This is a genomic window from Sphingomonas pituitosa NBRC 102491 (assembly GCF_001598435.1).
Lineage (GTDB): Bacteria > Pseudomonadota > Alphaproteobacteria > Sphingomonadales > Sphingomonadaceae > Sphingomonas > Sphingomonas pituitosa.
In genome coordinates, this window is the sequence record NZ_BCYY01000005.1 from 1 (window position 1) to 54,468 (window position 54,468).

Annotated in this window: 62 protein-coding genes, 1 tRNA gene and 1 pseudogene (1 of these 64 only partly in view); 21 read left to right on the plus strand and 43 right to left on the minus strand. The window is 66.4% G+C overall.

Features of this window, described 5'->3' with window-relative positions:
- Positions 1–1,132, minus strand: a pseudogene (locus SPI01S_RS06065) (hypothetical protein); the annotation flags it as partial.
- A gap of 172 nt (positions 1,133–1,304) precedes the next feature.
- On the opposite strand from SPI01S_RS06065, the gene SPI01S_RS22615 reads away from it, so the two are divergent.
- The 3 genes from SPI01S_RS22615 to SPI01S_RS06085 all read left to right on the plus strand — a co-directional run bounded on the left by SPI01S_RS22615 (position 1,305) and on the right by SPI01S_RS06085 (position 6,769).
- The gene (locus tag SPI01S_RS22615; protein WP_169804468.1) at positions 1,305–3,950 is read left to right on the plus strand and encodes a beta strand repeat-containing protein; all 2,646 of its coding nucleotides are present in this window, start codon (positions 1,305–1,307) and stop codon (positions 3,948–3,950) included.
- Positions 3,947–5,260, plus strand: coding sequence for a surface lipoprotein assembly modifier (locus SPI01S_RS06080; protein WP_066719769.1), 1,314 nt, complete (start codon positions 3,947–3,949; stop codon positions 5,258–5,260). Before SPI01S_RS22615 ends, SPI01S_RS06080 begins: the two co-directional genes overlap by 4 nt.
- Before the next feature lie 117 nt (positions 5,261–5,377).
- On the plus strand, positions 5,378–6,769 hold the full coding sequence (locus SPI01S_RS06085; protein WP_066719771.1) for a globin-coupled sensor protein: 1,392 nt from the start codon (positions 5,378–5,380) through the stop codon (positions 6,767–6,769).
- A gap of 115 nt (positions 6,770–6,884) precedes the next feature.
- Here SPI01S_RS06085 and SPI01S_RS06090 read toward each other — a convergent pair whose 3' ends face one another.
- Positions 6,885–7,772 (minus strand): restriction endonuclease, encoded by an 888-nt coding sequence (locus SPI01S_RS06090; RefSeq protein ID WP_066719773.1) that lies wholly within the window; start codon positions 7,770–7,772, stop codon positions 6,885–6,887.
- Between the two features lie 104 nt (positions 7,773–7,876).
- Here SPI01S_RS06090 and SPI01S_RS06095 point away from each other — a divergent pair, with 104 nt between their 5' ends.
- The 5 genes from SPI01S_RS06095 (at position 7,877) to SPI01S_RS06115 (ending at position 16,595) form a co-directional block, all read left to right on the plus strand.
- Entirely contained in the window at positions 7,877–8,629 is a 753-nt protein-coding gene (locus tag SPI01S_RS06095; RefSeq protein WP_066719775.1) for a hypothetical protein, read from the plus strand.
- On the plus strand, positions 8,626–10,878 hold the full coding sequence (locus SPI01S_RS06100) for a hypothetical protein (RefSeq protein WP_066720217.1): 2,253 nt from the start codon (positions 8,626–8,628) through the stop codon (positions 10,876–10,878). Before SPI01S_RS06095 ends, SPI01S_RS06100 begins: the two co-directional genes overlap by 4 nt.
- Before the next feature lie 420 nt (positions 10,879–11,298).
- Positions 11,299–13,134: a hypothetical protein gene (locus tag SPI01S_RS22850; RefSeq protein WP_066719777.1), complete on the plus strand. Its 1,836-nt coding sequence runs from the start codon at positions 11,299–11,301 to the stop codon at positions 13,132–13,134.
- Between the two features lie 123 nt (positions 13,135–13,257).
- A complete protein-coding gene (gene uvrA / locus SPI01S_RS06110) occupies positions 13,258–16,254 on the plus strand; it encodes an excinuclease ABC subunit UvrA (protein ID WP_066719780.1) in 2,997 nt (998 codons plus the stop codon).
- Positions 16,251–16,595 (plus strand): low molecular weight protein tyrosine phosphatase family protein, encoded by a 345-nt coding sequence (locus SPI01S_RS06115; protein ID WP_066719782.1) that lies wholly within the window; start codon positions 16,251–16,253, stop codon positions 16,593–16,595. Before uvrA ends, SPI01S_RS06115 begins: the two co-directional genes overlap by 4 nt.
- Here the strand turns inward: SPI01S_RS06115 and SPI01S_RS22160 are convergent.
- Positions 16,489–17,292, minus strand: coding sequence for a hypothetical protein (locus tag SPI01S_RS22160; RefSeq protein WP_157084582.1), 804 nt, complete (start codon positions 17,290–17,292; stop codon positions 16,489–16,491). The genes SPI01S_RS06115 and SPI01S_RS22160 overlap by 107 nt on opposite strands.
- Positions 17,293–17,398: 106 nt before the next feature.
- On the opposite strand from SPI01S_RS22160, the gene SPI01S_RS21705 reads away from it, so the two are divergent.
- From SPI01S_RS21705 to SPI01S_RS06130, 4 genes are all read left to right on the plus strand, one after another.
- Positions 17,399–18,382, plus strand: coding sequence for a hypothetical protein (locus SPI01S_RS21705; protein WP_084253294.1), 984 nt, complete (start codon positions 17,399–17,401; stop codon positions 18,380–18,382).
- A 6-nt stretch (positions 18,383–18,388) separates the two neighbouring features.
- Positions 18,389–18,784 carry a cupin domain-containing protein gene (locus SPI01S_RS06120; protein ID WP_066719785.1) on the plus strand — a complete coding sequence of 132 codons (396 nt, stop codon included), beginning with the start codon at positions 18,389–18,391 and terminating at the stop codon, positions 18,782–18,784.
- A 207-nt stretch (positions 18,785–18,991) separates the two neighbouring features.
- Positions 18,992–19,204: a cold-shock protein gene (locus SPI01S_RS06125; protein WP_010544313.1), complete on the plus strand. Its 213-nt coding sequence runs from the start codon at positions 18,992–18,994 to the stop codon at positions 19,202–19,204.
- A 79-nt stretch (positions 19,205–19,283) separates the two neighbouring features.
- Positions 19,284–19,481: a hypothetical protein gene (locus tag SPI01S_RS06130; protein ID WP_066719788.1), complete on the plus strand. Its 198-nt coding sequence runs from the start codon at positions 19,284–19,286 to the stop codon at positions 19,479–19,481.
- Positions 19,482–19,494: 13 nt separating this feature from the next.
- Here SPI01S_RS06130 and SPI01S_RS06135 read toward each other — a convergent pair whose 3' ends face one another.
- The 4 genes from SPI01S_RS06135 to SPI01S_RS06150 form a co-directional block, all read right to left on the minus strand.
- The gene (locus tag SPI01S_RS06135; RefSeq protein WP_066719791.1) at positions 19,495–19,938 is read right to left on the minus strand and encodes a DUF1003 domain-containing protein; all 444 of its coding nucleotides are present in this window, start codon (positions 19,936–19,938) and stop codon (positions 19,495–19,497) included.
- 289 nt (positions 19,939–20,227) lie between these two features.
- A complete protein-coding gene (grpE, locus tag SPI01S_RS06140) occupies positions 20,228–20,785 on the minus strand; it encodes a nucleotide exchange factor GrpE (protein WP_066719793.1) in 558 nt (185 codons plus the stop codon).
- A gap of 15 nt (positions 20,786–20,800) precedes the next feature.
- Positions 20,801–21,844 (minus strand): heat-inducible transcriptional repressor HrcA, encoded by a 1,044-nt coding sequence (gene hrcA / locus SPI01S_RS06145; RefSeq protein ID WP_066719796.1) that lies wholly within the window; start codon positions 21,842–21,844, stop codon positions 20,801–20,803.
- A gap of 35 nt (positions 21,845–21,879) precedes the next feature.
- Positions 21,880–22,461 (minus strand): DUF6438 domain-containing protein, encoded by a 582-nt coding sequence (locus SPI01S_RS06150; RefSeq protein ID WP_066719799.1) that lies wholly within the window; start codon positions 22,459–22,461, stop codon positions 21,880–21,882.
- 90 nt (positions 22,462–22,551) lie between these two features.
- On the opposite strand from SPI01S_RS06150, the gene rph reads away from it, so the two are divergent.
- From rph to SPI01S_RS06165, 3 genes are all read left to right on the plus strand, one after another.
- Complete coding sequence (gene rph / locus SPI01S_RS06155; RefSeq protein ID WP_066719802.1) at positions 22,552–23,265, plus strand: ribonuclease PH; 714 nt, start codon at positions 22,552–22,554, stop codon at positions 23,263–23,265.
- Positions 23,262–23,933 carry an RdgB/HAM1 family non-canonical purine NTP pyrophosphatase gene (gene rdgB / locus SPI01S_RS06160; RefSeq protein WP_066719805.1) on the plus strand — a complete coding sequence of 224 codons (672 nt, stop codon included), beginning with the start codon at positions 23,262–23,264 and terminating at the stop codon, positions 23,931–23,933. The genes rph and rdgB overlap by 4 nt, the downstream gene beginning before the upstream one ends.
- 109 nt (positions 23,934–24,042) lie before the next feature.
- Entirely contained in the window at positions 24,043–24,531 is a 489-nt protein-coding gene (locus tag SPI01S_RS06165; RefSeq protein ID WP_066719812.1) for a helix-turn-helix domain-containing protein, read from the plus strand.
- Here SPI01S_RS06165 and SPI01S_RS22165 read toward each other — a convergent pair.
- A complete protein-coding gene (locus tag SPI01S_RS22165) occupies positions 24,494–24,670 on the minus strand; it encodes a hypothetical protein (RefSeq protein WP_157084583.1) in 177 nt (58 codons plus the stop codon). The genes SPI01S_RS06165 and SPI01S_RS22165 overlap by 38 nt on opposite strands.
- Before the next feature lie 180 nt (positions 24,671–24,850).
- On the opposite strand from SPI01S_RS22165, the gene SPI01S_RS06170 reads away from it, so the two are divergent.
- On the plus strand, positions 24,851–25,051 hold the full coding sequence (locus SPI01S_RS06170; RefSeq protein WP_066719815.1) for a hypothetical protein: 201 nt from the start codon (positions 24,851–24,853) through the stop codon (positions 25,049–25,051).
- Between the two features lie 75 nt (positions 25,052–25,126).
- On the opposite strand, the gene SPI01S_RS06175 is transcribed toward SPI01S_RS06170, so the two are convergent.
- Positions 25,127–25,213 (minus strand) — tRNA-Tyr (locus tag SPI01S_RS06175).
- A 122-nt stretch (positions 25,214–25,335) separates the two neighbouring features.
- Between SPI01S_RS06175 and SPI01S_RS06180 the strand changes: the two genes are divergently transcribed.
- Genes SPI01S_RS06180 through SPI01S_RS06190 form a run of 3 tightly spaced genes read left to right on the plus strand, consistent with a single transcriptional unit; the run spans position 25,336 to position 28,432 of the window.
- Entirely contained in the window at positions 25,336–26,940 is a 1,605-nt protein-coding gene (locus tag SPI01S_RS06180; RefSeq protein WP_066719818.1) for a M20/M25/M40 family metallo-hydrolase, read from the plus strand.
- Complete coding sequence (gene rlmB / locus SPI01S_RS06185) at positions 26,940–27,686, plus strand: 23S rRNA (guanosine(2251)-2'-O)-methyltransferase RlmB (protein ID WP_066719827.1); 747 nt, start codon at positions 26,940–26,942, stop codon at positions 27,684–27,686. Before SPI01S_RS06180 ends, rlmB begins: the two co-directional genes overlap by 1 nt.
- A gap of 11 nt (positions 27,687–27,697) precedes the next feature.
- Positions 27,698–28,432: a hypothetical protein gene (locus tag SPI01S_RS06190; RefSeq protein ID WP_066719829.1), complete on the plus strand. Its 735-nt coding sequence runs from the start codon at positions 27,698–27,700 to the stop codon at positions 28,430–28,432.
- A gap of 63 nt (positions 28,433–28,495) precedes the next feature.
- Here SPI01S_RS06190 and SPI01S_RS06195 read toward each other — a convergent pair whose 3' ends face one another.
- The 3 genes from SPI01S_RS06195 to SPI01S_RS06205 all read right to left on the minus strand — a co-directional run bounded on the left by SPI01S_RS06195 (position 28,496) and on the right by SPI01S_RS06205 (position 29,970).
- A complete protein-coding gene (locus tag SPI01S_RS06195) occupies positions 28,496–28,921 on the minus strand; it encodes an OsmC family protein (RefSeq protein WP_066719831.1) in 426 nt (141 codons plus the stop codon).
- 54 nt (positions 28,922–28,975) lie between these two features.
- A complete protein-coding gene (locus SPI01S_RS06200) occupies positions 28,976–29,389 on the minus strand; it encodes a glycine zipper 2TM domain-containing protein (protein ID WP_066719833.1) in 414 nt (137 codons plus the stop codon).
- Positions 29,390–29,475: 86 nt separating this feature from the next.
- The gene (locus SPI01S_RS06205) at positions 29,476–29,970 is read right to left on the minus strand and encodes a hypothetical protein (RefSeq protein WP_066719837.1); all 495 of its coding nucleotides are present in this window, start codon (positions 29,968–29,970) and stop codon (positions 29,476–29,478) included.
- A 174-nt stretch (positions 29,971–30,144) separates the two neighbouring features.
- On the opposite strand from SPI01S_RS06205, the gene SPI01S_RS06210 reads away from it, so the two are divergent.
- Positions 30,145–32,892: a [protein-PII] uridylyltransferase gene (locus SPI01S_RS06210; protein WP_066719839.1), complete on the plus strand. Its 2,748-nt coding sequence runs from the start codon at positions 30,145–30,147 to the stop codon at positions 32,890–32,892.
- A gap of 13 nt (positions 32,893–32,905) precedes the next feature.
- Positions 32,906–33,289, plus strand: coding sequence for a VOC family protein (locus tag SPI01S_RS06215; protein ID WP_066719847.1), 384 nt, complete (start codon positions 32,906–32,908; stop codon positions 33,287–33,289).
- A gap of 137 nt (positions 33,290–33,426) precedes the next feature.
- Here the strand turns inward: SPI01S_RS06215 and SPI01S_RS06220 are convergent, their stop codons facing one another.
- The 31 genes from SPI01S_RS06220 to tuf all read right to left on the minus strand — a co-directional run.
- On the minus strand, positions 33,427–33,909 hold the full coding sequence (locus tag SPI01S_RS06220) for a vgr related protein (RefSeq protein ID WP_066719849.1): 483 nt from the start codon (positions 33,907–33,909) through the stop codon (positions 33,427–33,429).
- 18 nt (positions 33,910–33,927) lie between these two features.
- Positions 33,928–36,069: a prolyl oligopeptidase family serine peptidase gene (locus tag SPI01S_RS06225; protein ID WP_066719850.1), complete on the minus strand. Its 2,142-nt coding sequence runs from the start codon at positions 36,067–36,069 to the stop codon at positions 33,928–33,930.
- A 159-nt stretch (positions 36,070–36,228) separates the two neighbouring features.
- A complete protein-coding gene (gene rplQ, locus SPI01S_RS06230) occupies positions 36,229–36,651 on the minus strand; it encodes a 50S ribosomal protein L17 (protein ID WP_066719853.1) in 423 nt (140 codons plus the stop codon).
- Positions 36,652–36,876: 225 nt separating this feature from the next.
- Positions 36,877–37,944 (minus strand): DNA-directed RNA polymerase subunit alpha, encoded by a 1,068-nt coding sequence (locus tag SPI01S_RS06235; RefSeq protein WP_066719856.1) that lies wholly within the window; start codon positions 37,942–37,944, stop codon positions 36,877–36,879.
- A 100-nt stretch (positions 37,945–38,044) separates the two neighbouring features.
- Positions 38,045–38,434, minus strand: coding sequence for a 30S ribosomal protein S11 (gene rpsK / locus SPI01S_RS06240; protein WP_010545745.1), 390 nt, complete (start codon positions 38,432–38,434; stop codon positions 38,045–38,047).
- Positions 38,435–38,507: 73 nt separating this feature from the next.
- A complete protein-coding gene (gene rpsM / locus SPI01S_RS06245; protein ID WP_066719859.1) occupies positions 38,508–38,876 on the minus strand; it encodes a 30S ribosomal protein S13 in 369 nt (122 codons plus the stop codon).
- A gap of 1,140 nt (positions 38,877–40,016) precedes the next feature.
- Positions 40,017–40,670 carry an adenylate kinase gene (locus SPI01S_RS06250; protein WP_066719862.1) on the minus strand — a complete coding sequence of 218 codons (654 nt, stop codon included), beginning with the start codon at positions 40,668–40,670 and terminating at the stop codon, positions 40,017–40,019.
- Positions 40,671–40,700: 30 nt separating this feature from the next.
- Positions 40,701–42,062 carry a preprotein translocase subunit SecY gene (gene secY / locus SPI01S_RS06255; RefSeq protein WP_066719865.1) on the minus strand — a complete coding sequence of 454 codons (1,362 nt, stop codon included), beginning with the start codon at positions 42,060–42,062 and terminating at the stop codon, positions 40,701–40,703.
- A 307-nt stretch (positions 42,063–42,369) separates the two neighbouring features.
- Complete coding sequence (gene rplO / locus SPI01S_RS06260; protein WP_066719868.1) at positions 42,370–42,900, minus strand: 50S ribosomal protein L15; 531 nt, start codon at positions 42,898–42,900, stop codon at positions 42,370–42,372.
- Between the two features lie 115 nt (positions 42,901–43,015).
- A complete protein-coding gene (locus SPI01S_RS06265) occupies positions 43,016–43,816 on the minus strand; it encodes a hypothetical protein (RefSeq protein ID WP_066719871.1) in 801 nt (266 codons plus the stop codon).
- 193 nt (positions 43,817–44,009) lie between these two features.
- Entirely contained in the window at positions 44,010–44,189 is a 180-nt protein-coding gene (gene rpmD / locus SPI01S_RS06270; RefSeq protein WP_066719874.1) for a 50S ribosomal protein L30, read from the minus strand.
- Positions 44,190–44,195: 6 nt separating this feature from the next.
- On the minus strand, positions 44,196–44,936 hold the full coding sequence (rpsE, locus tag SPI01S_RS06275) for a 30S ribosomal protein S5 (RefSeq protein ID WP_064313333.1): 741 nt from the start codon (positions 44,934–44,936) through the stop codon (positions 44,196–44,198).
- Between the two features lie 2 nt (positions 44,937–44,938).
- A complete protein-coding gene (rplR, locus tag SPI01S_RS06280) occupies positions 44,939–45,298 on the minus strand; it encodes a 50S ribosomal protein L18 (RefSeq protein WP_174539078.1) in 360 nt (119 codons plus the stop codon).
- Complete coding sequence (rplF, locus tag SPI01S_RS06285) at positions 45,298–45,831, minus strand: 50S ribosomal protein L6 (RefSeq protein WP_066719882.1); 534 nt, start codon at positions 45,829–45,831, stop codon at positions 45,298–45,300. Before rplF ends, rplR begins: the two co-directional genes overlap by 1 nt.
- Positions 45,831–46,226: a 30S ribosomal protein S8 gene (rpsH, locus tag SPI01S_RS06290; protein WP_010545734.1), complete on the minus strand. Its 396-nt coding sequence runs from the start codon at positions 46,224–46,226 to the stop codon at positions 45,831–45,833. Before rpsH ends, rplF begins: the two co-directional genes overlap by 1 nt.
- Before the next feature lie 12 nt (positions 46,227–46,238).
- Positions 46,239–46,544 carry a 30S ribosomal protein S14 gene (gene rpsN / locus SPI01S_RS06295; protein ID WP_010545733.1) on the minus strand — a complete coding sequence of 102 codons (306 nt, stop codon included), beginning with the start codon at positions 46,542–46,544 and terminating at the stop codon, positions 46,239–46,241.
- A gap of 19 nt (positions 46,545–46,563) precedes the next feature.
- Positions 46,564–47,145: a 50S ribosomal protein L5 gene (gene rplE / locus SPI01S_RS06300; protein WP_066719885.1), complete on the minus strand. Its 582-nt coding sequence runs from the start codon at positions 47,143–47,145 to the stop codon at positions 46,564–46,566.
- Positions 47,138–47,455, minus strand: a complete 318-nt coding sequence (rplX, locus tag SPI01S_RS06305; RefSeq protein ID WP_066719888.1) for a 50S ribosomal protein L24 — start codon at positions 47,453–47,455, stop codon at positions 47,138–47,140. The genes rplE and rplX overlap by 8 nt, the downstream gene beginning before the upstream one ends.
- The gene (gene rplN / locus SPI01S_RS06310) at positions 47,455–47,823 is read right to left on the minus strand and encodes a 50S ribosomal protein L14 (RefSeq protein ID WP_010545730.1); all 369 of its coding nucleotides are present in this window, start codon (positions 47,821–47,823) and stop codon (positions 47,455–47,457) included. The genes rplX and rplN overlap by 1 nt, the downstream gene beginning before the upstream one ends.
- Before the next feature lie 142 nt (positions 47,824–47,965).
- Positions 47,966–48,232, minus strand: a complete 267-nt coding sequence (gene rpsQ, locus SPI01S_RS06315; protein WP_064313337.1) for a 30S ribosomal protein S17 — start codon at positions 48,230–48,232, stop codon at positions 47,966–47,968.
- A 13-nt stretch (positions 48,233–48,245) separates the two neighbouring features.
- Positions 48,246–48,449, minus strand: a complete 204-nt coding sequence (rpmC, locus tag SPI01S_RS06320; RefSeq protein WP_066719891.1) for a 50S ribosomal protein L29 — start codon at positions 48,447–48,449, stop codon at positions 48,246–48,248.
- A 5-nt stretch (positions 48,450–48,454) separates the two neighbouring features.
- Positions 48,455–48,886, minus strand: coding sequence for a 50S ribosomal protein L16 (gene rplP, locus SPI01S_RS06325; RefSeq protein ID WP_064313338.1), 432 nt, complete (start codon positions 48,884–48,886; stop codon positions 48,455–48,457).
- Positions 48,887–48,902: 16 nt separating this feature from the next.
- The gene (gene rpsC / locus SPI01S_RS06330) at positions 48,903–49,610 is read right to left on the minus strand and encodes a 30S ribosomal protein S3 (RefSeq protein ID WP_066719899.1); all 708 of its coding nucleotides are present in this window, start codon (positions 49,608–49,610) and stop codon (positions 48,903–48,905) included.
- The gene (rplV, locus tag SPI01S_RS06335; RefSeq protein WP_066719902.1) at positions 49,610–49,987 is read right to left on the minus strand and encodes a 50S ribosomal protein L22; all 378 of its coding nucleotides are present in this window, start codon (positions 49,985–49,987) and stop codon (positions 49,610–49,612) included. Before rplV ends, rpsC begins: the two co-directional genes overlap by 1 nt.
- Entirely contained in the window at positions 49,987–50,265 is a 279-nt protein-coding gene (gene rpsS, locus SPI01S_RS06340) for a 30S ribosomal protein S19 (protein ID WP_066719904.1), read from the minus strand. Before rpsS ends, rplV begins: the two co-directional genes overlap by 1 nt.
- 3 nt (positions 50,266–50,268) lie before the next feature.
- Positions 50,269–51,120 carry a 50S ribosomal protein L2 gene (gene rplB / locus SPI01S_RS06345; RefSeq protein ID WP_066719907.1) on the minus strand — a complete coding sequence of 284 codons (852 nt, stop codon included), beginning with the start codon at positions 51,118–51,120 and terminating at the stop codon, positions 50,269–50,271.
- A gap of 4 nt (positions 51,121–51,124) precedes the next feature.
- The gene (locus SPI01S_RS06350) at positions 51,125–51,436 is read right to left on the minus strand and encodes a 50S ribosomal protein L23 (RefSeq protein WP_010545722.1); all 312 of its coding nucleotides are present in this window, start codon (positions 51,434–51,436) and stop codon (positions 51,125–51,127) included.
- The gene (rplD, locus tag SPI01S_RS06355; RefSeq protein WP_066719909.1) at positions 51,429–52,055 is read right to left on the minus strand and encodes a 50S ribosomal protein L4; all 627 of its coding nucleotides are present in this window, start codon (positions 52,053–52,055) and stop codon (positions 51,429–51,431) included. The genes SPI01S_RS06350 and rplD overlap by 8 nt, the downstream gene beginning before the upstream one ends.
- Positions 52,056–52,805, minus strand: coding sequence for a 50S ribosomal protein L3 (rplC, locus tag SPI01S_RS06360; protein WP_066719911.1), 750 nt, complete (start codon positions 52,803–52,805; stop codon positions 52,056–52,058). It abuts the gene before it with no gap.
- A gap of 365 nt (positions 52,806–53,170) precedes the next feature.
- Entirely contained in the window at positions 53,171–53,482 is a 312-nt protein-coding gene (gene rpsJ, locus SPI01S_RS06365; protein ID WP_010545719.1) for a 30S ribosomal protein S10, read from the minus strand.
- Between the two features lie 301 nt (positions 53,483–53,783).
- A protein-coding gene (tuf, locus tag SPI01S_RS06370) for an elongation factor Tu (protein WP_066719913.1) crosses the window boundary here: on the minus strand, positions 53,784–54,468 show its 3' portion. The gene runs 509 nt beyond the window's last position; the window shows 685 of its 1,194 coding nt (coding positions 510–1,194); its start codon lies off the right edge, out of view; the stop codon is at positions 53,784–53,786.

The following is a 54,468-nucleotide window of genomic DNA, read 5'->3' on the forward strand; positions in this document are numbered from 1 at the left end:
GCGGCGGGGACGCATCGGCGGGGGCAGTCGGCGGTGGCGGCGGCGCGGCGGCAGGCGGCGAAGCAGGTTGCGGGGCCACGGCACCCGGCCGCGGCCCCTGCCAGCCCGGCCTCGGCCCCTGCCATCCGGGACGGGATCCCTGCCAGCCGGGGCGGCCATCGCCATCCCCGCGCGGCGGTCGGGCGCCCGCGCCGTCGGGGCGGGGACGCAGCGGGGCACCGGCTTCCCATTCGTGCCGGCCCGGCGTTCCTGCCGCAGGCGGCGGCGTGGTCGGGCGCGTGCCCTGCGGGCGATCAGGACGCGGCTGCCCCGGCAGGCCGCCCCACATCCACGGCCGCCCCGGCTGCCCTGCCCCCGGCGGCGTCCCGGCATTCGGCGGGCGGCCGGGGCGCGGCGGGCGATGCTGCCAGTGCGGCCCAAGCCCCTGCGGCGGCGGGCCCTGGAAGCCACCGCTGCGCCAGCGTGCGAAGGCCGCCGCCATCGCGGCGCGGCGCGCGCGCTCCTCGGCCCAGCGATGCTGTTCGGCGAACGCAAAGCCGTCGTTGCGATAGCGCCAGCCCGAATCCCAGCCGGGATCGATGCCGACGAAGAACAGGTTCAGATTGCCCCAGGCGGTGGTGTCGACGGGCGCCCATTGCCGGTCGAGCAGCGCGTTCCGCAGCCGCCGCCCGCGATCGTACAGGCGCTCGCCCGCATCGATGTCCCGCACGCCTTCGCTGCGCGGGGCCAACCGGCCGCCGGCGTCATAGAGCGCGGCGACATTGCCGTCCTGATAGCCGAAGCTGCGATCGGTCTCGCGCACCAGGAACGGTCCGCGATCGCCGGGGGCGAAGAAATAGGTGCGCGCGCCCTCGGCTCGCTCCTCCACCACCACCCAATAGCCGTCACGCAATTCCCAGGCGACCGGCGTGCCGCCATCGAAGCCGAAGCTGTAATCGGGCGGCGCGTCCCCCACCGTGTCCCAAAGCGCGCGGGCCCGGTCGATCCAGCGATAGCTGTCCTCGCCCTCGGCATCGACGTCCGCCGAGCCGGCCGATACCACATGCGCATCCTGCGCGAAGCCCGCCTCGGTGCAGCCGCACAGCAGCGCCGCGCCTGTCGCGCTCAGTAAAAGGTGGTGGAACCGTGCCATCGCGTCACCTCGTCGATCGTGTTGCCGCAAGCATCGGCCGCGCGCGGTGAACAAAGCATGACAAAGCCGTAATTCCCGGCAACAAAATGAAAAATCGCCAATTAACCAAAACTTATACCCCGTCCCTGCATATCCGGCCGCCATGGTTAATGCGGCTTTCAGAGGATTCGGCATGCGACGCGCAATCCTGCTCCCGACGACGGTTTCGGCGCTGGCGCTGGTCGCCGCATGCAGTGGCGGCGGCGGCGGAGGGGGCGGCGTGGCGACGACGCCGGCGGCGCCCAGCCCGGTGCCCGACACGACCCCCGCGCCAAGCCCCGCTCCCAGCCCCACGCCCGTGCCCAGCCCTACGCCTACGCCTGCGCCCAGCCCCACCCCGGCGCCGAGTCCTACGCCGGCACCGAGTCCTACGCCGACTCCGGCGCCCAGCCCGACTCCGGCACCGAGTCCGACCCCGGCACCGAGTCCGACCCCGGCGCCCAGCCCCACTCCGGCACCGACGCCAACGCCTACGCCAACGCCGACGCCCGCCACCCCCCAGATCAATGCGTCGCTCCTGTCGCTCACCAGCACGGAAAGCTTTGACAACGAGGCGACAGGATTCACCGGCACCTTCTATCCCGATGCCCGGGCCTGCGGCTGCCTGGCAGCGACTCGCGCCCTGACGATACGGTTCGATGCCGCCAACGGGGGCTATACCGTCAGCGACGGCGTCAACAGCGAGACTTTCCTCCCCGGCGACATCGATGCCGCGCAGTCCAATGCGGTGCTCCGCGTCTATCGCCACGCGACCGCGAGCAGCGAATACACGCTGTCGCTCACCCTGCCCGGCACCAGCGGTGCGCTGACCTATCGCTATGTCGGCGGAGGCTTCTGGCAGCGCGCAGACATGACCGCGAACGGTGAGAGCGCCTTCCGCTTCAACGCCTTCACTTATGGTGTCGAGACACCGGATTCCGCCCTGCCGCGCGCGGGCGGCGGCGCCTATGCGATCGATCTGGTCGGCTCGCTCGGCTACGGCGTGCTCGAGAGCCTGGTCGGCGGCGGCACGCTCCAGGTCGATTTCATCACCGGCCGTATCGTTACCAGCGGCGAGGTGCGCGAAGTCTCCACCAGCACCGGCGCGACGATCACCAGCTCCACCTTTGTCGGGATTGCCCAGCTCGCCGCCAGCAGCAACCGATTCTCGGGCGTGTTCGCCTTTTCCGGCGGCGACCTCGCCGGCACGCTCGACGGGCGCTTCTATGGCCCGGCGGCGGAGGAAGTAGGCGCATCGTGGAGCGCCGCCAATGCCGACGGCCGCGCCGCCGCGGGGGTGCTGATCGGCCGCCAGTCGGGCGCGCAGACCGGCAATGCCAGCCTCGCCAGCCTCACCGCCAGCCAGATCTTCACCGGCGAGGCCGCCACGCTCGGCGCGAACTATACCGATGCCAGCGGCGCGCTGGGCGCCACCGGCACCACTGCCCAGCCGATGACCGTCAGCTATGATGCCGCTTCGGGCAATTATGTGGTGATCTCCGGCGCGCGCACCGGGGTGTTCCCGGCGACGCCGAGCACGGGCGGCGGCGACCAGCTGACGCTCGATGCGCTGAACGGCATGCGCTATGTCCGCGCCGGCCGCTGGGCGAGCAGTGCCAGCAGCAACGGCGTCACCACCACCCTGGTCGACGCCTTCACCTTCGGGATGGCCACGCCCGGCTCGGCGGTGCCGCGCACCGGATCGGCGAGCTATGCCGTGCGACTGGCGGGGGCGCTGGCCGATGCCAGCCAGCCCGGCCCGCTGGCGGTGACCGGCAGCGGCACGCTGACCGCCAATTTCGCCACGGGCGCGATCAGCACCAGCGGCACCGCCACCGCCAGCTTCACCAATGCCGGGGCCACCACCACCAGCAACGGCAGCTTCAGCGGATCGGCCACGCTGTCGAGCAGCGCCAACAGCTTCACGGGCGCGCTCGATCTCGCGGTCCTGGCGGGCTATAACGGCGCGCTCCTCGGCCATTTCTACGGTCCCGCCGCCGACGAGGTGGGGGCAAGCGCGGCGCTTACCGGCGCGAACGGCACGGTGGGCGCAGTCAGCCTGGTCGGCGACAAGTCGGCCGGAAGCCTCGCCGCGGGCAGCACGATCGCGCCGCCGGAAATCTCGGCCAACGCCGCCGGCGGCTATGGCGTGGCGGGCCTGCCCGGCCTTTCCGAAGTGCTGGTCCTGCTCACCGCCGCCGATCGTGAGGCGATCACCAGCGACGTCGGCTTCGACGTCTATCGCAAGGCGATCGCCGGCGGCACCGTACAGGCGCGGATCTACGACGCCGGCAGGGGCCCGCTCGCGCTCAGCTATGCCAGCTTCGCCGAACTCGCCTATCTTGCGAACGATGCCGCCGCGGGCAGCGATCCGCTGCGCTGGTATCTGCCCTTCGGCCAGCGCACCACGGCAGACCAGATGCCGCGCACCGGCACCGCCAGCTATGCCGGCCTGGTGTTCGGCACCGGCACCGCCGGCGGCGTGCGCTATACGCTGGGTGGCACCAGCGCCTTCACCGTCGACTTCGCCCGGGCGATCGCGGGCGGCAGCCTTGCCATTACCGGCAGCGCCGCCGCCGGCAGCCGCGACTTCGGCAGCTTCGCCTTCCAGGGGGCGGGCATCTCGGCCAACGGCTTCACCGGGGCGCTTACCGCGCCGGGCGGCGCCGGCAGCCTGACCGGCTGGTTCTTCGGCCCGCAGGCGCAGGAGATCGGCGCGACCTTCGATGCGACCCGCACGCTGGCCAATGGCGACAAGGCGGTTCTCAACGGCGCAACGCTCGCTAAGAAGGCGCAGTGACCCGAACGACGCTGATCCCCCTGACGCTGGCCCTGCTGGCGCCGATCCCCGCCCTCGCCCAGACGACCGAGCAGCATCAGGTCTCGGCGGTGGAGCTGTTCGCGCTCGCTGCCCGGGCCGAGGCAGGCGGCCAGCCGGGTGATGCGGAGACGATGTACCGCGCGCTCGCCAGGGACCCCGATGGCGAGGTCCGCGCCGAGGCGCGCTTCCGCCTGGGCCAGCTGCTCGAAAAGCTCGGCCGCAAGCGCGAGGCGGCGACCACCTACCGCGCACTGCTCGACGAGAAGCCAGGCGCCGCGCGCGTCCGGCTCGAACTCGCCCGGCTGCTCACCCAGATGGGCGACGAGGGCGCGGCGCGGCGCGAGCTGCGCCAGGCGCAGGCCGGCGGGCTGCCGCCGCAGGTCGCGCAGATCGTCGACCAGTTCGCCGCCGCGCTGCGCTCGCGGAAACCCTGGGGCGCCAGCCTCGAAGTCGCGCTGGTGCCGGACAGCAACGTCAACCGCGCGACCGACGCTGCGACGCTCGACACCGTGCTTGCCCCGCTCCAGCTGTCGCGCGACGCCCGCGAGCAATCGGGCATCGGCGCCCGCGCCGCCGGCCAGCTCTATGCGCGCGTGCCGATCGCGACCAACCTGTCGCTGGTTCCGCGCGTCTCCGGTCAGGGCGATTTTTACCGCCAGGGTCGCTTCAACGATGTCTCCGCGTCCGGCCTGGTCGGGCTGGAATGGAGCCTCGGCCGCGATCGCCTCCGCCCCTCGATCGGCGGCACCCAGCGCTGGTATGGCGGCAGCCCCTATGCCCGCACCGCCACCGCCGCGATCGACTGGCAACACCCCCTCGGCACCAAGGCGCAGCTGACCACCAGCGCGACGATCGCCGATACGCGTTATCGCGGCAATGCACTGCAGAACGGCCTGCTGCTGAACGGCGCGGTCGCCTATGAGCGCGCCTTCTCCCCGCGCGCCGGCGGCAGCGTCACCCTGTCCGCAACCCGCCAGACCGCGAACGATCCCGGCTATGCCACCGCCTCGGGTGCCGCGAGCCTGCTCGGCTGGCACGAATTCGGCCGCACCACCGTCTACGCCACCGCCGGGCTGCGTCGGCTGGAAGGCGATGCGCGCCTCTTCCTGTTCCCGGAGCGGCGCAAGGACTGGAATGTCAGCCTCGGTGCCGGCGCCACCTTCCGCCGGCTCCAGATCCACGGGTTCGCCCCGATCGTCCGGCTTGACTGGGAGCGGAACAACTCCACCGTCGGCATCTACGACTTCACCCGCAAGGCGGCTACAATCGGGCTCACCCGCGCCTTCTGACGCCATCTCCGCGCGATCCCGGAATGTCCCAAGGTACACGGCGTTCCGGCCAGCCGGGCGGCGCCCCTGCTCTATAAGATCGGAAACGAGCGTCGCCCCCGATCCAGGAGCAGGATCTTGCACCCAGAACTCGCCACACGCCTGGATTTCGTCGGCTATACGGCAGAGAAGCGCGCCCTGCTCTCCGACGCGCGCGACACGATCCAGGGAGCGATGGGCCCGGCGCTCGACCGGCTCTACACTCAGATCGCCGCGCATCCCGAGACGGCGAAGATGTTTTCCGGCCAGTCGCACGTGGCGCGGGCCAAGCAGCTCCAGGCGGAACATTGGGCGCATCTCTCCGGCGCCGCGTTCGATGCCGATTATGTCGAGCGAGTGAAGCGCATCGGCGCCCGCCACGCCCAGATCGGCCTGACGCCGCAATGGTATATCGGCTCCTACGCGATCATCCTCGATTCGATGATCGAGAGCTTCGCCGCGATGGACAGCGGCCCGCGCCTGCCCTTCGGCCGCCGCAAGGCCGACAAGCGCTTCGACCAGCTGCGCGCGATCGTCACCGCCGCGCTGATCGACCTGGAAATGTCGGTCTCGATCTATTTCGAGCAGGAACAGGCCGGTCGCGCCACGGCGATGGCATCGCTGCAGGAGCGCGAGACCACGCTGTCCGGCCTGCTCGGCGCGATCAACGAGACGGTGGATGCGATCCGCACCGGCTCGCAGGAAATCGCCCAGGCCTCGGGCGACCTGTCGCGCCGTACCGAAGCCAATGCCGCCAGCCTCGCCGAGACCGCCGCTTCGGTGCAGGAGATGGACCAGCGCCTCAAGGCCACCGCGCAGAGCGCGCGCCGCACCGTCGAACGCGCCGACGGCGCCAAGGCGACGGTCGACACCGGCCGCGCGATCACCGAACAGGCGGTCACGGCGATGGAGCGCGTTTCGGAAAGCGCCAAGGGCATCGACAACGTCATCGAGGGCCTCGACAAGATCGCCTTCCAGACCCGCGTGCTCGCCATGAACGCCGCGGTGGAGGCAGGCCGCGCCGGCGAGGCGGGCCGCGGGTTCGCAGTGGTCGCCGATCTCGTCTCGGCACTGGCGATGCGGGCGGAGGAAGAGGCCGGCCGCGCCCGCGACCAGCTCACCGCGACCCAGGCGGACATCGTTGCCGCGGTCGGCATGGTCGAGAAGGTAGACGGCGCGCTGTCGAACATCTCGGGCGACGTGGCGACGGTGAACGAACTGCTGTCGCAGATGGCGAGCGACAACCAGGCACAGGCCAGCGCGATCACCGAGGTGTCGACCACGATCGGCGAGATGGACCGCGCCACCCAGCAGAACGCCGCGATGGTGGAGGAGACCTCCGCCGCCGCGCAGAATCTGGCGCGCGAGGTGGACAAGCTCGCCCGCCAGGCGAACGGTTTCCAGGATGCCGGCGGCGCCCCCGCTGCCGCCGCCGGGCCCAGCGCGGCGGCGCGGGCAACGGTGCAGGCCCTTGGCACCATGGCATTTTAGCTCCCCCCGCACCCGGCCCCACCCCGTCGGCCAGGCGGAAGGGATTGTCGGGCTGCACCTGGCGGAGGGGGCAGCGGATTGCCCTGCGCGCGCGTCCCCTCCGCCCTTTCCCGGCTCATATCTCCGAGAAGAATTCCGGCTGCAACCGCACCCGTTCGATCACCACCGGCTCCACCCGGACGCCCAGCCCGCGTTCCTTGAGCAGCTGGCACAGCGTCTCGCCGTCGATCAGGTCGATCGCCGGGGCGCCGTCGCGGGTGGCCTCGCGGCGCGCGTCGGCGGTGAAGCTGCCGGTGGTGAGGATCAGCCCCTTGTCCGCCCGCCCCTGCATCGCCCCGCGAAAGTCGCGCACCGTGGGCGAGGACACCGATCCCGCATAGCGCTTGCACTGGAACAGCACGTGGAAGCTGATCAGGTTCATCCGCAGCACGCCGGTGCCGTCGATCCCGCCGTCGCCGCTCCGGCCGGTCACCTCCACCTTCACGAAGCCGCTCTCGCGCAGCAGCCGGTGGCACAGCCGCTCGAACGCGGCCGGATGCAGCCCCCGCAGGGTGGCGAGCAACTGGTCGCTCCATTCCGAACTTCCCTCCGCGCCGGCGTAGAATTCGGAAAGGGTGGTGGCGACACGATCTTCCTTGCGCTGCCGCGACGCCGATCGGAACGCCGCCGTCCGCGCCACCTTGTGCGCATCGAGCACGTGCCGTCGCACCTCCTCGGCGCGATTGCCGGCGGCGCGCCGGCCTTCCTCCGTCAGCAGCCAGATCCCGCGCCCGCCGCTTTCGACCAACCCGGCATTCTTGAGAAAGGTGCGCGCCCAGGACATGCGATCCGGCACGATCGGCGCCCCGCTGCGGGGATAGGTCTGGTCCAGCAGCTTGCGATGCAGCGCCAGGCGCGCGATCAGCGCCTCCTCGATTTCCTCCACTGCCGCCGACCCTCCCAGGTCGCGCAGGATCTGCAGCGTCGGCAGCATGTAGTCGGTATATTTCGGCATCTCTGGCATCGGTAACGCTCCCCCCTTGGTGCCGCCTGCGCCCATTCCCCCGAGCGCCGACGGAAGCCCCACGCTGGCATGCGCGGCCCCGAAATCCTATGCGAGGTGCTGCCATGCGAATCGCTCGGAGCGCGGCGCGCCGACTCTCCCCCCTGCTGCCGCTGCTGCTCCCCGCCGCCGCCTGCACGCCCGCCTCGCCCCCGCCCCGGCTGATCGTCTGGGCCTGGGAGCGTCCCGAGGACCTTCGCTTCCTTCCCCCCGATGCCGAGATCGCCGTCCAGACCGGCTTCATCGAACTGGCGGGCGACGGCTTCACCGCACGCGGCCGCCGCTATCCGCTGCGCACCGATCGACCGCCCTCGACCGCGGTCGTCCACCTTCAGATCGACGATCGCGATCCGCCGCGCTGGACCCCGGCGCTGCGCGCGCGCGTCGCCGCTGCCGTCCGCCACTTCGCCCGCATCGTCCCCACGCCGCGCGTCCAGATCGACTTCGAGGTGCGCCGGTCGCAGCGCCAGATCCTCATCGACGTGCTGGACGATGCCCGCGCCGGCCTGCCGCGCGCCGTGCCGCTGTCGATGACCGCGATCGCCAGCTGGTGCCAGGAGGACTGGCTCAGCCGCCTGCCGGTGGACGAGATCGTGCCGATGCTGTTCCGCATGGGCCGCGGCGACCCCGCGATCCGCGCCCGCATCGAGGGCGGCGGCGACTGGTCGGATCCGGCCTGCCGCAAGGCGCTGGCGATTTCCGCCGATACCCCCATTGCCCGTGCGCCAGCGGGGCGTAGGATCTACCTGTTCGCACCGCGCAGCTGGACGCCCTCCACCTTCAACGCGGTTCGCAGCCAGGTGGAGCAGTGGCGATGACGCGCGGATGGTGGTTGGCGGCGGGTGCGGCGGCGGCGGCGATGCTGGCAGGCAGCCAGGCGATCGGCTCGGGCGATCCGGGGCCGCTGATCGACTATGTCACCAGCCACGCCCTGCACCCGATCGACCGCGCCGCGCTCGCCGCCGGCCGGGTGGGCATCGTCAAGCCGCGCGCCCCGGAAGCCGTGCGCTATCTCGACTGGCGCCTGCTCAACGGGCTCGATGCCGGTGCCGCGGTGACCGAGCAGCTCGCCACCCCCTGTTGCGGCGACTGGCAGGACCTGACCGGGGTCTGGACCGAGGCACGACGCGCGGTGCCCGGCGTCTCCGACGTCTACTGGATCTCCACCGAGCGGCGGGGCCCCGACTATACCGCCATTCCCACCTGCTTCGGCGATGCCTTCACCACCGCTGCGGCGACGCTGAAGGCACGGATCGCCGCGCACGGCACAAGCTCGACCTGGGTGCGCGCCTGGGTCGATGGCCAGGACGCGGTGTTCGAGGCGTGCAGTAAGCCGGGCGTTGTCCTGCCCGCGCTCGATCCCGCCGCCCCCGCCTGGCTGCGCGCCGACCGGCTCTACCAGCAGGCCGCGCTCGCGCTGTACGATGGCCGCCTGGCCGATGCCGAACGAACCTTCGCCGCGATCGGCCGCGATGCCAGCTCGCCCTGGCAGAAGCTGGCGCCCTATCTCCAGGCCCGGACCATCCAGCGCGCCGCGCTCACCACCCGCGATCCTGCCGCCTTTGCCCGCGCGCACGGCGCGATCGCCACCCTGGCCGCCGCGCCGGAGGGCACCTATGGCAAAAGCGAGGTCGGCCGCATGCAGCAGGTGCTCGACTATAGCGAGCATCCCGCCGCGCTGCGCGATCGGCTGGACCAGGCGCTCAACGCGAAGGCCGCCGCGCCGGATATCGCGGTCAAGTTCAAGGATTACTGGAGCCTTTCCGCCGACAGGCTCGACAAGCCCGAAGCGGCGGACTGGATCGCCACGCTGGGCAGCCGCAACCGTGCCGAAGGCCTTGCCCATGCGGACGAGCGCTGGCAGGCCACCCGCCGCAATGCCTGGCTGATCGCGGCGCTGAGCCTGGCGGCGCGGGAAGACGCAGCGGCGACGCGCCTGGCGGAGGCCGCCGAGCATGTGCCCGCGACCGATCCCGCCTGGCTCACCGCCCGCTATCACCTGCTGCGGCTGAACGTCGGCCGCGCCCCCGATGCCGCGCTGCGGGGGCAGGTGGACGCGATCCTCGCCCGCGACGACCTCACGCCGTCCGATCGCAACATCTTCCTCGCGGTCCGCGCCCAGCTCGCTACCAGCCTCGCCGATTTCGCCGCGCACGCGCTGCGCCAGCCCTATTGCACGCCGGGTGTTGCGACCTGCCTGGATTTCGACGCCGGCATCGCCCTCACCCAGCTCGGTCACCGCGGGCGGGACTGGGCCGGGTTCGGCGACGATGCGCGGATGCTGATCGATCGCCTGCCGCTCGCCGACCGGCTGGCGCTCGGCCGCATGGACATGCTGCCGCCCGAGCTTCGCCTCGATCTTGCGCTCACCAACTTCACCCGCGCCGTGCTGCTGCGCAACGACACGGCGGTGGACGAGACGGCACGCGCGCTGGTGACCCTGCTGCCGCAGGTACGCGGCGACTGGCAGCGCATCCTGCGCACCGCCCCGGGCCCGGACAAGCGCTTCGCCACGCTCTTCGTCATGGCCAAGATACCCAGCCTGCGCACCGATCTCGAGGGGTATGCCCGCCCCTATGGCACCGAACGATCGTTCGGCGGCTACTGGAGCGACTGGCTGGTGCGGGTGCCGCGCGCCATGCCTGCGCCGGCCTTCCGGCCCGCCTGGCTCTATGTACCGGCAAGCTGGCAGAACCGCAGCGCGGGCGAGGAGCCGCCGCCGGCCGACATCGCCTGCGACGGCAAGTGCGGCAGCCCCTTTCCCGCCCGGATCGCGCCCTTTGCCGGACCGCTCCAGCCCGCGGCCCTGCGCGAGCGCAGCGCCTTCCGCACCGCCGCCGATCTGCCCAAGGGCATCGCCGGCGGCACGACGCTGTGGGAAGAAGCGCTGGCCTATGTTGCCGCGCACCCGCGCGATCCGCGCGCCGGCGAAGCGCTGTACCGGCTCAACCGGGTCGGACGCTGGGGCGGCAACCACAACCAGCTCAGCCGGCGCGCCTTCCGCCTGCTCCACGCCCGCTATCCGGGCACGATCTGGGCGAAGCGCTCCCCCTTCTATTACGATTGAGACGGAAGAAGCTGCGGCGACGGTCGGCGGCGAAGAAGCATGTCGCGGCGGTCGCGGTGCACGGGCCCCATGGATGCGTTCGGGAGAGCAGCGGGCGGGCATGTCCAGCCCCCCGGTCTGGACATGCCCGCCCGCATGGGCGCCGCGCTTCCCCCGAAACGCGGCGCCCTGGGAGACCTGGTGCGCCGCGGACCATGTGCATGGCTCCGGCGCTGATCGTGTCTTGCCACGGCACGGCGGCGCCCCTGCGTGACGCCCGTCACGCGTGCGCAATGAATCGCGCTTCGCCGAGGTCCTTTTGGATCGAAAGCGATATGCGACCACCGGAAAACGCCCCGTGCGCCCGCGCAGAAATTGTCGGAGGCGGGATCTTGATCGGTCGCCCGGCTCGTTGCTAGATCGTTGCAAGGGGGATATCTCATGAAATATTCTAGCAGCTCGATTGCCGCGCTGGCGGCCTGCGCCCTGTTGTCCGCGTGCAGCGGCGGCGGCGGCGGCGGGGGCATCGGCGCCGCGCCTGCGCCGGGGACCGGTGGCACGTCGCCTACGCCGGCGCCTGCGCCTTCGCCCACACCCGCGCCAACGCCAGCGCCCACACCGAACACGTCCCTGCTGGCACTTACCAACAGCGAGACGTTCGGTACCAACGGCACCACCCTTGCGGCAAACTATCCCGCCACCGGCACCGGGACCGTTACCGCCAGCAGCCCCACGATCGTCGTCGCCTATGATGCCGCGAACGGAAGCTATACCGTTACGTCAGGCAGTCGCAGCCAGGTGTTCCGCCCGGCAGACAAGGACGCGACCAACAGCACGGCACAGCTCACCGTCTTCCAGCGCACCACCGGCGACGTTACGGATTCGCTTACCCTCACCAACACCGGCACTGTCGGCGCATATCGCTACCAATATGTCGGCGGCGGCTTCTGGCAGCAGACCAGGCGCAGCAGCAACGCGGCAGCCGGTACCGTCGACGCGTTCACCTATGGCGTTCGAACCCCCGCAACCGCCGTGCCGCGAACCGGGTTCGGCAACTATGCGATCGATCTGATAGGCGTACAGGCCTTTCCCGCGGAGCTGGCCAGCATGGCAGGCAGCGGACGGCTCGACGTCGACTTTGCAGGCGGCAGCGTTCGCATCAGCGGCACCGGCCGCAGCGTCGGTCTCGTGCAAGGCAGCGTCAACAATTTCGACTTTCTGAGCGTTGCAGCGATTTCCAGCACCACCGGCGAGTTCACCGGCAACATGTCCTTCTCGCTGTACGGGAACTCGGGCAGCCTGAGCGGACGCTTCTATGGTCCCGGTGCGGAAGAAGTCGGCGCGACCTTTTCCACCGTCAGCCTTACCAGCGACGGCGCGATTCGCAGCGTCGGCACGATTACCGGCCGGAAGGGTGCCACGGACAGCGAGACGCTCGCGACGATCGCCACGCCGCGAAGCTTTGATGTGAATACAGGCTCGCTCGTCTATTCGATGCAGAATGCGCGCGGCGACACGCCGGGCTTGCTCACGCCGTCCTACGCAGAGGCAATTCTCAAAGCCGGGTCCCTCGCAATCGATCGCGCCGCCGCAAGCTATGCGATTTTCGGAAACAACTTCACCGCGGCCAATCTGGTAGCTGCCGAGAGCAATGCGCGGATCCAGACCTACCGCATCGCCACGGCCGATCGCACCTCCACGCTGCGCGTCTATGTTCCCAGCGGCAGTAGCAGCGAACTGGTCCTGAACTATGCCGGCTTCGGCGAATATCGTATGCTGCTGTCCCAGCCGCCTTCCTGGCGCGACGATGGCGTGCAGACCTGGTTCACCTATGGCCTGCAGACCGCTGGCACAGCGATGCCGCGGGTCGGCTCTGCCAGCTTCACCGGCCAGCTCTATGGCAACGGTCAGCGCATCGGGGTGAACACCGGCTATGATCTTCGCGGCACCGCGGGACTCGATGTCGCCTTCACCAGCGGCGTGGTGACCGGGACGCTCTCCCCCGTGTTCACGCCGACCGGCGGCGGCGCGAGCTTCAACTACGGCAATCTCAGCTTCGCCGGCACGATCACCTCCGGACAGAACCAGTTTCATGGGGACCTCACCGCTGCCGCCGGTGCGACGCAGACCTTCACAGGCCGCGGCTCGGGTCTGTTCTTCGGGCCCGCCGCGGAAGAGGCTGCCCTGCAATTCCGCGGGAGCTATGCGCCGCCGGGGAGCAACAGCGCAGCAGACATCATGTCGGTGGCAGGCATTCTGGTTGCGCGCCGCCCCTAGACGAAATCGGGCCGTAGCGGAGGGCGTGAACGCAGCTGCCCTCCGGTACCCCTCGCACCGGATGCGTCCCGTCCCTATCTGGGCTCTGGAAAACCATTCAGAACAAAGATAGAACCCTCCCCTATGGCACTCACCACGATCTCCGTCCGCGGCGCGCGCGAGCATAATCTCAAGGGCGTCGACATCGACATTCCCCGCGACACGCTGACGGTGATCACCGGGCTGTCCGGCTCCGGCAAGTCGAGCCTCGCCTTCGACACCATCTATGCCGAGGGGCAGCGCCGCTATGTCGAGTCGCTCTCGGCCTATGCGCGCCAGTTCCTCGAACTGATGCAGAAGCCCAATGTCGAGCATATCGAGGGCCTCTCCCCTGCCATCTCGATCGAGCAGAAGACCACCAGCCGCAACCCGCGCTCGACGGTGGCGACGGTCACCGAGATCTACGATTACATGCGCCTGCTCTGGGCGCGGGTGGGCGTGCCCTATTCCCCCGCCACCGGGCTGCCGATCGCCGCGCAGACGGTCAGCCAGATGGTCGACCGCGTGCTGGCGCTGCCCGAGGGCACCCGGCTGCTGCTGCTCGCCCCCGTGGTGCGCGGCCGCAAGGGCGAGTATCGCAAGGAACTCGCCGAGTGGCAGAAGGCCGGCTTCAGCCGCGTCCGCATCGACGGCGAGATGTACTTGATCGAGGAAGCCCCGGCGCTCGACAAGAAGTTCAAGCACGACATCGAAGTGGTGGTCGACCGCCTGGTGGTGCGCGACGATATCGGCACGCGCCTGGCCGAGAGCTTCGAGACCGCGCTCAAGCTGGCCGAGGGGCTGGCCTATGTGGATCTGGTGGATACCACGGTCGAGGCGCTGCAGGGCACGGGCGCGGCGGTGCGGGAAGCACCCCAGGCGTTCCAGGCAGAGGGCGCCGACGCTCCCGGCACCGAAGGCGAAGGCCCGAAGGCGAAGAAGAAGATGAAGGGTGTCGGCATCCCCGACAACCGCATCGTCTTCTCCGAAAAGTTCGCCTGCCCGGTCTCCGGCTTCACCATCCCCGAGATCGAACCCCGCCTGTTCAGCTTCAACGCCCCGCAGGGCGCGTGCCCCGCATGCGACGGCCTGGGCGAGAAGCTCGAGTTCGACGAGGACCTCGTCGTCCCCAACCACGATCTCAGCATCAAGAAGGGCGCGGTGGTGCCCTGGGCCAAGTCCAACCCGCCCTCGCCCTATTACATGCAGGTGCTGGGCAGCCTCGCCCGCGAATTCGGCTTCAAGCTCGACACCCCCTGGCGCGACCTGCCGGGCGAGGTGCAACTGATCATCCTCCACGGCACCGGCGGCAAGCCGGTAACCCTCACCTTCGTCGACGGCCGCAAGAGCTACGACGTCAAGAAGCCGTTCGAAGGCGTGATCGGCAACCTCAACCGCCGCATGCTGCAGACCGAAAGCGCGTGGATGCGCGAGGAGCTGGGCAAGTACCAGGCGTCGCACCCCTGCGAAGTCTGCGGCGGCGCCCGCCTCAAGCCCGAGGCGCGCGCGGTGAAGGTCGCCGGGCAGGACATTTCCTACGCCACCCACCTCTCGGTGATCGACGCGCTCGCCTTCTTCAAGGCGCTGCCCGAAACGCTCACCCCCCAGCAGCGCGAGATCGCCCGCGCGATCCTCAAGGAAATCGACGAGCGGCTCGGCTTCCTCAACAATGTCGGGCTCGACTATCTCAACCTCGATCGCACCTCGGGCACGCTGTCCGGCGGCGAGAGCCAGCGCATCCGCCTCGCCAGCCAGATCGGCAGCGGCCTGTCGGGCGTGCTCTACGTGCTGGACGAGCCGTCGATCGGCCTCCACCAGCGCGACAACGACATGCTGCTCGCCACCCTCAAGCGCCTCCGCGACCTCGGCAACACCGTGCTCGTCGTCGAGCATGACGAGGATGCGATCCGCACCGCCGACTATGTGATCGACATGGGGCCGGGCGCCGGCGTCCATGGCGGCGAGGTCGTCGCCAAGGGCACGCTGGCCGAGGTGCTCGCCACCGAAGGCAGCGTCACCGCCGATTACCTCAACGGCACCCGCGAGGTGCCGCTGCCCCCTAAGCGCCGCAAGGGGAACGGCAAGAAGATCACGGTGCACAACGCCACTGCCAACAACCTCAAGGGCGTGACGGCCAGCATTCCGCTCGGCACCTTCACCTGCATCACCGGCGTCTCGGGTTCGGGCAAGTCCAGCTTCACGCTCGACACGCTCTACGCTGCGGCCGCGCGCCAGCTCAACGGCGCGCGGATGCTCGCCGGCAAGCACGACAAGATCACCGGCCTCGAAAACTGCGACAAGGTGATCGACATCGACCAGTCGCCGATCGGCCGCACCCCGCGCTCGAACCCGGCGACCTATACCGGCGCCTTCACCAACATCCGCGACTGGTTCGCCGGCCTGCCCGAGGCGCAGGCGCGCGGCTACAAGCCCGGCCGGTTCAGCTTCAACGTCAAGGGCGGCCGGTGCGAGGCGTGCCAGGGCGACGGCGTGCTCAAGATCGAGATGCACTTCCTCCCCGACGTGTACGTCACCTGCGACGTGTGCCACGGCGCGCGCTACAATCGCGAGACGCTGGAGGTGAAGTTCAAGGGCAAGTCGATCGCCGACGTGCTCGACATGACGGTGGAAGACGCGGTCGAGTTCTTCAAGGCCGTCCCCCCGATCCGCGACCGCATGGCGATGCTCGCCGAAGTCGGCCTCGGCTATGTGAAGGTCGGCCAGCAGGCGACGACGCTGTCGGGCGGCGAGGCGCAGCGGGTGAAGCTCGCCAAGGAACTGGCGCGCCGCGCCACCGGCCAGACGCTGTACATCCTCGACGAACCCACCACGGGCCTGCATTTCGAGGATGTGCGCAAGCTGCTGGAAGTGCTCCACGCGCTGGTCGAGCAGGGCAACACGGTGGTGGTGATCGAGCACAATCTCGACGTCATCAAGACCGCCGACTGGATCCTCGACCTGGGGCCGGAAGGCGGCGTGAAGGGCGGCGAGATCGTCGCCGAAGGCACGCCGGAGCAGGTGGCGAAGGTGCCGGGGAGCTATACCGGGCGGTATCTGGCGCCGTTGCTCAAGCCGCGGAAGGCGAAGGTGGCGGCGGAGTGAGCGAAGCGGAGCGCGGCACCCGCCGCCTCCTGTTCGTCTGCTCGCGCAACCTGCTGCGCAGCCCCACGGCGGAGGCGATCTGCCAGGGCATCGACGGGATCGAAGCGACCTCGGCGGGCACCAACAACGATGCCGAGCAGCCGCTTACCGGCGACCTGATCGAATGGTCGGACGTGATACTGACGATGGAGCGCACCCACCAGAAGCGCATCCAGCAGAAGTCCGGCCGGCTGCTCAAGGGCAAGGAGTTAGCGGTGCTCGGGGTGCCGGACGATTACCAATATATGCAGCCGGAACTGGTCGACCTGCTGAATTTTTGGCTGCAGCGGTGGATTGACTAACACCCGCGTCAATTTTCTTCCCTTCGGAACTTAAAGCGGCACCCTCGTCAACCTTTGCGCAGTTTGAATCGTCATGAAGTCGTCCTCCTCCTTGGGAGGATACTCGGTACTCCATGTTAATCGTCGGCGCCTGATTTTTCTTCTCGACTCCATTATTTCCAAATAAAGATATTATGAATAGAGTTATAGCGGCTACCGCCATAAGCAGCGTAGATACGATTGCCACTCTCTTGGCAACGATGAACGACTTCTCTCCTCGCTTAACCCTAACCCACTCACATTTTAGAAAATCTCTCGAAGCAGCGACGAATTCCTCCTCCAGTGGCTTAATCTCGTCCGCATTGAAATTTTCGTCTTCTGAAGCAATTTTTTCAAACCTCTCCATAATATCGAGAATTTTTTTTGAAGGCGCCTCGTCCCAGTTGAGACGCATCTTTATGTTGAAATTAGCCTTGTTTAAATCAGCATAATGGCCCGCCAACGATTTAATTCTATCATCGGAAGATTCGAATCCAGCCTCAATCTTGTCCACTACTGAGTTCATATTTGTTACATACGACACCATCTCGGCCCGAATCGCATCTATCCATGCTTGCCGGAATTCGGAAGTCTTCTGCTCTTTCCCCAATATTAGACCAAGAACCGATACAAGACCTGCTATAAGCGCCGCCCCTACGGCTCCAATGCTTATCTCCAACGTGCCCCCTTCCTCTACAAAGCGCCCTTCTGCGTGCTTGATGCCCCGAAGTGAGCGCTTGCCTCAAGCGGGAAACTGAATCAATAATACGAGGGGGAGGGACATTATGTCTGAAGAGCTTGAATTTCATTTTGAGGGCGCGCTTGCTGATCGTAACGAAATGAATTTCTATGAAGCCGCTCGGTTTCAGTATGCTGCCTCTAGGTTACTCGTGAAGTTAGCGCAATTTAGAGCAGAGGGGTCCTTCGTCAAAAAGATAACCAATTCTTCAAACTATAACATTCTTCTAGAGTCTCATAGTCCTGGGTCATTCAATATCAGGACCAAGGCACCCACTCCTACCGCGGGCGACAAAAAGTTTTTAGATTTGTCATTGTCAGAATTACTTTCCTACATATCGGAGCGACTGATCGAAAAGGGCGATGAAGATGAGCTATTATCGGCTATAAGCAGTCATCAAGCCTTGCTTTCAGCATCTAAGTCCGAATCACCAGAGTCGGTGGATGACGTTGATGCCATTGTCGACAAAATTTCAGCGAACCCGGACCTTAAAAAGTTCATTAGCAAGGATCAGCTGGAATTAGTGGAGCGACGCATAGCTGAGCTATCCCGCGAGCGGATTCTAGACGAACAAAAATCGGAAATCGCAAAAATTGATGCTGTTCGGGAGCAAAAGCTTATTGCGATGTCAGCACCACTCCTCAGCGAAATGGCGACGGCACTTAGAAGAAGTGCAAACAGCTTAGAAGTCAAAACGAACATAAATTCACAGACTGCTACTGTACTTTACTTGGATAAAGCGGTAGCAGCGGAGATTGAGACCGCAAAGGTTGATAGAGAAATTACACCTATACTTTGCGATATCACCCAGTACAATAAGGAGACGGGGTGGGGAAAAGTTCGATTTTCAAATATGGATGCCGTCATTAGCTTCAGCATTCCATCTGATATTAGGAAAAGAATACAACCGACTTTGATTGATCAAATGAAGAAGGATAAGGTTTATCTCCAATCGTACATTGTACGAGATCGTGCAGGCGACCCCATTAGGCTCATAATCGTCGGAATTCTAGAAACTCCGAAGGATTGACGCCCCATGCCCCACCTCCCCACCAACCCCGCCCATCTCGGCCGCGCCGCCAGCGCCACCGTCGAGCCCGACTTCACCGGCCCCGACTGGTTCGAGGCCTATGCCGCCCGCCACGCAGCGGACGGGCAGGAGGGCCGGCTGGTCTCGCAGTTCGCCTTCTCGACAAGCTGGGATTCGTGGGAGATGCACCCGCACGGCGCCGAACTCGTCATCTGCACCCAGGGCGCCTGCACGCTCCACCAGGAACATGCCGACGGCAGCACCGGGAGCGTGACGCTCGCCCCGGGCGACTATGCCATCAACCCGCCGGGCAGCTGGCACACCGCCGATGTCGCCCCCGGCACCAGCTGCACCGCGATCTTCATCACCCCCGGCATGGGCACCACCCACCGCCCGCGCTGATCGGCCACTCCGCCCCGGCGAGCCGGCAACCGGTCGCAATCCGCGTGGTTGGGATTGCATCTGCGGCGCGCAGGGCCCACATAGGATGGGCTGAAGTCGCAAATCGTTGGTCTCTGGCGCTTTGCGGCTCCGTTTTCCTTCCATCCCTGCCCCTGAAGCGCGAGGTCCGCCCGCACGGGGCGCGCCGACAATGTAAGGAAAACACGCATGAGCATCACTGGCACCGTCAAGTTCTTCAACGCCGACAAGGGCTATGGCTTCATCGCGCCGGATACCGGCGGCAACGACGCCTTCGTCCACATCACGGCGGTGGAACGCGCCGGCATGATCACGCTGCAGCAGAACCAGCGCGTGACCTATGAGCTGGAACAGGATCGCCGCGGCAAGATGGCTGCGGTCAATCTCCAGGCGGCTGACTGACCTGATCCCAAGACGGCGGTCCCATCCGGGGCCGCCGTTTTCGCATGTCCCCCCTCCAGCCAGCGGAGAGCTCCCGCCGATGACCGAAATCGAACTGTTCCGCGCCCGTGCCGACGAAGCCGGTACCGCCGCCGCCCAGAGCGGCCTCGACAACGTCCGCGAGCGGCACCTCCGATCCCAGGCAGCCTGGGAAGCCATGGCAATACGCGCCGAGCGCGTCGCCAACCAGCGCGCCCTCAACGAGGCCGAGAAGGAAGCCCGCGCCGTCGCTTTCTGACGGCCGCCGCCCCTCAGCGGGGCGCCCGGACTTCCACCAGCCGCGCGATGTCCGCGTGCAGCGAATCGATCTTCGCGTGCAGTTCCTCGATCTGCGCCTCGGCGCGCAGGTTGGTCTCGTAATCCAGCCGCGCCTCGAGCCGGTCCTTCGCGGCCTGGCGGTTCTGGCTCATCATGATGATCGGGGCCTGGAGCGCGGCGAGCATCGACAGCATCAGGTTCAGGAAAATAAACGGGAACGGGTCGAACGCGTGCGCCGCCAGCACGACCGTGTTGACCAGCGCCCAGGCGCCGAGAAACACGCCGAAGCCGATGATGAACCCCCACGACCCGCCGACCGCCGCGACCCGATCGGCAAGACGCTGGCCGAAGGTCAGGCGCTCGTCGAACACCGTGTTGAGGTCCCGCGACGCGCCGATCCGGCGCAGGTCGTTCAGGAAACGAATGGCTGCATTCATGGAAACACCTCACTGCCGACCGGCCCCCCGGGGCTGGCGCGCGAGGTGATCGGCAACGATCAGATCAGCGCGGCGGGCCCGGCAGGCGCGGTCGGTCTACTTTGATCGTTACTGGGCATGGTTCCTTCTCGGATCCGTTGCGAAAGCGTCGTGCGGGAACGCGCGACCGGCACGCAGATGGGCCTGGCCCCGGCGCGTGTCAACCAAGGGCAAACGCCGCAGCGTACCGCAATGCGACGAACCGCGGCGGCAAGGCCCCGCCCCTTTCCGGAGCGGGGCACGTGGCGGGTCAGTCGGGCTTCTTGGCGACGGCGACGAGCGCCGGGCGCAGCAGCCGGTCCTTGATCATGTAGCCGGACTGGATCTCCTGCACGACGGTGCCGGGCTCCTTGTCGGCGACGGGCATCTCCATCATCGCCTGGTGCTTGTTGGGGTCGAGCGCCTCGCCCAGCGCCACCACCTTGGAGATGCCGTGGCGGCCGAACACCGCCTCCAGCTCGCGGCCGGTGGCCTCGAGGCCGACGACCAGCCCCTTCATCTTCTCGTCGTCGCGCAGCTCCGCCGGAATGGCCTGCAGCGCGCGACCGAGATTGTCGGCGACGGAGAGGATGTCGCGGGCAAAGCCGGTCGCGGCATAGGCACGCGCGTCCGCCACTTCCTTCTCGGTGCGGCGACGGAGATTCTGCATGTCGGCCTGGACGTAGAGATGCGCCTGCCTGGCCTCGGCCAGCTGCGCCTCCAGCTCGGCGACACGGTCCTGCTCTGCGACTTCCGGCGCGGCTTGAGCAGTTTCTTCCCGCAGCGTTTCGCCCTGGGTCGGTTCGGTATTTTCGATGTTCTCGGACATGGTTCCCTGTTTTCTTCAGGCCAGCAAACGGGCCAATGTGGCCGCCGTGAAATCCACCATGGGCACGACGCGGGCATAGTTCAACCGGGTCGGGCCGATCACGCCGACGACGCCGACGACGCGGCCGTCGAGCGATCGCACCGGCTTGGCGATCACCGACGAGCCGGAAAGCGCGAACAGCTTGTTCTCGGAGCCGATGAAGATCCGCGCAGCCTCGCCCTCCCGGGCGCTGTCGAGCAGGCGGGCAATCTCCTCCTTGCCCTCCAGCTCGTCGAGCAGCTGGCGGACGCGGTCGAGATCCTCGGCGGCGCTGGTGTCGATCAGCCGGGCCTGGCCGCGCACGATCAGCACCGGACGCCGGCCGCTGTCCTCGCTCCACACCGCCAGGCCGCGCTCGACCAGATCGGAAGCCGCGGCGTCGAGCGCAGCCTGCTGCTGGCGCAGCTCGCGCCCGATGCGTACCCGCGCCTCGGCCAACGTCAGTCCGGCGAGCGTCGCGCTCATGTAATTGGCCGCCCGCTGCAGCGACATCGGGTCGACGCCGCCGGGCAGCTCGACCACCCGGTTCTCGACCGAGCCGTCCTCGCCCACCAGCACGGCCAGCGCGCGATCCTGGCTCAGCGGCACGAAGCCGAACTGGCGCAGCACCGTCTCCGCCTTCGGGACCAGCACCAGCCCGGCACAGGCGGAAAGGCCCGAGAGCGCCGCGGTCGTCTCGGCGATCGCATCCTCGACCGGGCCGCCGATGCCGGCGCGCGCCTCGATCGCCGCGCGTTCCTCCATTGATGGCTCGTTCGCCTGCATCATGCCGTCGACGAACAGGCGCAGACCGCTTTCGGTGGGCATCCGGCCGGCGCTGGTGTGCGGGGCGGCGAGCAGGCCGAGCTCCTCCAGGTCCTGCATCACGTTGCGGATCGACGCCGGCGACAGGTTGAGCGCCGAGATGCGCGAGATGGTGCGGGATCCCACCGGCGCGCCATTGTCGAGATAGGATTCCACCACGATGCGGAACACGTCGCGCGCGCGGTCGGTCAGCTCGTGGATCGGCGGCGTGATCATGGTGCGTCCAATTTAGGCGGTGAAGCCTTGTTGCTTCAAGGCCGCGCGCCGATCAGGCTGCCGATCGGCAGCAGGTCCGGCGCGGAGCCCAGCGCATCGGCCATGCCCGCATTTCGCGCGCGGTCACAGCCGAAATAATAGGAGAGCGCACGATGGCCCGCCTTCCCGTCCCATTGCACCTCGACGCTCGGCATGTCGGTGGCGTGCTGGCCGCATGCCGGGGCGCCCGGTGCGATGCGGACGGCACCGCTGCGCGGACGATAGGGCGCCAGCCGGGTGAGAAAGGCGTCATATTGAGCCGGCGAGACCCGAAAGTCCCGTGCGCCGGAAACCGCCGTGAAGCGCTGCCCCTCGAAGGTGCCGGTCCCGTCCGGCCGCACGGTGACCGTGTAGACCGGGCACGCGCCGCCACAGGGGCTGGTGGTGTAGCGGATCATCTCGCCCCGAACGATCGGTGCGGATGGTCCGGCGGGCGTACCGGCCGAGACCGGCGGCGGCGGGGACGGGCGGGAGGGCCGCGCGGGTGCCGGGCGCGCGGGTCCTTCCGGCGCTGCAACCTGCGGAATGCAGCCGCCGAGCAGCGCTCCACCGAAAACCAGTGCAACCAATGGGCGCATGCGTGTCTTTCTCCCGGTATCGTGCAAGACTGGCGGAACGCGCCGCCACGGTCTAGGTGCCCGCCTCGACCTTTAGGGAGACTGAATCACATGCGCCCATCCGGCCGCGCCCCCGATGAAATGCGGGAAATCACCATCACGCCGAACTTCACCCGCCACGCCGAAGGTTCGGTGCTGATCGGCTTCGGCGACACCCGCGTGCTCGTCACCGCCAGCGTCGAAGAGCGCGTGCCGCCGTTCTTGCGCGGCAAGGGCGAAGGCTGGGTCACCGCCGAATACGGCATGCTTCCCCGCGCCACCCACACCCGCGGCCAGCGCGAAGCCGCCAAGGGCAAGCAGTCGGGCCGCACCCAGGAGATCCAGCGCCTGATCGGCCGCTCGCTGCGCGCGGTGACCGATCTCAAGCTGCTCGGCGAGCGCCAGATCACGCTCGACTGCGACGTGCTCCAGGCCGATGGCGGCACCCGCACCGCGGCGATCTCCGGCGCCTGGGTGGCGCTGCGCCTCGCGGTCAACAAGCTGATGGCGGACGGTGCGATCACCGTCGATCCGATCACCACCCAGGTCGCGGCGGTGAGCTGCGGCATCTACCAGGGCACGCCGGTGCTCGACCTCGACTATCCCGAGGACTCCTCGGCCGACGCGGACGCGAACTTCGTGCTGCTCGCCAACGGCAACATCGCCGAGGCGCAGGCCACGGCGGAGGGCGCGACCTATGACGAGGAAGGCCTGCTCCGCCTGCTCCGCCTCGCCCGGATCGGCTGCGCCCGCATCTTCGACGCCCAGCTGAAGGCGGTCGGATGAGCGGCGAGGGCGACGCCCCCCAGGCGATCCGCAAGCTCGCGCCGGGCCGGCTGGTGATCGCCAGCCACAATGAAGGCAAGGTGCGCGAGATCCGCGAACTGCTCGGTCCCTATGGGATCGAGCCGGTCTCCGCCGCCGAGCTCGACCTGCCCGAGCCAGAGGAAACCGGGACCAGCTTCGTCGCCAATGCCGAGCTGAAAGCGCTGCAGGCAGCGGACCTCTCCGGCCTCCCCGCCCTTGCCGACGATTCGGGGCTGTGCGTCGAGGCGCTGGGCCTGGCGCCCGGCATCTACTCGGCCCGCTGGGGCGTGGCCGCGCCGGGCATGGACGGACTGGAGGCGGTTGCCCCGTTCGAGGGCCGCGATTTCGGCCTGGCGATGCGGCGCGTGCAGGACAAGCTGGCGGCGCTCCCGCCCGAGACCAGCCGCGCCGCGCATTTCGTCTGCGCGCTCGCCCTCGCCTGGCCGGACGGCCATGTCGAATGGTTCGAGGGCCGGGTGCATGGTGCGCTCGCCTGGCCGCCGCGCGGTGAAAACGGCTTCGGCTATGATCCGATGTTCGTGCCCCATGGTCATGCGGAAACGTTTGGCGAAATGGATCCAGTTGCGAAGCATGCCATGAGCCACCGCGCCGATGCCTTCCGCCAGTTGGTCGCGTCCGTCTTCTGAGGAATGCCTGGCCCAATCGGGCCGATATTCATGAAATCGAAGGTTTAAGCTATCCTAACGACGTCCATATGTTGATCGAGTAACGATCGCTGCCTAAGCACAGGCGACGATGGAGGACCAATTGGGGGTGCGCGGCACCGAACTATTCGATGAAGTCGATGCGCGGCTGAGCGAGATCAAGCGGCTTTTCACGCAGTTCGCTGATGGTCCCTCCGCGCCCGACGACGATTCGAAGAAGAGTCCGTTCGGGCGGCTCGAACTGGCGCGCATCATCCTGTGGGGCCGCGCCCTGCTGGAACGCGAAGTCGCCCAGGATCTTTTCGCGGATCCAGCGTTCAACATCCTGCTGACGCTCTATGTCAGCCGCGCGGACGGGAAGGACGTGTCGACATCGGCCGCCTGCACCGCCTCCGGCGTGCCCACCACCACGGCACTGCGCTGGATCAACGCACTCGCCCGGCGCGGCATGATCCACAAGCGCAGTCTGGCGACCGATCGCCGGTTCACCTATCTGGAATTGAGCGAGAAGACCGGCACCGCGCTGGACCGCTATTTCGACCTCATCTTGGATCGCGCGACGCACCCGACGGCACCATGACGCCGTACTTGGTCGTCAGACGCTCCAGCGACAGCGAGATGTTGGCGGCTTCGGCATCCTCGCCCAGCTGGTCGAGCAGCGCAATCGCATCCATCAGATGCGTGCACACCGTCTCGATCCCTGCGCCCCGTTCATCCATTATCAAAAACTCGCGTATCCTTATATCCACATTGGATTTTTGAGTACGCATGGACAAGTCAGGAGTTATCCCGACACGGGACACACCTAGAGTACGCTTGAACGCGATCGCAAGTCTTTGCGCATTGCTTCACTAGGTTCATTTTGGATATGAGATCGGCTCCGCTGGCAAGGAAGCCCTGTGACGCCGCTTTCCACGCTCCTCGAGCGCACCGAAGCCATTTATCTGACGCACGGGCCGGGCAGCGCCGCCTATCTTCTCGAGCAGATCGAAACCGCCATCCGGGAAGGCGCGCCGATCCAGCGCATCTGCGAGCTGGACCATCTCCTGCAACTGATCGAATATCGCGACCGTACGCTCGCCCTCTACGGCAACCGCTGATTCAGCGGCAGCCGCGTGGCGCCTGGCCGGGCGCGCTTCCGTCGGCGATCTGAAGGAGATCGCTCGCAGCGGCGGTGGTGGATAGGGATGGATTCGAACCACCGTAGGGCGAAGCCCGGCAGATTTACAGTCTGCTGCCTTTAACCACTCGGCCACCTATCCATGGAGACCGCCGCTTGCGAGCGAGGGGGCCCAATGCCGAAGCGAATGACGCCTGTCAACGCCTTGCGTGCACTCTTTTGCCCGCATAGCGTCCCGCCTTCGATTTTTCGGGGGAATAACCAATGCGTCGCACTATGCTTGCTGTCACCGCCGCGCTGCTCGCCAGCGCACCGATCGCCGCCCAGACGATCCAGACCGCGCCGACCGACCGCGTGATCGACCAGGGCACCAACCACAGCGAAGTGATGCGAATCGCGCAATATCTCACCGATGTGATCGGCGCTCGGCTCACCAACTCGCCGGGGATCCGCAAGGCCGAGGACTGGACCCAGGCCAAGTTCCGCGAATGGGGCCTGGTAGGCGTCCACAAGGAAGGCTTCGAGTTCGGTCGCGGCTGGTCGAACGAGAAGCTGGCGGTGCGGATGGTCGCCCCCCGTCCGCTGCAGTTGATCGCAGCGCCCCTGCCCTGGACGCCCGGCACCAACGGCGCAGTCACCGGGGAGGTCGTGCTCGCCCCTCTAGCCGACGAGGCCGCCTTTGCGCAGTACAAGGGCAAGCTGAAGGGCAAGCTGGTGCTGCTCACCGAGCCAAAGGAGATCGAGGAAGCGACGGAGGCCCCGTTCAGGCGCTGGAGCGTCGAGGAGATGGCCAAGCGTGACTTCTACGATCTGCCCAATGGCGCCGGGGAACGGCCGTTCAACCCCGCCCGCCTGACCTTCGCCGCCAAGCGCGATGCCTTCCTGAAGGCGGAAGGCGCGATCGGCTATGCGATCATGTCCAGCCGCAACGGCAAGCTGGTCCACGGCCAGAACAGCCAGTTCCAGGTCGGCCAGTCGGGCACGCTGCCCGGCATCGAGATCGCGGCGGAAGATTATCGCCGCCTCGCCCGCCTCGCCAAGATGGGCGCCAAGCCGACGCTGGAGATCGACGCGGTGAACCGCTTCGACGACAGCGACACCAAGGCCTATAACATCCTCGCCGACATCCCCGGCACCGATCCCAAGGCCGGCTATGTGATGGCCGGCGCGCACTATGATAGCTGGGCGATGGGCGACGGCGCGGCCGACAACGCCGCCGGCAGCGCGATGGTGATGGAGGCCGCGCGGATCATCAAGGCATCGGGCATCAAGACCAGGCGCGCGATCCGCTTCGCCCTTTGGGCGGGCGAGGAGCAGGGCCTGCTCGGCTCGATGGCCTATGTCGAGAACCACATCGCCAGGCGCCCGGTCGATTCCAGCGCGACGGGCACCGTGCGCTACATGACCTGGAGCCGTGCCTTCCCGATCACACCGGGGCCGGACCATGGCAAGCTCGCCGCCTATTTCAACCTCGACAATGGTTCGGGCAAGATCCGCGGCATCTATGCGCAGGGCAACACCGCGGTGATGCCGATCTTCGAACAGTGGTTCACGCCCTTCCACAGCATGGGCGCCACCATGGTCTCCGCCCGCCGCACCGGCAGCACCGACCATGTGTTCTTCGACGCGGTGGGCGTGCCGGCGTTCCAGTTCATCCAGGACCCCCTCGACTATGGCTCCATGGTGCACCATACGGACGTCGACACGTTCGATCATCTGAAGGCCGACGATATGCGCCAGGGCGCAACCATCCTCGCCGCATTCCTGATCAACGCCGCCAACAGCGATCAGCCGCTGCCGCGCGCGCCGCTTGCGACCGCGCCGACCCCGGCTGATCAGTTCTACAACTTCCCGGAGTCTGCACACTGATGAAACGTCGAGGCCATCGTCCGAGCCAAGCCTCCGCCTCGCGGCCGCGCTTTTACGGCCGCCACGCGGTGCTCGCGGCACTCGCCAATCCCGAGCGGACGGTGCGCAAGATCTGGGGCACGCGCGAGGCGCTGTCGGCGCTGGACCTGCCCCCGGTCATCCCGATCGTCTATGCCGACGTCGCCGATCTCGGCCGCCTGGTGCCGGCCGACGCGCCGCACCAGGGGCTGGTGATCGAAGTCGATCCGCTCGAGGAGATCTGGCTCGGCGATCTTCTCGAGCAGGGCGAGGAGGACACGCGGCCGCTGCTGGTGCTCGACCAGGTGACCGATCCGCACAATGTCGGCGCGATCCTGCGCTCGGCCGCGGCGTTCGGCGCGCTCGGCATCGTGACGCAGGACCGGCATGCCCCGCCCGAGACCGGCACGCTCGCCCGTTCGGCGGCCGGGACGCTGGAACTGGTGCCCTGGGTGCGCGTGGTGAACCTGTCGCGCGCGCTCGACGAAATCGCCGAAGCCGGCTTCTGGCGCATCGGCCTCACCGGCCACGCCAAGGACAATCTGGCCGATGTGATGACGGCGGGCCGGGTTGCGCTGGTACTCGGCGCCGAAGGCGAAGGCATGCGCCAGAATACCGAGGCGCATTGCGACACGCTGGCGCGCCTGCCGATCTCGCCCAAGGTGGAAAGCCTGAACGTGTCGAACGCCGCGGCCGTGGCGCTCTATGCGGTGAACACGCGCGGCTGAAAGGGAAACCGATGACGAAGATGCTGCGCGCGCTGGCGCTGGTGGTGCTGGCGCCGCTCGCCCTGGCGAGTTGCCTGTTCGTGCCGGGCAAGTTCGATTCCGCGCTCACCATCCACCGCGATCGCAGCTTCACCTTCACCTACAAGGGCGAAGTCGTCGCCCTCGACCTGAAGGGCCTGGGCGGCGACTTCATGAAGATGGCGGCGGAGGAAGACGCGAAGAAGAAGGGCAAGAACGGCGAGGCCGATCTCGCCAAGTCCAAGGCGGCGGAACAGGCCAAGCGCGACGAGGCCTATCGCAAGCTCGCCGTCGAGCTCGCCAAGGAAGCCGGCTATCGCAGCGTCGAATATCGCGGCGACGGCATCTTCTATGTCGATTTCGCGCTGTCCGGCGTGCTCGATCACGCCTTCGTCTACCCGTACAACCAGGACAATGAGATCGTCCTGCCCTGGATCGCGATCGAACTGCGCGGCAAGGATGCGGTGCGCGTGAAGGCCGAGGGCTTTGCCCGGCCGAAGAACGACGCTGCCGGCATGGGCGGGCTTGGCGCGGGCCTCTCCAGTGGCGTGGATGCCGCCGATCGCATGGAAGGCAGCTTCACGCTCACCACCGATGCCGAGATCCTCAGCCAGAACAACGAAGGCGGGGCGGAGACCGTCGGCAGCGACAAGGTCGTCACCTGGAAGGTCAATACCAAGACCAAGGATGCGCCGATGGCGTCGATCCGGGTCGCGCCGCTGCGCTGAACCAAAAACGGGCGGGTGCATCGGCACCCGCCCGCCCTCTCCACACCCCCTTGGGGATTCGGTTCAGGCCAGTTCCCACTCCAGGCCTATCTGCGCCTTGAGCAGCTTGGAGACCGGGCAGTTCGCCTCGGCGCCCTTGGCGAGCGCCTCGAACTGTTCCTCGCTGATGCCGGGGATCTCGGCGCGCAGCTTCAGGTCCGAACGGGTGATGGCAAAGCCGTCGCCATCCTGCTCCAGCTTCACCGCCGCCGTCGTTTCCAGCGTACCGTCGCTGAATCCCGCCTGGGCGAGCGCGAAGCTCAGCGCCATGGTGAAGCAGCCGGCGTGCGCCGCCGCGATCAGCTCTTCCGGGTTGGTGCCCTTCTCGTCGCCGAAGCGCGTGTTGAAGCTGTAGGGCGTCGCCTCCAGCACGCCCGAGGGGCTGGTCAGCTGGCCTTTGCCGGTCTTGCCGAAGCCGGTGTAGCGGGCAGTGGCGGTGCGCGTGGTCATGGCAGGCTCCTCGGAATCAAGACTGGCCGGGGAATCGACCCCGGCCCGTTCCTATCATTTGCAGGTGACGTTGTTGCGATCGACCGAGCGGCCTGCAGCGGCGCCGGCGGCAGCACCGAGCAGCGTGCCCAGCGTCTGCGATCCACCCGGCGCAATGAGGTTGCCGAGCAGGCCGCCGGCGACACCGCCGACGATCAGGCCGGTCGTGCCGTCGTTGCGGCGGCAATAATAGCGGCCGTCCTGCCCGCGATAGACGCGGTCGTTGCGCGACAGGCGACGCTCGCGGGCGCGCTGGTCCTCGCGATAATAGCGGTCGGCATAATAGCCGTTATAGGCCGGGTCCGGGCGGTTATAGTCGTAGTTGCGATAGCCGCCGTTATTCGACGAGCCGAGGCCGTAGCCACCGCCCTCGGCGCAGCCGGAAACGAGCGTCGCCGCGGCGACCATGCTCAAAGCGAAAATGCGCATCGGTCTCTCTCCTGATCCATGTTGCAAGTGGGTGGGCAATGCACGGCCGCTGCCAAGGTTGCGCGGCCGCGCCGATCCGGGGAGCGTCAGGAAGGCGCCGCATCGTTGCGACGGAGCTCGTCGGCCTGACCGGCGACCAGCGTCGGGGCAGAGCCCCCAGCCAGTGCGGGCGCGAACGCCTCGCGCTCGTTGGCCGGGATGGGCGCGGTGGGATCGGGACGGAACTGCTCGATCGCGCGCCGGCTGCCGTCCGGATGGCTGTCGCCCATCAGGTCGGTCGGCACGGTGCCGGGCTCGGCCGCGGCGGCGCGACGGTTGCGGAGCAGACCGAACGCGATCGCGCCGATCGCGCCAAGCCCCGTCGCCGCAATCGCGGCAAGGCCGGTCCTGCGCAGCGTCGAACGCTTCTGGACCTTGGTGGCCGGCGCCGCCGCCTTGGGCGCGCGCTTCGGGCGCGCCTTGGGTGCGGGCTTCGCGGCTGCCGGCTCGGCCTTGGCGTCGGCCGCCGACGCGGTGGTTGGGGCCTTCGGCGTGCGCTTGCGCGGCGTGGTGGACTTCGGCGTCTTGCTGGCGGTGGCCATCGAAATCTCCTTTCGGTTACGGCACGGTCAACGGGCCGAGGCGCCGGCCGTTCCGCTCCCATCGCGATCACTTCTGCGCCCGCCCCGGAAAGGGCGGCGCAAGAAGCAGGGAAATCACACCGCGCGCCTCCCTTCCCGCGTGAACTTCCCGCCAAATCCTCCTATCTGACTCGCATGCCCACCCGCTTTGCTTCCGTCCCCCATCGACGCGCCCTGATCGACCGCCGCGCCGTCGCCGAACGCCTCGCCGCGCTGGAGGCCCGCGACACCGCCGCGCTGCGCCAGGCCGGAGCCACGGAGCTCAAGGCGGCGCTCGATGCCGGGCAGGCGGAGATTGCGCGCCGCCTGGCGGAACACCCCTCCCGCGGGCTCGAAGCGGCAGCGGCCGGCGCCTTCCTCACCGATCAGATCCTGCGGCTGCTGTGGGACTTCACCGTCGAGCGGCTGCACCCCAACGCCAACCCCACCGCCGCCGAGCGGATGACGCTGATCGCGGTGGGCGGCTATGGGCGCGGCGAGATGGCGCCGCATTCGGACATCGATATCGGCTTCCTCACGCCCTGGAAGGTCACCGGCTGGAGCGAGCAGGTGATCGAATCGATGCTCTACTCGCTGTGGGACATGCGGCTGAAGGTGGGCCATTCGTCGCGCTCGCTCGACGAGATGGTCCGCCAGGCCAAGGCCGACGTCACCGTCTGCACCGCGCTGCTCGAGGCGCGCTACGTCTGGGGCGATACCGAACTCTACGATCAGGCGGCGAAGCGCTTCAAGGCGGAGATCCAGGCGGACAGCGCCCGCGGCTTCATCACCGCCAAGCTGGAGGAGCGCAACGCCCGCCACAAGAAGATGGGCGACAGCCGTTATGTCGTCGAACCCAATGTGAAGGAGGGCAAGGGCGGCCTGCGCGACCTGCACACGCTCTTCTGGATCGGCAAGTTCGCCTATAATGTCGGCGAGCCGGCCCAGCTGGTCGAAGCCGGGCTGCTGACCCCCGCCGAATATCGCCAGTTCCGCCGCGCCGAGAATTTCCTCTGGGCGGTGCGCTGCCAGCTGCACCTGATCACCAACCGGCCCGAGGACCGCCTGACGTTCGACGTCCAGCGCGAGATCGCCGACCGGATGCGCTTTGCCGATCGGCCCGGCATGTCCAAGGTCGAGCGGTTCATGCGCTATTACTTCCTCCAGGCGAAGGTGGTGGGCGACCTCACGGGCGTGTTCCTCGCGCATCTGGACGAGAAATTCGCCGCGCGCGGACGCCGCTTCGGCTTCCCGGCGTTGTGGCGCGGGCGGCGCAAGCTCAAGGGCTTCGTGCTCGAGCGCGGTCGCCTCGCCCTGCCGCGCGACACCTATTTCCGCGAGGATCCCGTCCGCCTGATCGAGCTGTTCGCGCTCGCCGACCAGCACGAGCTGGAGATCCATCCGCTGGCGATGCGCGCCGCCGCCCGCGATGCCAAGCTGGTCGACGACGTCCGCAACGATCCCCGCGCCAACGCGCTGTTCCTCGAGGTGCTGACCTCGCCGCGCGATCCCGAGACGGTGCTGCGCTGGATGAACGAGGCCGGCGTGTTCGGCCGCTTCGTGCCCGACTTCGGCCGCGTCGTCGCGCAGATGCAGTTCGACATGTACCACCACTATACGGTGGACGAGCATTCGATCCGCGCGATCGGGCTGCTCAGCCGGATCGAGAAAGGCCAGCTGAAGGAAGATCATCCGCTCGCCACCGGCCTGCTCCACCAGCTCGCTTCGCGCCGCGCGCTGTACGTCGCGGTATTGCTCCATGATATCGCCAAGGGCCGGAGCGGCGACCATTCGATCCTCGGCGCCGAAGTTGCGGAGCGGCTCTGCCCGCGTCTCGGCCTCACGCCGGGCGAAACCGAGATGGTCGCCTGGCTGGTGCGCTGGCACCTGCTGATGTCCGCAACCGCCTTCAAGCGCGACCTCGCCGACTTCAAGACCATCCTCGACTTCACCGCGCAGGTGCAGAGCGCCGAACGGCTGCGCATGCTGCTGGCGCTGACCGTGGTGGACATCCGCGCGGTCGGCCCCGGCGTGTGGAACGGCTGGAAGCGCCAGTTGCTCGGCGGGCTGTACGAAGCCGCCGAGGAAGTGCTGCGGCTCGGCCACAAGCAGCGCGGCCGTACCGAGCGGATCGCCGCCAAGCAGGACGAACTGGGTGCGGCACTCGGCTGGACGCCCGCCAAGTTCGAGGCGTTCAAGCGCCGCTTCACCGAAAGCTACTGGATCGCGGAGCCCAGCGACGTGCTGGAGCGCAACGCGGCGATGGTGGCCGCGGCGGGAGAGTCCACGCTGCATGTCGAGGCACAGGTCTATCCGGATCGCGGCGCGACGCTGGTGACGGTGTACGCCGCCGACCATCCGGGCCTGTTCTACCGGATCGCCGGTGCCATCCACGTCGCCGGCGGCAACATCATCGACGCGCGGATCCACACGACGCGGGACGGCATGGCACTCGACAATTTCCTGGTGCAGGATCCGTTCGGCCAGCCATTCGACGAAGAGGCGCGGCTCACCCGGCTGAAGACGGGCATCGCCGATGCGCTGGCGAACCGCGCACGCCTTTCCGAACGGCTCAAGACCAAGGCGCCGGTGCGCCCGCGCTCCGATGCCTTTTCGATCGAACCCAACGTGTTCATCGACAACAAGGCGTCGAACCGCTTCACGGTCATCGAAGTCAATGCGCGCGATCGGCCCGCCCTGCTCTACAGCCTGGCCAATGCGCTGTTCCAGTCGAAGGTGACGATCCACTCGGCGCATGTCGCGACCTATGGCGAGCGCGCGGTCGATACTTTCTATCTTACCGATCTGATCGGGGATAAGATCAGCTCGGCGTCGCGACTCAAGACGATCGAGCGGCGTCTCTTGGAGGCCGCGGCCGGCGAGGAGATCGCTCAGGCCGCCTGATCGGGGGACGGACATGCCGGTAGTTGGGCTGGGCGGCTTTTTCTTTCGCGCGCAGGATCCGGAAGGGCTGAAGGCCTGGTACCAGGAAATGCTGGGCGTCGGTGGCGGGTGCGGCACCGATTCGACCGGTCAGACGAGCCCGTGGTTCTGGCATCCGGAGCCCGGCGGCGTCATCTTCCAGCCCTTCCCCGCGGACAGCAGCTACTACGCGGCGGACAAGCAGGTGATGCTCAATCTCCGGGTGATCGACCTCGACAGCCTGTTGGAGCAGCTCAACGCCGCCGGCATCGCCATCGAGACGCGCGCCGAATGGGACACGCCCGAGACGGGTCGCTTCGCCCGCATCCACGATCCCGAGGGCAACCCGATCGAACTATGGGAACCCCCGGCGGAGTAGGAGATACAGCTCCCCCACCATCGTCATCCCGGCGAAAGCCGGGATCCATTGGGGCCTCCGTGGTGGCTCCTGCTCGGGCGTAGAGGCGACTGGATCCCGGCTTTCGCCGGGATGACGCCGCTGGGTGGGCGCGCCATTCAACCCGACCCCGTCCCGAACGGCAGGATGCTCTCCAGCGTCTCCCGCGGCGGCGCTCCCGGCACCATCACCCCCTGCCGCAGCAGGAACACGTGACGGACGATCTCCGCCTGCTGCTCGATGCCGTAGCGCGCCAGCGTCCAGCCCGGCTTGATGCTGTAGTGGTAGCGACAGAACGGGTGCCGCCGCAGTACGAGGTGGAGGCCCTGCTGGTGCTGCCAGACATGCACCAGCTCATGAATCAGATGCCCCTGCAGGCCCAGCCCGGCGCTGGCGAAGCACGCGCGATAGGCATCGCCGGCGGGATGGAAGTGGAGATGCCCGCGCGGCGCCATCGTCACGTTGCGGGGCTGGAAGGGAAACCACTTGCGCCGGTAGATGCGCACCGGATCGAGATCGATCGCGTTGCCGAACATGCTCCGGGCAAGCGCCCGCTCGGCATCGGTGAGGGGGCGGCCCGATCGCGGACTCTCGCCGGACATGGCCGCCCTCCCCCCTGCTTACTTGATCGCGAGCCCCGTCCACTTGGCGGCGAACGCCCAGAGGTCGGCGGTTTCCTCGATCACCTTGTCGGTCGGCTTGCCCGAGCCGTGGCCGGCGCGCGTCTCGATGCGGATCAGGTGCGGGCGGTCACCGGTCGCCGCATGCTGGAGCGCAGCGGTGTACTTGAAGCTGTGCCCCGGCACCACGCGGTCGTCGGTATCCGCCGTGCTCACCAGAATGGCGGGGTATTCCACGCCGCTCTTGATGTTGTGATAGGGCGAATAGGCGTAGAGCCGCTTGAAATCCGCTTCCTTCGACGGATAGCCGTAATCGTCGACCCAGTAGCGGCCGGCGGTGAACCGGTCGAAGCGGGTCATGTCCATCACGCCCACCGCCGGCAGCGCCGCTGCGAACAGGTCGGGCCGCTGGTTGGTGACCGCACCGACCAGCAGGCCGCCGTTCGATCCGCCCTGGATCGCCAGCTGCCCCTTGCCGGTGATGCCCTCCTTGATCAGGAACTCGCCCGCGCCGATGAAATCGTCGAACACGTTCTGCTTGTTGGCGAGCCGGCCGCCATCGTGCCATGCCTTGCCATATTCACCGCCGCCGCGGATGTTCGCCACGACGAACGCCCCGCCCTGCTCCAGCCAGGCCAGCCGCCCTGCCGAGAAGCCCGGCGTGATCGGGATGTTGAACCCGCCATAACCATAGAGGATCGTCGGCGCGGGGCCGGTCACGCTCTTCTTCTTCACGATGAACATCGGCACCTTGGTGCCGTCCTTCGAGGCGTAGAAGCGCTGCTCGACCGCATAATCCTGCGGGTCGAACGCCACCTTCGGCTGCGCCCAGGGCTCGGCCTTGCCGGTCTTCACGTCGTAGCGGAAGATCGTCGTCGGATAGTTGAAGCTGGTGAAGGCGAAGAAGGTCTCGCCCTCGTGCGGATGCCCGCCAAAGCCGCTGGCGGTGCCGATCCCCGGCAGCGCCACCTTGCCGTCGGCCTTGCCGTCCAGCGTGTAGCGGCGTACTTCGGTGGCGGCATCGACCATGTAGCTGAGGATCAGCCGATCGCCGACGATCGACTGGCCGGCCAGCGTCTCCTTCTGCTCGGGCACCACCTCGTGCGGCGTCAGCGCCGGATCGGCGAGATCGATCGTGACGATGCGCTGGCGCGGGGCACCGTCGTCGGTCGCGAACCAGAATTTGGTGCCGACATTGCCGATCGGCGCCCAGTCATGCTCGAGCTTGCCGATCACCGTCTTCGCCTTCCACGCCGGATCGGCGAGGTCGACGACATGGACGAGGTTCTTGTTGTCGGTACCCTCGCTGGTGGTGATCACCAGGTAGCGGCCATCGTCGGTGATGCCCGCATAATGGCTCTGCTTCGGCGTCGCCGGCGTCTCATAGACGAGCCGGTCGGCGCTCTGCTGGGTGCCGAGCTTGTGGAAATAGACGCGGTGGTTCTCGTTCAGCGCCTGGAACTTGGCGTCCGCCGGCGGCTCGGGATAGCGTGAGTAGAAGAAGCCGCTGCCGTCCTTGGCCCACGCGACCCCCATGGTGAACTTGGCCCAGCCCACCGTGTCGCCGGTCTCCTTGCCGGTGGCGACGTCGAGCACCTTGATCGTGCGCCAGTCGGTGCCGCCGTCCTGGATGGAGTAGGCGAGGAACTTGCCGTCTTCGCTCGGCAGCCATTCGGCGAGCGCGGTGGCGCCGTCCTTCGACCAGCCATTGGGATCGATCAGCACGCGGCCCTCGCCCTTCAGCCCGTCGCGGACGAACAGCACCGCCTGGTTCTGCAGACCGCTGTTGTGCGCATAGAAATAGCGGCCGCCCTTCTGCTCGGGCACGCCGAAGCGCTCGTAATCGAACAGCTGCTTGATCCGCGCCTTGAGCACGTCGCGCCCCGGGAGCGTCGCCAGATAGGCGTCGGTGACCTTGTTCTCGGCCTCGACCCAGGCCGCGACTTCCTTGTCGTTGCGAACGTCGTTTTCCAGCCAGCGATAGGGATCGGCGACCTTCACCCCGAACTGCTCGTCCACCACATCGACGCGGCGGGTTTCGGGATAGGCGAACTTGGTCATCGGCGCGGTGGTCTCCGGCTTGGTGGTCTGGGCGTAGGCGGGGCTGGCGAAAAGTAACGGCAGGATCAATGCACGGCGCATTCAAGGGCTCCCTGAGAATGCGCCCACCCTAGGGAGCCCTGCCCTGCGGCTCAAGCCGGACCCGTCAACTCGATCGCTCAGGCAAAGGACGCAGCACAAACGAAAGGGGCGGCCGCTGCTGCGACCGCCCTTCCCTTGTTCGGTTCGAACGAATGCCGATCAGGCGGCTTCGTCGAAATCCTCGTCCGAGATCACCGGACCCGAATCCTGGCCCTTGGCCGAAACGTCGCGATCGACGAACTCGATGATCGCCATCGGCGACGCGTCCGAGGCGCGGATGCCGGCCTTGATGATGCGGGTGTAGCCGCCGTTGCGATCAGCATAGCGCGCGGCCAGCACGTCGAACAGCTTCACCAGCTGGGCGTCGTCCATCAGGCGCGAATGGGCCAGACGACGGTTGGACAGGCCACCCTTCTTGGCGAGGGTGATCAGCTTCTCGACGTAAGGACGCAGTTCCTTCGCCTTGGCGACGGTGGTGGTGATCTGCTCGTGCTTGATGAGCGCGGCGCTCATGTTGCGGAACAGGGCAATACGGTGAGCCGAGGTACGCTGCAGCTTACGACCGCCTACACGATGGCGCATGATATCTTCCTTTCGTTCGTTAAGGGGCCGTTCGACGGAACCCCAGACCAGGCGGTGCGATCAGGGCCACCGCCCATAACCCTGAGTTTAGGAAGTTTAGGCTCGTGCCAAACTTCCCGTGCTGGCCGCCGCGGCAGAGCCGCGTCGTCGGTCGGAGCCTTCGGCCCCGCCGGCCGGGCCTCGCGATCAACCCGGGATTGGCGATGCCAATCCCGGACGCGAGGCTCAGCCCATGATCTCCTGCTCGAGCTTCTTGGCCATTTCCTCGATGTTCTCGGGCGGCCAGCCCGGGATTTCCATGCCCAGGCGCAGGCCCATGCTGGAGAGGACTTCCTTGATCTCGTTGAGCGACTTGCGGCCGAAGTTCGGCGTGCGCAGCATCTCGGCTTCGGTCTTCTGGACCAGATCGCCGATATAGATGATGTTGTCGTTCTTGAGGCAGTTGGCCGAGCGGACCGAAAGCTCCAGCTCGTCGACCTTCTTGAGCAGATAGCGGTTGATCTGCGCGGCATCGCCGGCAGCACCTTCCGCCGGAGCCGCTGCCGGCGCCATGCCGACCGGGGCTGCCCGGGTGATCGACGAATCGTCGAAGTGGACGAACAGCGCCAGCTGGTCCTGCAGGATCCGCGCGGCATAGGCCAGCGAGTCCTCCGGGGTCACCGTGCCGTCGGTCTCGACGGTCAGCGTGAGCTTGTCGTAATCGAGCTCCTGGCCGACGCGGGTGTTCTCGACCTTGTACGAGACCTGACGGACCGGGCTGAACAGCGCATCGATCGGGATCAGGCCGATCGGCGCATCGGCCGGACGGTTCGCGGTAGCAGGCACATAGCCCTTACCCACGTCCGCGGTCAGTTCCATGTTCAGCGTCGCGCCGTCGTCGAGATGGCAGATCACCAGCTCGGGGTTCATCACTTCGATGTCGCCCGAAACCGCGATGTCGCCCGCCTTCACTTCCGCCGGGCCGGTGGCCGACAGCTGGAGACGCTTCGGGCCTTCGCCCTGCATCTTGAGCGCGATCTGCTTCACGTTGAGGACGATGTCGGTCACGTCCTCGCGGACACCAGCGAGCGACGAGAATTCGTGCAGCACGTTCTCGATCTTGATCGAGGTGACCGCCGCGCCCTGCAGCGACGACAGCAGCACGCGCCGCAGCGCGTTGCCGAGCGTCAGGCCGAAGCCACGCTCCAGCGGCTCGGCGACGAACGTCGACTTCCGCTTGGGATCGCCACCGGGCTTCTTCTCGAGGCCGTTGGGCTTCTTGAGTTCCTGCCAGTTCTTAGCGTTGACCGACACGGGCTTTCCTCATGTTGGGCGGGGAAGAGGCATTCCCCGCCAGGTATTTACTGCAAGACCGCGAAACCCGCCTCAGGGCCCGCGGTGCAAGCAGGACGTATCAGACGCGACGGCGCTTCGAGGGACGCACGCCGTTGTGCGGGATCGGCGTCACGTCCCGGATCGAGGTGATCTGGAAGCCGACGGCCTGCAGCGCGCGGAGCGCCGACTCACGGCCCGAACCCGGACCCTTCACTTCGACCTCGAGGGTGCGCACGCCGTGCTCGGCGGCCTTGCGGCCGGCGTCTTCGGCGGCAACCTGGGCTGCGTACGGGGTCGACTTGCGCGAGCCCTTGAAGCCCATCATGCCCGCCGACGACCAGCTGATCGCGTTGCCCTGCGCGTCGGTGATGGTGATCATGGTGTTGTTGAAGCTGGCGTTCACATGCGCGACGCCGGCGGTGATGTTCTTGCGTTCGCGACGGCGAATACGCTGCGGTTCACGTGCCATTTGGAATTTCCTGACCTAGAAGCTTGGTGCCTGGAGGCGCGAGGCCTCGGGAGAAGAGATCCGCTTGCGCGAATTACTTCTTCTTGCCGGCGATCGGCTTGGCCTTGCCCTTGCGGGTGCGCGCATTGGTGTGCGTGCGCTGGCCACGGACCGGCAGGCCCTTGCGGTGACGCAGGCCGCGATAGCAGGCCAGGTCCATCAGGCGCTTGATGTTCATCGCCACCTGGCGACGAAGATCACCTTCCACGGTGTAACCGGCGTCGATCGCCTCGCGGATCTGCAGCACTTCCTGATCGCTCAGGTCCTGCACGCGGCGCTCCGGCGCAATGCCCAGCTGCGTGGTCAGTTCCTTGGCCTTGGTCGCGCCAATGCCGTGGATATACTGCAGCGCGATGACGACGCGCTTGTTGGTCGGGATGTTTACACCCGCAATACGTGCCATGAAATATATTCTCCCAGCTCCACGAGGCACTGCATGGCAGCGGCGCCCCATCTCGTAGCGTTGCCTTCCGAAATGCAGCCGCACGACGGACGCATGACGCGTGACGCGCCGCCGCATGTTACTGTTTCGGAAGTTGGGCGAGATACGGGGCCGCAGGCGAGCTGTCAAGCGCCGCGGGGCCGGAAAATGCTGAACCCCTTCTATATAGCAAGGTTCCCGGCCCGCCAAGCGGAGCCGTGCGCGTGAAGGCGAAGCGCGTCCCGTTTCGGATAGGGGGGGGTGGGGCTAGTATCAAGTTGCAAGGAAAAGAACGCATCGCCGCCCCCGCGCCGTCACCCCGGCGAAAGCCGGGGTCCATTGGGGCCTCGCTATCGGCTTTTGCCCCGACTGCGCGGCGAATGGATCCCGGCTTTCGCCGGGATGACGGAGTGCGGCTGGCCCAACCAGCCTCCATACATTCTGATACGAATCCCCCGCCGGCTCACGCCAGGAACGCGCCACTCCGCACCCCACCGTCATTCCCGCGAAGGCGGGAATCCATTCGCCTGTGCGCTGGGGGAAAGAACCGCGATACCAGCGCCAATGGATCCCCGCCTTCGAGGGGATGACGGCGGTTTTTGGTGGTTAGCTGCCGTTCGGTTCTGCGAGGCGAAACGGGTGTCGCGGGTTCCGGCGGACAAACTCGTCAACCTCGCGCAAGCGCTCTGGAAACGCCTCTGCCTCTCGCCATCGGGTGTGATTTACAAAACGAAATCCGGCCAGCCAGAGAGCACGAACCTTGTCCCACTGCTCTTTGTCGGACTTCTTGGGCACCTTGAACGCACGTCCCATCGAGTGAAGTGCGCCGCCACATTCCGGGCACTTGCCAGCAGCCTCGTCCGGCAGCTTCCACGACTTACGGCAGATGAAGCAGGCATGCGGCCAAAGGCAGAGTGGTCCCCGATGGTAGGGGACCGCCGCCGTCACGGGCAACGCTCTGTTACCCGACGCGCGACGAAGTTCCATTCGCTCTGACTTTGACGGACCTTGGGCCATTGGCGCAATATGCGATCAAGCTGCGAACGACCGCAAGTGGGGCGGAAGCGGACGAAGCGACCCCACCCGGAATCAAAAAGGGCGGGGTCTCCCCCGCCCTTCTCGTTACCCTTGCCCGTCGAGCACCGCGGCGATCTGCCGCGACACTTCGTCGATATCGGCCATGCCGTCGACTCGGCGAACCAGGCCCTTCTCTTCGTAAAAGGGCAGGATCGGCGCGGTCTTGGCGCGGTATTCGGCCATGCGGGTGCGCACCGTCTCGGCATTGTCGTCGGGGCGGCGCTTGAACTCGGTCGCGCCGCACACGTCGCATACGCCGTCCGTCTTGGGCAGCTTGTACTTGTCGTGATAGCCCTCGCCGCACTTGGCGCAGGTGAAGCGGCCCTCGACACGGTCGACCAGCGCTTCCTCGTTGACCAGCAGCTCGATCACATAGTCGAGCTGGCGGCCGCGCGCGCTGAGCAGTTCGTCGAGCGACTCGGCCTGCGCATAGGTGCGCGGATAGCCGTCGAAGATCGCGCCCTTCTCGGTATCGGCCATGTCGAGCCGCTCGCCGATGATGCCCGAGACGATCTCGTCGGAGACGAGCTCGCCCGCCTCCATCACTGCCTTGGCCTTCAGGCCCGTGGGCGTCCCCGCCTTCACGGCTGCCCGCAGCATGTCCCCCGTGGACAGCTGCACCATGCCGCGCTCGGTCTCGAGACGCTTCGCCTGGGTGCCCTTACCGGCCCCCGGCGGACCCAACAGGATGATATTCAAAAGGTACCTCCCCTAGTGCCGCCGCGCCGATCAGCGCGCGCGGCCGCCCTTCAGCTTCGCCTTCTTGATCAGATCGCCATACTGGTGGGCCAGCAGGTGCGACTGGATCTGCGTCACCGTGTCCATGGTTACGTTCACGACGATGAGAAGGCTAGTGCCGCCCATCAGGAACGGGATGCTCATCGCGGAAAACGCCCATTCCGGGACCAGGCAGATGATGGTCAAATAGGCTGCACCGATCACGGTGATGCGGGTCAGCACATAGTCGAAATACAGCTCGGTGTTCTTGCCAGGGCGGATGCCCGGCACGAACCCGCCATAGCGCTTCAGATTGTCCGCCGTCTCCTCGGGGTTGAAGACCACCGCGGTGTAGAAGAACGAGAAGAAGATGATGCCCGCCGCATAGAGCGACATGTAGATCGGCGAACCGTGGCGGAGCCAGATGTTCAGGTTCGAGATCAGGTCACCCCACCAGTTGTCGCCGGCCGACTGGCCCGCGAACTGGGTGATCGTCAGCGGCAGCAGCAGCAGCGACGAGGCGAAGATCGGCGGGATCACGCCGGCGGTGTTGAGCTTGAGCGGCAGGTGGCTGCGCTCCGCCTGGACGCCGCGCGCGGTCTGGCGCTTCGGATACTGGATCAGGATGCGGCGCTGGGCGCGCTCCATGAAGCAGATGAACAGCACCAGCAGGATCACGCCGAAGATGACGAAGATCAGGCGCAGCGGATCGATCGAGCCCGAACGGCCGCTCTCGAACAGCTGGACCAGCGTCACCGGCAGGCGGGCGACGATGCCGGCCATGATGATCAGCGAGATGCCGTTGCCGATGCCGCGGCTGGTGATCTGCTCACCGATCCACATCAGGAACATGGTGCCGCCGACAAGGCTGACCACGGCGGTAAGGGTGAAGGCAAGGCCTGGCTCGACCACCGGGCTCAGGCCCTTGGCGGCCCCGGCAGCCTCGAGGCCCTGCACCAGGAAGAAGCCCTGCACGCAGGTGAGCAGCACCGTGCCGTAGCGCGTATACTGGTTCAGCCGCTTGCGGCCGCTCTCGCCTTCCTTCTTGATCGCGTTGAGCTGCGGCGACAGCGAGGTCGCCAGCTGCACGACGATCGACGCGGTGATGTAGGGCATCACGCCCATCGCCACGATCGACATGCGCGACAGCGCGCCGCCGGTGAAGTTGTTGAAGAAGTCGAGCACGCCGCCCTGCGTCTGCTGCGCGAGCAGGCCGAGCGCCGTCGGGTCGATGCCCGGCAGCGGCACATAGCTCAGCATGCGGAAGACGATCAGCGCCCCGAGGGTGAACCACAGGCGCTTCTTGAGGTCGGTGGCCTTGCTGAACTTCGCCAGATTGATGCTGGAGGCCAGCTGGTCGGCTGCGGATGCCATTTCGTATCTTCGTCCCGGATAAGTGACGGGCGCTCCCCCGCCCTGCGGAGTCGCATATAGGGGTTGTGCGCGGCTTGTCTAATGGCTGCGGGCGCCGAAAGAAACCGGGCGTTGCCCCTTCCCCGGTCATTCCGGCGAAAGCCGGAATCCATTGGGGTCTGCGTTTCGGCGCTTGCCGCGACGGAGCGGCGAATGGATCCCGGCTTTCGCCGGGATGACGGACCTGGGGAAACGGCGCCAAAGGCGCGCGCACCAAGCCCCAGCACGAAGGAAGGCGGGACCCTGGGGACCCCGCCTTCGCATTTCGTCAGCCCTGCTTGGCGGCCTTGGCAGCGGCCTGGGCCGTGCGGTGCTTCGCCTTGTGCTTGTCGGCGGCCGCAACGACCTCCGGCACGGTGACGGTGCCACCGGCCTTCTCGACCGCTTCACGCGCACCGGCGGAGACGCCCTGCACGGTGAAGTTCAGCTTCGCGGTGAGCGAACCCTTGCCGAGCAGACGGACGCCGTCCTTGCCGCCACGGGCCAGGCCAGCGGCCTTCAGCGCAGCGTGATCGATGTCGGTCGCGGTCAGCTTGCCGGCGTCGACAGCCTTCTGGATCTCGCCCAGGTTCACCTCGGCATAGTCCTTGGCGAAGATGTTGTTGAAGCCACGCTTCGGCAGACGCATGTGAAGCGGCATCTGGCCGCCTTCGAAGCCCTTGATCGAGACGCCTTCGCGGCTCTTCTGACCCTTGACGCCGCGGCCGCCGGTCTTGCCCTTGCCCGAGCCGATACCACGGCCGATGCGCATGCGGCGATGACGGGCGCCCTGATTGTCGTTGAGTTCGTTCAGCTTCATGATGTGTGCACTCGCTTTCGCTTTGGTCGCGCGTTGTAAGGAAGCGCGGGCTCATAGCGGCGAGCGGGGGGAATGTCGACTCTTGTTTGTGGGCGGATACGAGCGCGTTCGCTGCTCACCGCTTCAACTGAGAGTCGAAAGCCGCTATGGCCTCGATGTGTTCTTCAATAAGAGCCCGAAACCGCTCGAAGGCCCGATAACAGTGATCCCGCTCCACTGCGAGCAGATCTGCAACGGTTGCAATGCTAAGTGGCTGGCTTCCCCCGAAAACATAGCTCACGCGACCGTCACGCACCTGCCTTTTGATCAGACCGGTCACACCAACCAGCAAACGCGGCGAGAAGCCGTGATTGTAGCTGTTACGAAAGTCGTTCGTAGCCTCTTTGAAGGATTTACCTGCGAGGGGTTCTAGCTTCAGCTTGAACGAACGATACTTTTCCCACGCGACACAGAATTCCTCGATTATGTGAAGGTATAGCTTCTCCTTTGTGAACTCGTCGCTCCACCCCACTGGATCCCTTGCCCGATTGGCCTGATGACATAGATGACCAACTGCGAACGCGAACCGTGATTTGATCGCGTAGGGCTGGCCAAGCGCAACAGTACCAAGCGGATCGATGAACTCGTCGCAAACCTCAAGCTGATCGTTGTCGCTCAGGCCTTGGGTGACCGTAGCCCAAGCGCGAAGCCGCCGAACATTTTCCGTTATATCGTTGATTATATTAGCCAGCTCGGTCGCGTACTCGCCTAGCATCTGCCCGTATGGCATGAAAAGCACGTGGACCGGATCCGGCAAATTCCACCAGCGATAAGGCATGGTCTTGCCGTCCTCCGCCAGTGAATCGAGAGCGGAGCGATACTGCCGATAAAGCGCTACCAGATTCTGTGAACGCTCGTGCGCATCTTGGTCGGTCATGAATGGATGGTAACGCCGAGCAGACGCATGTCCATTTGGAACCGGGCCTCCCGGCCCCATCTTTCGGGAAGTTCGGGACTACGTTTCATCGAACCATCAGACGACCATGCGTGGCCAGAAAGCACAAAACTGAAAAAGGGCGGTGGTCACCCACCGCCCTTTTCCTATTTCGCTAGCTCAAGCGCTCTAAGGCTTAGCCCTCGAGCACTTCCACCATGTGCGGCAGCTTGCGGATCATGCCGCGGACCTCGGGGCTGTCTTCCAGCTCCGAAACCTTGTGCATCTTGTTGAGGCCAAGGCCGATCAGCGTTGCGCGCTGATCCTTGGTGCGGCGGATCGGCGAACCGATCTGCTTGATCTTGATCTTCGCCATGATCGATTACTCCGTAACGGCCGCAGCGTCCGCCTCGGCGGTCTGCGAACCACCGCGGCCGAGCAGGTCGGCGATCTTCTTGCCACGGCGCTGCGCGACCGACTTCGGCGAAGTCTGCTCACCCAGTGCCTCGAACGTGGCGCGGATCATGTTGTACGGGTTGGACGTGCCGACCGACTTGGTCACCACATCGGCAACGCCGAGCGATTCGAAGATCGCGCGCATCGGGCCGCCGGCGATGATGCCGGTACCCTGCGGCGCCGAACGGACGGTCACGCGGCCTGCGCCGAAGTGGCCATTGCCGTCGTGGTGCAGCGTGCGGCCTTCCTTCAGCGGAACGCGGATCATCGCCTTCTTGGCCGAAGCGGTCGCCTTCGAGATGGCTTCCGGCACTTCGCGCGCCTTGCCATGACCGAAGCCGACACGGCCCTTGCCGTCGCCGACGACGACGAGCGCTGCGAAGCCGAAGCGCTTACCGCCCTTCACCGTCTTCGAGACGCGGTTGATGTGGACGAGCTTTTCGATCAGCTCCTCGCCACCGTCGTCCTGCGGACCACCGCGACGATCGTCACGGCGACCACGGTTGCCATCGCGACCGCCACGGCCGCGGTTGTCACCGCCGCCGCCCGGGCCGCCACGGCCACGGCCGCCACGCGAACCACGACCCTGCTGCTGCTGGTCGGGAGCCGCCTGGCCGGCGTCCTGCGCCTCGACCGGTGCTTCGGTCGTGTTGATTTCATCGGCCATCGTTAGAACTCCAATCCGCTCTCACGCGCGGCATCCGCCAGCGCCTTGACGCGACCATGGTAGAGGAAGCCACCGCGGTCGAAGACGACCTGGGTGATGCCTGCGGCCTTGGCGGCCTCGGCAACGCGCTTGCCCACTTCCTGTGCCGCGGCGATCGTGGCGCCGGTCTGGCCACGCACGTCCTTCTCGAGCGTGGAAGCCGAGGCGACGGTGCGACCTGCGGCGTCGTCGATCACCTGGGCATAGATGTGCTTGCCCGAGCGATGGATCGACAGACGAGGACGGCCACCAGCCCGCGCACGCAGCGCGGTACGGTTGCGGCGACGACGCTTTTCGAAAAGCGAAAGACCCTTGGTGCTGATCACTTCTTCTTCCCTTCCTTGCGGAAGATGAATTCGCCATCGTACTTGATGCCCTTGCCCTTATAGGGCTCCGGCTTGCGCCAACGGCGGATTTCCGCGGCCACCTGGCCGACCTTCTGCTTGTCGATGCCCGAGATCTCGACCGTGGTCTGATCCGGCGTCTTGATCTCGATCCCTTCCGGGATGTCGAAGTTGACGTCGTGCGAATAGCCGAGCTGCAGCTTCAGGACCTTGCCCTGCGAGGCAGCGCGGTAGCCCACGCCGGTGATCAGCAGCTTCTTGGTGAAGCCGGTGGTCACGCCGGTGACGAGGTTCTGCACCAGGGTACGCTGCATGCCCCAGAAGGCACGCGCGCGCTTGGTCTCGTTCGCCGGCTGCACCGAGATGCCGCCGTCGGTCACTTCGTACTTGATGTCGTCGGCCAGCGGCATGGTGAGGGTGCCCTTGGGACCCTTCACCGAGATCTGGCCGGCTTCGACGCTCGCGGTCACGCCCGCGGGGACGGGAACCGGCTTCTTACCGATGCGGCTCATCAGAACACCTCCGCGAGCACTTCGCCGCCGACATTCTGTTCGCGCGCTTCGGCGTCGGACAGAACGCCGCGAGGCGTCGAGACGATCGTGATGCCGAGGCCGTTACGGACGCGCGGAAGCTCCTGCGAACCCGAATAGACACGGCGGCCCGGCTTCGAGATGCGCGCGACGTGCTTGATCGCCGGCTGACCCTCGAAATACTTCAGCTCGATGCGGATGCCGGCCGCGGGGCCCATCTGCTCTTCGCTGTAGCCACGGATATAGCCCTCGCGCTGAAGCACGTCGAGGACACGGACACGCAACTTCGACGCCGGCGTGAGGACAGAGTCCTTGCGCGCGCGCTGACCGTTGCGGATGCGGGTGAGCATGTCACCCAGGGGATCGGTCACTGCCATCTTGCGTGTCCTTTACCAGCTCGACTTCGTGACACCCGGGATCAGGCCCTTGTTGGCCAGATCGCGCAGCATGACACGTGCGAGACGGAACTTGCGGTAATAAGCGCGGGGACGACCCGTCAGCTCACACCGGTTGCGAATGCGGGTCGGGTTCCCGTTGCGGGGAATCTCGGCCATCTTGAGCCGTGCGATGAGACGCTCGGTCTCATCCAGGCTTTCGTCGTTCGCAATCGCCTTGAGCTTCGCGTACTTGCCGGCGTACTTCTTCACCAGCTGCTTGCGACGCTCGTTCTTGTTGATCGAACTCAGTTTCGCCATGACTTAAGTTCTTCCTTCCTTACGCCGCCTGCTTCGCTTCGCCGTCCGCCTGCGGGAACGGGAAGCCGAAGAGACGGAGAAGCTCGCGAGCCTCGTCATCCGTCTTGGCGGAAGTGGTAACGATCACGTCCATGCCGCGCACCTTGTCGATGCGGTCATAGTTGATTTCGGGGAACACGAGCTGTTCCTTCAGGCCGCAGGCATAATTGCCACGACCGTCGAACGACTTCGGGTTCAGGCCGCGAAAATCGCGGACGCGCGGGAGTGCGATCGTGATGAAACGATCGAGGAACTCGTACATGCGCTCACGACGAAGGGTAACCTTCGCGCCGATCGGCATGCCCTCACGCAGCTTGAACTGCGCGATCGACTTCTTCGCCTTGGTCACGACCGGCTTCTGGCCGGCGATCAGTTCCATTTCAGAAGCGGCCTGCTCGACCTTCTTCTTGTCCTGGGTGGCTTCGCCAACGCCCATGTTCAGCACGATCTTTTCGATGCGCGGAATTTCCATGACGTTCTTGTAGCCGAACTTCTCGGTCATCGCCTTTACGATCTGCTCGTCATAGAGCTTACGCAGGCGGGGCACATAGGTATCAGCCATTGATGACCTCCCCGGTCTTGACGGCGACGCGAACCTTCTTGCCGTCGCGGGTTTCGAAGCGAACGCGCGTCGCCTTGCCGTCGGCGGTCACGTGCGCGACCTTCGAGACATGCAGCGGCGCTTCGATGCGCACCAGGCCACCCTGGGGCTCGCCCTGGGTCGGCTTCTTGTGGCGAACGGCGATGTTCACGCCGGAAACGACGACCTTGTCGTCCTTCGGCAGCGACTTGACGACCTCACCGGTCTTGCCCTTGTCCTTGCCGGACAGAACAACGACCTTGTCGCCCTTCTTGATCTTGGCAGCAGCCATCACAGCACCTCGGGGGCGAGCGAAATGATCTTCATGAAGCCCTTCGAGCGGAGCTCGCGGACCACCGGGCCAAAGATACGGGTGCCGATCGGCTCCTCGTTCTTGTTGACCAGCACGGCGGCGTTACCGTCGAAACGGATCACCGAGCCGTCGGTGCGGCGGATGTCCTTCGCCGTGCGGACGATAACCGCGCGGTGGACGTCACCCTTCTTAACCTTGCCGCGGGGAGCGGCTTCCTTGATGCTGACGACGATGACGTCGCCCACGCCGGCGAAGCGACGCTTCGACCCGCCCAGCACCTTGATGCACTGCACCCGCTTCGCGCCGCTGTTGTCAGCGACGTCGAGATTGGACTGCATCTGGATCATCGATCCGGTTCCTTCTCGTTTGGCCTGCCGGGACGAGCCCGGTGGTTCCGTTTCTAATGCGTCACCCCGGCCTCACGGCCGGGGCACCAAAGCGGCGGCCTATGACCGCAACTCGAGTTCTCCGCAAGAGCGGAGATGACGATTATGCGTCGACCGTGTTCGGCGTCGCGTGGGTATCGACCCGCCCGATCACCTTCCAGGTCTTCAGCTTGGAGATCGGCGCAGTCTCTTCGATGCGCACGGTCTCGCCGGCCTTGTACTCATTCGCCTCGTCATGGGCGTGGTACTTCTTCGAGCGGCGGATGATCTTCCCGTAGAGCGGGTGCTTCACCTTACGCTCCACGAGAACCACCACAGTCTTGTCGCCCTTGTCCGAGACGACATTTCCGGTCAGCACGCGCTTCGGCATGGTCTCGGTCCTCTTACTTGGCAGTCGAGCGCGAGCGCTCGTTCTGCAGCGTCTTGATACGGGCGATGTCGCGACGCACTTCCCGCACGCGGGTCGGCTTCTCGAGCTGGCTGGTGGCGGCCTGGAAGCGCAGGTTGAACTGCTCGCGCTTCAGGTTGCCCAGCTGCTCGGAGAGCTGGTCGTCGGTGTTGGCCCGAAAGTCGGTTGCCTTGGTCATTTCTCTCAGCCCTCCAGGTGCGTCGTGTCGCCGAGGCGGGCGACGACCTTGGTCTTGATCGGCAGCTTCATCGCAGCGCGCTCGAACGCTTCCGCCGCGAGCGGACCGGGAACGCCGTCCAGCTCGAACAGGATGCGGCCGGGCTTGACGCGGGCGACCCAGAACTCCGGCGAACCCTTGCCCGAGCCCATGCGGACTTCGGCAGGCTTCGACGAAACGGGGACGTCCGGGAAGATGCGGATCCAGAGACGACCCTGACGCTTGATGTGACGCGTGATCGCGCGGCGAGCCGCCTCGATCTGGCGCGCGGTGATCCGCTCGGGCTCCATCGCCTTCAGGCCATAGGAGCCGAAGTTGAGCGCCGTACCACCCTTGGCGTCGCCATGGATGCGGCCCTTGAAGGCCTTACGGAACTTGGTGCGCTTCGGTTGCAGCATTGTTCTGTCCTAGTCCTTAGCGGCGATCGTCGCGCGACGGGCGCACGCCCGAGGTCTGTGCCTCGAGGTTCAGCCGGTCCTGCGCCATCGGGTCGTGGCCCAGGATCTCGCCCTTGAAGATCCAGACCTTCACGCCGCACACGCCATAAGCGGTGTGGGCTTCGGCCTCGGCATAGTCGACGTTCGCGCGCAGCGTGTGCAGCGGAACGCGGCCTTCACGGTACCATTCGGTACGAGCGATTTCCGCGCCGCCCAGACGGCCGGCGCAGGTGATACGAATGCCCTCGGCGCCGAGACGGAGTGCAGACTGCACCGCGCGCTTCATCGCACGACGGAACGCGATACGGCGCTCCAGCTGGTCCGCCACGCCCTGCGCGACGAGCTTCGCATCGACTTCCGGCTTGCGGATCTCGACGATGTTCAGCGACACGTCCGACGAGGTCATCTCGCCCAGCTTCTTGCGAAGCTTCTCGATGTCCGCGCCCTTCTTGCCGATGATCACGCCGGGGCGTGCCGCGAAGATCGAGATGCGGCACAGCTTGGCCGGACGCTCGATGACCACCTTCGAGATCGCGGCCTGCGGCAGCGTCTTGACGATGAACTTGCGGATCTTGAGGTCCTCGAGGAGGAGCCGACCGTAATCGGCGCCCTCTGCGAACCAGCGGCTGTCCCAGGTGCGGTTGATCTGCAGACGCAGACCGATGGGATTGCTCTTCTGACCCATTATGCTTCTTCCTGCTCGCGCACGACGATGCGCAGACGGCTGAACGGCTTCAGGATGCGGGTGGACTTGCCACGGCCGCGCGTCGCGAAGCGCTTCATCGTGATCGACTTGCCGACCGAAGCCTCGTGGACGACGAGCGCGTCGACATCGAGGTTATGGTTGTTCTCGGCATTGGCGATGGCCGAAGCCAGCACCTTGCGCGCGTCGACCGCCATCGCCTTCTTGGAGAAGGCGAGGATGTTCATCGCTTCAGCCGCGGTGCGGCCACGGATGAGACCGGCGACCAGGTTCAGCTTCTGGGCCGAACCACGGATCTGCGTGGCGACGGCAAGGGCTTCCTTGTCGCCGACCTTGCGGGGGGCTGCCTGCTTGCTCATTAGCGCTTACCCTTCTTGTCCGCGGCGTGGCCGGGGAAGAAACGCGTGGGCGCGAACTCGCCGAGCTTCATGCCGACCATGTCCTCGTTGACCGACACCGGCACGAACTTGCGGCCGTTGTAGACGTTGAACGTCAGGCCGACGAACTGCGGCAGGATCGTCGAGCGACGCGACCAGGTCTTGATCGGGCCAGCGCGGGTGCCAGCCTCCTGAGCGGTTTCTGCCTTCTTGAGCAGATGCAGGTCCACGAACGGACCCTTCCATACGGAGCGAGCCATCTATCAGCCCTTCTTCTTCGCGTGACGCGAACGGATGATCATCTTGTCCGTCGCCTTGTTGTGGCGGGTGCGCGCACCCTTGGTCGGCTTGCCCCACGGGGTGACCGGGTGACGGCCGCCCGAGGTACGGCCTTCACCACCGCCGTGCGGGTGGTCGACCGGGTTCTTGGCGACACCGCGGGTAAGCGGACGCCAACCCTGCCAGCGGCTGCGACCGGCCTTGCCGAAGTTCTGGTTCTGGTTGTCGGGGTTCGACACCGCACCCACGGTCGCCATGCAGGCGGCGTGGATGTAGCGCTGCTCACCCGAGCCAAGACGCACGATCACCATGCCGCGGTCACGACCGACGACCTGGACATACGCACCGGCCGAACGGGCGATCTGGCCGCCCTTGCCCGGCTTCATCTCCACGTTGTGGACGATGGTGCCGACCGGCATCTGGCCCAGCTCCATGGCGTTGCCCGGCTTCACGTCGGTCTTCTTACCCGCGATCACCTTGTCGCCGACAGCGAGACGCTGCGGCGCGATGATGTAGGCCAGACGATCCTTGCCGGCTTCGTCGGCGCCGTAGTTGATCAGCGCGATGAAGGCGGTGCGGTTCGGGTCATACTCGATCCGCTCGACGGTGCCTTCGACGTCCCACAGGCGGCGCTTGAAATCGACGATGCGATAGCGCTGCTTGTGACCGCCGCCGATGCCACGCGAAGTGACATGGCCCTTGTTGTTGCGGCCGCCGGTCTTGTTCTTGCCTTCGGTCAGCGCCTTGACGGGGCGACCCTTGAAGAGCTGCGAGCGGTCGATCAGGATCAGCCCGCGGACGCCCGGCGACGTCGGATTATAGTTCTTGAGCGCCATGGTCTCAGATCCCCGTGGTCACGTCGATCTGTTCGCCCTGGGCGAGCGTCACGACCGCTTTCTTAAAGTCCGAACGGCGGTAGGGCGCGCCCTTCCACTTCTTGGTCTTGCCCTTCTGGACGAGGGTGTTCACGCCGGTGACCTTGACGTTGAACAGCGCCTCGACGGCAGCCTTGATCTCCGGCTTGGTCGCGTCGTTGGCGACCTTGAAGACCACGGCGTTCGCCTCGGAGACGAGCGTCGACTTTTCGGTGATATGCGGGGCGAGCACCACGTCGTAGTGACGGATGTCGACCGGCTTGGACTGCTTAGCCATTGAAGCGCGCCTCCAGCTTCTCGACGGCAGCGCGGGTCAGGACCAGCGTGTCGCTCTTCAGGATGTCGTAGACGTTGGCACCGATCGCCGGCAGCACGTTGACCTGGTGCAGGTTGCCTGCGGCCAGTGCGAACGTCGTCTCGACGGTATCGCCGTCGATCACCAGGGCCTTCTTGCCGAAGCCCAGCTTCTCGAGGTTGCCGACGAGGACCTTGGTCTTGCCGTTCTCGACGACCAGGCTGTCCATGACGATCAGCGAACCCGCCTTGGCGTGGCTCGACAGCGCCATCTTCAGGCCCAGCGTGCGGATCTTCTTGTTCAGCGACGGATTGAAGTCGCGAACGCGGGCGCCGTGTGCCTTACCACCGCCGATGAACACCGGAGCGCGGCGATCGCCGTGACGAGCGGTACCGCCGCCCTTCTGGCGACCGAACTTCTTGCCCGTGCGCGCAACGTCGGCACGCTCGCGGGTGCCGCGGGCGGTGCCACGACGCTTCTCGAGCTGCCAGGTGACGACGCGGTGCAGGATGTCGGCGCGCGGATCGAGACCGAAGATCTCGTCGTTGAGCTCGATATCGCCCTTCTCGGCGGCGTCGAGGGTTTGAACCTTGACCTTCACTTAGCCCTCCTGGCCTTCGGTGGCTTCCGGAGCGGCCACTGCGGGCGCTTCGGCGGGAGCCTCGTTGCTGTTCGCGACGGTCTTCAGACCGGCGGGGTACGGCGCTTCGGCGTGACGGTCGACCTTGACGGCGTCCTTCACGATCAGCCAGCCGCCCTTCGAGCCCGGAACCGAACCCTTGACGAAGATCAGGCCGCGCTCGGCATCGGTGCCGACCACTTCCAGATTCTGCTGGGTGCGATTGCGGTCGCCCATGTGGCCGGCCATCTTCTTGTTCTTGAAGACGCGACCCGGATCCTGGCGGTTACCGGTCGAACCGTGCGAACGGTGCGAGACGGACACGCCGTGGGTAGCGCGCAGACCGCCGAAGCCCCAACGCTTCATGGCGCCGGCGAAACCCTTACCCTGGGTACGGCCCGACACGTCGACCAGCTGGCCCGCGACGAAATGGTCGGCCGAAATCTCGGCGCCCACGTCCAGCAGACCATCTTCCTCGACGCGGAATTCGCAGAGGATCGCCTTGGGCTCGACTTCGGCCTTGCCGAAGTGGCCGCGCTGCGGCTTGGCGACGTTCTTGACCTTCGCCGTGCCGGCGCCGACCTGAACGGCCACATAGCCATCCTTTTCGGTGGTGCGCTGTGCCACCACCTGGACGCCTTCCAGTGCCAGAACGGTCACCGGCACGTGCCGGCCGTCGTCCTGGAACAGGCGGGTCATCCCCATCTTCTTCGCGATAACGCCAGTGCGCATCGGCCTGTTGCTCCTATTACAGAGGCACCCCCGGGACCATTCCCGCGGGTGCGTGTTCAACCCTGATGTTTTTACTGCGAAGCCCCCGTCCGGGCTGAACCTCCACCTTGCGATGGAAGAGACGGGGGACGCAGGCCCGGCCACTCGAAAGCCGCCGGCGGTATCCCTTGTCGCTGCGAGCCGGTTCCGGCCCACCACTCCTTGCGTTGGATCGGGGAACGATCCGGTCGAGGAGGATGGCGACTCCAGTGAAGGAGCCGCGAATCTCGAGGAAGCGGCGCCTTTACGTCAGCTACGCTTCCCTGTCCACCTCTTTAGGGGCGAACGCCAAAAGCCCCCGCGAAGCGCGGGGGCTGAAAGCCGGCTCAGGCCAGCTTGATTTCGACGTCGACGCCAGCGGCCAGGTCGAGCTTCATGAGCGCGTCCACGGTCTGCGGGGTCGGCTGAACGATGTCGAGCATGCGCTTGTAGGTGCGGGTCTCGAACTGCTCGCGCGACTTCTTATCGATGTGCGGGCCACGGTTGACCGTGAACTTGTCGATGTGAGTCGGGAGCGGGATGGGGCCACGGATGAGCGCGCCGGTACGGCGTGCGGTGTCGGCAATGTCGCCGGCAGCCTGATCGAGCACGCGGTGATCGAACGCCTTGAGGCGAATGCGGATATTCTGCGTTTCCATGGTCCTACCGATGCGAAAGAGCGGGGCAACGCATCCAATTGCCACTCCGGCGAAGCCCCGGCCCCTGCCCCATCCGCTTGCCAAGAGCGATTCGGGCGGCGCCGGTTGAACCGGAACGGCGGCTGGATGGCCGCCTCTTGCTGTTGAACTCAAAACTCGAAGGGCGCGCCTTTAACGGCCCTTCTATAAAAAGGCAACCGCCCGACACTCATTTTCGAGTGCCGGGCGGAACCTTTTCGTATCACCCGCCGGCCGAAGCCGGCGAAGCGACCACACCTGCCGGCAAACGCCGGCGTGGTGCTTACTTGTCGATCGAGGCAACCACGCCCGCGCCGACGGTACGACCGCCCTCACGGATGGTGAAGCGCTGCCCGACGTCCATGGCGATCGGCGCGATGAGCTTGATGCCCAGCGCGACGTTGTCGCCCGGCATCACCATTTCGGTGCCCTCGGGCAGCTCGACGGTGCCGGTCACGTCCGTGGTACGGAAGTAGAACTGCGGACGATAGTTCGCGAAGAACGGCGTGTGACGGCCACCCTCGTCCTTCGACAGGACGTACACTTCCGACTTGAACTCGGTGTGCGGCTTGATCGAGCCCGGCTTCGCCAGAACCTGACCACGCTCCACTTCGTCGCGAGCGACGCCGCGCAGCAGCGCACCGACGTTGTCGCCGGCCTGGCCCTGGTCGAGCAGCTTGCGGAACATCTCGACGCCCGTGACGGTGGTCTTGCGGGTGTCGTGGATGCCGACGATCTCGACTTCTTCACCAACCTTGATGATGCCGGTTTCGACACGGCCGGTCACCACGGTGCCGCGACCCGAGATCGAGAACACGTCTTCGATCGGCATCATGAACGGCTTGTCGAGCGGACGCTCCGGCTGCGGGATCGACTCGTCGACCGCTGCCATGAGGGCCAGGATCGCTTCCTTGCCGAGCTTGTCGTCCGAACCCGAGAGCGCGGCGGTTGCCGAACCACGGATGATC

Bases quoted from the DNA above. Each gene is read 5' to 3' on its own strand.
- rplO (WP_066719868.1), bottom strand. From the start codon at position 42,900: ATGAAGCTGAACGAACTCAACGACAATCAGGGCGCCCGTCATCGCCGC.
- uvrA (WP_066719780.1), top strand. From the start codon at position 13,258: ATGGCACTCACCACGATCTCCGTCCGCGGCGCGCGCGAGCATAATCTC.
- rplX (WP_066719888.1), bottom strand. From the start codon at position 47,455: ATGGCTGCTGCCAAGATCAAGAAGGGCGACAAGGTCGTTGTTCTGTCC.
- SPI01S_RS06220 (WP_066719849.1), bottom strand. From the start codon at position 33,909: ATGTCCGGCGAGAGTCCGCGATCGGGCCGCCCCCTCACCGATGCCGAG.
- rlmB (WP_066719827.1), top strand. From the start codon at position 26,940: ATGAAACGTCGAGGCCATCGTCCGAGCCAAGCCTCCGCCTCGCGGCCG.
- SPI01S_RS06215 (WP_066719847.1), top strand. From the start codon at position 32,906: ATGCCGGTAGTTGGGCTGGGCGGCTTTTTCTTTCGCGCGCAGGATCCG.
- rpsN (WP_010545733.1), bottom strand. From the start codon at position 46,544: ATGGCGAAACTGAGTTCGATCAACAAGAACGAGCGTCGCAAGCAGCTG.
- rplP (WP_064313338.1), bottom strand. From the start codon at position 48,886: ATGCTGCAACCGAAGCGCACCAAGTTCCGTAAGGCCTTCAAGGGCCGC.
- rplF (WP_066719882.1), bottom strand. From the start codon at position 45,831: ATGAGCCGCATCGGTAAGAAGCCGGTTCCCGTCCCCGCGGGCGTGACC.
- SPI01S_RS21705 (WP_084253294.1), top strand. From the start codon at position 17,399: ATGTCTGAAGAGCTTGAATTTCATTTTGAGGGCGCGCTTGCTGATCGT.
- SPI01S_RS06190 (WP_066719829.1), top strand. From the start codon at position 27,698: ATGACGAAGATGCTGCGCGCGCTGGCGCTGGTGGTGCTGGCGCCGCTC.
- SPI01S_RS06120 (WP_066719785.1), top strand. From the start codon at position 18,389: ATGCCCCACCTCCCCACCAACCCCGCCCATCTCGGCCGCGCCGCCAGC.
- grpE (WP_066719793.1), bottom strand. From the start codon at position 20,785: ATGTCCGAGAACATCGAAAATACCGAACCGACCCAGGGCGAAACGCTG.
- SPI01S_RS06150 (WP_066719799.1), bottom strand. From the start codon at position 22,461: ATGCGCCCATTGGTTGCACTGGTTTTCGGTGGAGCGCTGCTCGGCGGC.
- SPI01S_RS22615 (WP_169804468.1), top strand. From the start codon at position 1,305: ATGCGACGCGCAATCCTGCTCCCGACGACGGTTTCGGCGCTGGCGCTG.
- secY (WP_066719865.1), bottom strand. From the start codon at position 42,062: ATGGCATCCGCAGCCGACCAGCTGGCCTCCAGCATCAATCTGGCGAAG.
- rplV (WP_066719902.1), bottom strand. From the start codon at position 49,987: ATGAGCAAGCAGGCAGCCCCCCGCAAGGTCGGCGACAAGGAAGCCCTT.
- rpsK (WP_010545745.1), bottom strand. From the start codon at position 38,434: ATGGCACGTGAACCGCAGCGTATTCGCCGTCGCGAACGCAAGAACATC.
- SPI01S_RS06180 (WP_066719818.1), top strand. From the start codon at position 25,336: ATGCGTCGCACTATGCTTGCTGTCACCGCCGCGCTGCTCGCCAGCGCA.
- SPI01S_RS06200 (WP_066719833.1), bottom strand. From the start codon at position 29,389: ATGCGCATTTTCGCTTTGAGCATGGTCGCCGCGGCGACGCTCGTTTCC.
- rpmC (WP_066719891.1), bottom strand. From the start codon at position 48,449: ATGACCAAGGCAACCGACTTTCGGGCCAACACCGACGACCAGCTCTCC.
- SPI01S_RS06165 (WP_066719812.1), top strand. From the start codon at position 24,043: ATGGAGGACCAATTGGGGGTGCGCGGCACCGAACTATTCGATGAAGTC.
- rpmD (WP_066719874.1), bottom strand. From the start codon at position 44,189: ATGGCGAAGATCAAGATCAAGCAGATCGGTTCGCCGATCCGCCGCACC.
- SPI01S_RS06125 (WP_010544313.1), top strand. From the start codon at position 18,992: ATGAGCATCACTGGCACCGTCAAGTTCTTCAACGCCGACAAGGGCTAT.
- rdgB (WP_066719805.1), top strand. From the start codon at position 23,262: ATGAGCGGCGAGGGCGACGCCCCCCAGGCGATCCGCAAGCTCGCGCCG.
- SPI01S_RS06205 (WP_066719837.1), bottom strand. From the start codon at position 29,970: ATGGCCACCGCCAGCAAGACGCCGAAGTCCACCACGCCGCGCAAGCGC.
- SPI01S_RS06350 (WP_010545722.1), bottom strand. From the start codon at position 51,436: ATGGCTAAGCAGTCCAAGCCGGTCGACATCCGTCACTACGACGTGGTG.
- SPI01S_RS06210 (WP_066719839.1), top strand. From the start codon at position 30,145: ATGCCCACCCGCTTTGCTTCCGTCCCCCATCGACGCGCCCTGATCGAC.
- hrcA (WP_066719796.1), bottom strand. From the start codon at position 21,844: ATGATCACGCCGCCGATCCACGAGCTGACCGACCGCGCGCGCGACGTG.
- SPI01S_RS06225 (WP_066719850.1), bottom strand. From the start codon at position 36,069: ATGCGCCGTGCATTGATCCTGCCGTTACTTTTCGCCAGCCCCGCCTAC.
- SPI01S_RS06130 (WP_066719788.1), top strand. From the start codon at position 19,284: ATGACCGAAATCGAACTGTTCCGCGCCCGTGCCGACGAAGCCGGTACC.
- SPI01S_RS06265 (WP_066719871.1), bottom strand. From the start codon at position 43,816: ATGACCGACCAAGATGCGCACGAGCGTTCACAGAATCTGGTAGCGCTT.
- rplB (WP_066719907.1), bottom strand. From the start codon at position 51,120: ATGGCGCTCAAGAACTATAATCCGACGTCGCCGGGCGTCCGCGGGCTG.
- rplC (WP_066719911.1), bottom strand. From the start codon at position 52,805: ATGCGCACTGGCGTTATCGCGAAGAAGATGGGGATGACCCGCCTGTTC.
- rplN (WP_010545730.1), bottom strand. From the start codon at position 47,823: ATGATCCAGATGCAGTCCAATCTCGACGTCGCTGACAACAGCGGCGCG.
- rpsS (WP_066719904.1), bottom strand. From the start codon at position 50,265: ATGGCTCGCTCCGTATGGAAGGGTCCGTTCGTGGACCTGCATCTGCTC.
- rpsC (WP_066719899.1), bottom strand. From the start codon at position 49,610: ATGGGTCAGAAGAGCAATCCCATCGGTCTGCGTCTGCAGATCAACCGC.
- rpsE (WP_064313333.1), bottom strand. From the start codon at position 44,936: ATGGCCGATGAAATCAACACGACCGAAGCACCGGTCGAGGCGCAGGAC.
- SPI01S_RS06195 (WP_066719831.1), bottom strand. From the start codon at position 28,921: ATGACCACGCGCACCGCCACTGCCCGCTACACCGGCTTCGGCAAGACC.
- rpsQ (WP_064313337.1), bottom strand. From the start codon at position 48,232: ATGCCGAAGCGCGTGCTGACCGGAAATGTCGTCTCGGACAAGGGCGAC.
- SPI01S_RS22850 (WP_066719777.1), top strand. From the start codon at position 11,299: ATGAAATATTCTAGCAGCTCGATTGCCGCGCTGGCGGCCTGCGCCCTG.
- SPI01S_RS06090 (WP_066719773.1), bottom strand. From the start codon at position 7,772: ATGCCAGAGATGCCGAAATATACCGACTACATGCTGCCGACGCTGCAG.
- rpsJ (WP_010545719.1), bottom strand. From the start codon at position 53,482: ATGGAAACGCAGAATATCCGCATTCGCCTCAAGGCGTTCGATCACCGC.
- rph (WP_066719802.1), top strand. From the start codon at position 22,552: ATGCGCCCATCCGGCCGCGCCCCCGATGAAATGCGGGAAATCACCATC.
- rpsM (WP_066719859.1), bottom strand. From the start codon at position 38,876: ATGGCACGTATTGCGGGTGTAAACATCCCGACCAACAAGCGCGTCGTC.
- rplQ (WP_066719853.1), bottom strand. From the start codon at position 36,651: ATGCGCCATCGTGTAGGCGGTCGTAAGCTGCAGCGTACCTCGGCTCAC.
- rpsH (WP_010545734.1), bottom strand. From the start codon at position 46,226: ATGGCAGTGACCGATCCCCTGGGTGACATGCTCACCCGCATCCGCAAC.
- SPI01S_RS22165 (WP_157084583.1), bottom strand. From the start codon at position 24,670: ATGGATGAACGGGGCGCAGGGATCGAGACGGTGTGCACGCATCTGATG.
- rplE (WP_066719885.1), bottom strand. From the start codon at position 47,145: ATGGCTGATACCTATGTGCCCCGCCTGCGTAAGCTCTATGACGAGCAG.
- SPI01S_RS06095 (WP_066719775.1), top strand. From the start codon at position 7,877: ATGCGAATCGCTCGGAGCGCGGCGCGCCGACTCTCCCCCCTGCTGCCG.
- SPI01S_RS06135 (WP_066719791.1), bottom strand. From the start codon at position 19,938: ATGAATGCAGCCATTCGTTTCCTGAACGACCTGCGCCGGATCGGCGCG.
- SPI01S_RS06100 (WP_066720217.1), top strand. From the start codon at position 8,626: ATGACGCGCGGATGGTGGTTGGCGGCGGGTGCGGCGGCGGCGGCGATG.